Origin of the sequence: Bacillus sp. AR8-1, from assembly GCF_008042345.1 — a bacterium.
Classification (GTDB): Bacteria; Bacillota; Bacilli; order Bacillales; family Bacillaceae_G; genus Bacillus_A; species Bacillus_A cereus.
In genome coordinates this window covers 228,602-286,272 of record NZ_QNUB01000019.1, presented here as the reverse complement: position 1 = coordinate 286,272, position 57,671 = coordinate 228,602, and the positions used below count along the sequence as shown (strand labels likewise).

Below are 57,671 nucleotides of genomic sequence, written 5' to 3'. Positions count from 1 at the left end.
AAGCGATTGTTGAAGTTCATGATGAACAGGAATTAGAAACTGCGATTGTATTAAATCCGCACGTTATTGGCATTAATAATCGTAATTTAAAAACGTTCGAAGTAGATTTAAGCCAAACTGAAAAGCTTGGAAAAAGATTGAATGAGGAGAAACTACTTTGGATTAGTGAAAGTGGCATTCATTCAAAAGAAGATATTATTCGTGTTAAAAGAGCTGGAGCCAAAGGTGTATTAGTTGGAGAGGCGCTTATGACATCATCTTCTATTAGTAGTTTTTTTGAAGATTGTAAGGTGAATATATGAAAGTGAAAATTTGCGGCATCACTGATGTGGAAACAGCGAAAAGTGCGTGCGAATATGGCGCAGATGCACTCGGATTTGTTTTTGCAGAAAGTAAACGGAAAATCACTCCAAAGAGAGCGAAAGAAATCATTCAGGAGCTTCCAGCCAACGTGTTAAAAATCGGTGTTTTCGTAAATGAATCAGTAGAAGTGATCCAGAAAATTGCAGATGAGTGTGGGTTAACACATGTACAACTACATGGGGATGAAGACAATCATCAAATTAGAAGATTGAATATTCCGTCTGTAAAATCGCTAGGAGTAACTTCAGAGAGTGATATGAAAAACGCCCAAGGGTATGAAGCGGATTATATATTATTTGATAGCCCGAAAGAAAAGTTTCATGGAGGAAATGGAAAGACATTTTCATGGGAACTACTTGGGCATATACCAAAAGAATTGCGAAAGAAAACGATATTAGCTGGTGGATTAAACGCTCTTAATATAGAAGAAGCAATTCGAATTGTTCGGCCTTATATGGTTGATGTGAGCAGCGGAGTAGAGACAGAAGGAAAGAAAGATGTAGAGAAAATAAAACAATTTATTATAAAAGCGAAGGAGTGTTCCAAATGAACTACGCATATCCAGATGAAAAAGGACATTACGGTATATACGGAGGACGATACGTTCCAGAAACGTTAATGCAATCTGTACTAGAACTAGAAGAAGCATATAAAGAAGCGATGCAAGATGAGGCATTTCAAAAGGAATTAAATCATTATTTAAAAACGTACGTCGGAAGAGAAACACCGCTTTATTTCGCTGAAAATCTGACGAAGTATTGCGGAGGTGCAAAGATTTATTTAAAACGTGAAGATTTGAATCATACAGGAGCTCATAAAATTAACAATACAATTGGTCAGGCACTACTTGCGGTGCGAATGGGTAAGAAAAAAGTTGTCGCTGAAACAGGAGCTGGACAACACGGAGTTGCAACAGCTACTGTATGTGCTCTTCTCGGGTTAGAATGCGTCATTTTTATGGGAGAAGAAGATGTAAGACGTCAAAAATTAAATGTGTTCCGAATGGAATTACTCGGAGCGAAAGTAGAAAGTGTAGCGGCAGGTAGCGGTACATTAAAAGATGCGGTAAACGAGGCGCTTCGTTACTGGGTTTCACATGTGCATGATACGCACTACATTATGGGATCTGTTCTCGGACCACATCCATTCCCGCAAATTGTCCGTGATTTCCAAAGTGTAATTGGAAATGAAACGAAAAAACAATATGAGGCGTTAGAAGGAAAGTTACCAGAAGCAGTCGTTGCTTGTATTGGCGGTGGTAGTAATGCGATGGGGATGTTTTATCCGTTCGTACACGATGAAGAAGTTGCTCTTTACGGCGTAGAAGCAGCTGGAAAAGGCGTTCATACAGAAAAGCATGCAGCAACTTTAACGAAAGGAAGCGTCGGTGTTTTACACGGATCAATGATGTATCTTCTGCAAAATGAAGAAGGGCAAATTCAAGAAGCACACTCTATTTCAGCAGGACTTGATTATCCAGGTGTTGGTCCAGAACATAGCTTGCTAAAAGATATTGGCCGCGTTTCTTATCATTCGATAACAGACGAAGAAGCATTAGAAGCATTTCAATTATTAACGAAAAAAGAAGGCATTATCCCGGCGTTAGAAAGTTCACATGCTGTCGCATACGCATTAAAATTAGCTCCGAAAATGAAGGAAGATGAAGGACTTGTTATTTGTTTATCTGGCCGCGGGGATAAAGATGTAGAGAGTATAAAACGTTATATGGAAGAGGTGTAAAAAATGGGAGTAGAAAAAATTAAAGCAGCGTTTGAAAATGGCAAGAAAGTATTTATTCCGTACGTAATGGGCGGAGATGGCGGCCTTGAAAAATTAAAAGAAAGAATTCGTTTTCTAGATGAGGCTGGAGCAAGCATCGTTGAAATTGGTATACCGTTTTCAGATCCAGTTGCAGATGGCCCAACGATTCAAAGAGCAGGAAAGCGAGCGCTGGATAGCGGCGTAACATTAAAAGGCATTTTTCAAGCGTTAGCAGAGGTAAGGAAAGAAGTACAAATGCCATTTGTTCTTATGACATATTTAAATCCGGTACTTGCATTCGGAAAAGAGAGATTCATCGAAAACTGTATAGAAGCAGGTGTAGACGGCATCATCGTTCCAGACTTACCGTATGAAGAACAAAATATTATTGCGCCGTTACTTCGAGAGGCAAACATTGCGCTTATTCCACTCGTTACCGTAACGAGCCCTATTGAAAGAATTGAAAAAATTACGAGTGAATCAGAAGGGTTCGTTTATGCTGTTACAGTAGCGGGCGTAACGGGAGTACGTCAAAACTTTAAAGAGGAGATTCATAGTTACTTAGAAAAAGTAAAATCACACGTCAACTTACCAGTAGTCGCTGGATTCGGCATTTCAACAAAAGAACATGTAGAAGAAATGGTTACAATATGCGACGGAGTTGTCGTTGGAAGTAAGATCATTGAGCTTTTAGAAAATGAAAAACGAGAAGAAATATGTGAATTAATATATGCAACAAAACAAAAAGAAGAGGCGTAGTCTCTTCTTTTTGTTTTGCGTAATAAATGTTAAAATATACAGAAAATACATATAATTTAGAGGGTGAGAAGGCATGCTAAGACGTAAACTACTATATCTTCTTTTAACTGTACCGCTATACGCTTGGCTCATTAGCATGACGAAAATAGAGTTGATGGCTCTATTTTTAGGATATGTATTTATCTTTTCCAACTTAAATCGCATTCAAGAACAGTCTATTTTAGAAATATGTCTATTTTCGATTAGTATAGAATTATTTAGTATCGTTTCGATTGTATTATTAAACGAATTATTTCTACGGATTCATTCATTTACATTAATGAAATTTTGGAATATTGCATTGCAAGCAATATGTACTTACATTGTGTTTGTTGTGTTGAAAAAAATAATCGGACAGCAGACAGTTTTTCAGGATAATAGAAAATGGGAGTGAATGAAAAGGGGCCGTTTGGCTCCTTTTTTAAATCTGTTTTAAAAACAATTGAAAATTACAACATCTGTTATATAATAGTTAAAAATTGTATTTTAAACGAAATGAGATGATAATATGGCCATATTGTTGGCACTTATCCCAATTATGATGATTTTCATTTGTTTATTTTTATTTAAACAAACGTCATTAAGGTCTTCGTTAATTTCTTATGCTGTGTCTGTTGGAATCGTTTTACTCTCGCCAACGTTTCAATTAGGGATAAGTGAAACTGTACACGCAACGATTAAAGGATGGTTAATTTGTTTTATTGTCGGGTACGTTTTATTTTTCGGTATTTTTTTATTTCACCTCATGAACAAAATGGGGTACATCGATCAAGTAGCACGTTTTCTAGAAGAAGTTACTCAGGATCGCTTATTACAAATGCTGCTTATGTGTTTTGGCATTTGCCCGCTTATTGAATCAGTAAGTGGATTCGGTATCGGCTTCATGGTTGCAGCACCTATTTTTCTTTCACTAGGATATAAACCATTTCAAGCTGTACTGCTCTCATTCATCGGCTTACTAGCTAGTTCATGGGGCGCAATGGCAACTGGTACGATTATCGGTTCGCAGCTAATAAATATGCCTCTTACAACACTTGGTACAAATACAGCGCTATTAAGTATTCCGATGTTTGCTTACTTTGTTATTCTTTCTTTACACGTTGTTGGCGGCTGGCAAGCGGTTATAGAAAAGTGGAAAGAAGGGGTAGGATTCTTTCTATTATTTTCTCTCGGAATCTATCTTTCTAATGCGTACGTAAGTGTTGAACTAGCAGGGATATTAAGTTCTATCGTTACGATTACATTTGGCTTTCTTATCATTAAATTAAAAGGAAAAAGTGGGCAAAATCTTATAACAGAACATGCCGCTGCAACGGAGAGAGAAGTATCCATTATAAAAATTATTAGCCCTTATATATTTCTAACAGTTTGTATTTTACTTTCTCGCCTCGTTCCAGCATTACATGATTTGTTCAGATCATATGCGGTTCTTGATTTGAAATCATACTCTTACAAACTAGAGTTACTATATTCACCAGGATTTTGGCTCGGTATGACTTGCTTATTTACTATTATTTTCTTCCGCATCCCGTCTAATATTATTAAACAATCACTCTCGCAAACAATCAAACAATGGATTCCTTTTGCTATTACTACGACAATGTTTATCGCCATTTCAGAATTAATGGGTGCATCAGGCATGCATTTATTACTCGCAAAGACAGCTGGTGAAACATTTGGAACCTTTTTCGTTTTCGTTGCTCCGTTTATTGGTGCTATTGGTGGATTTTTAACAGGTAGTAACGCAGGATCAAATGCAATGTTTATAAAACTACAAATGCAAACCGCACAAAACGTAGCACTCCCGTGGCAATACGTCACAACACTGCAAAACACCGCATCATCAGTAGCGACAATCGCTTGCCCGTCACGGATTACACTAGGTGCTTACTTATGTAATATCCCTTACCGTGAAAATGAACTGTTAAAGAAGACGACGTTAATGATCTTTGGTGCGGTTTTGCTTGTAATGGTAGAAGTTATCGTTTGGTATATGTTGAGAAATTAAAAATCCTCCTAACATAGGAGGATTTTTTTTATGAGTGGATAATGATTTAAATATGAATAGCTTCTACTAAATGAATAGGAGATGAAATGTATGCCCCTAAAAAACTACGGTGTGTTAAAAGGTACAGTTATACAATCAAAGATTGGAAAAGGGAAAACACCTCATTATCAAGTTCATTTACAGGGCGAGACTGGAGTAGATTATCGTATTGCTATTAACGTAAAGTCGCAAAGTTATCCGTCAGAAGTTTTATATTTTGCGAGTAACAATATTAGGTCAGAGGCGATTCATATTTTACCGACATTACCATTTGGTTTTACGGAAGTAAAAAATAATGAGCCGAAAGTAGCTTTAGATTATGTAAGAGGAAATCTATTTGACTCAAAACAAATGATTCCTTTGCCTCCCGAAAAAGCAGGTGCAGATAATGATTTAAACGAAAAAATAGAACGTTATATAAAGCGAGCGATGGAAGAAAAAGCAATTATTTACGCGTTTGGCGAAAGATGGGGACCAGAAGAAAATACACCAGATTCCTATTTTCATTTCAAACCAGGAAACGGTATACATGATATTCACATGAATCAAGGGAATGTAGAGAAATGGAAAGCTGATAATGGTATATGGCAAGACGGAGGAATACTCATTCACTTTGAAAAGGAAGAAGAATGGATTGGTATCTTTCTTGCCTTCCAATCACAGTCATGGTGTACCGATGAAGAGGGGCATGCTCGTGTTCCGGTTGAGCATTGTGATTATAAGGGGAATAATTAATAAGAAGAGGGCGTTCAAAAAGAACGCCCTCTTCTTATTTTATAAAACGAAAAACTAACGAGTGTAGAAAGACAAGAGAACAGCAGTGCCACACTAGAAAACGCAATGAGATACATATTATATTTCATAACCTGTCCAATTAGCTGATTACTGTTGTATTGAAACAGTCCTGCTATTATGTTGAATAAAAATAACACGATAAACATGACGACAACACCGTCTATTGATCCTTTAATGTCTGGTTTACTTAAAGCGATATGTGCGGAAATGCAAATGGCGATAAATAAAAATAACCAAAAGGAAGGATTCAATAAATTGCCGATTGTAAATAAGCTTTTCAATAATACAAACGTCGACAAGAGCATGTTTTGAATCATTTCTACATTAATAGAAGTAGAAGCAATCGTTTTTTCGAGAGTTGTATTAAATAAAAAATATGATTCTGGTACGAAATAGCGCATTAAAAGGATTAATGCAGTAATACCAGAAATAATAGGCCCAATACCGATAAAGAAATTCCCAATTCGTTGATACACACTTTTTTGATTGTATTGATGTTGTATATAACCTAAAGCCCCTTGACTTGTATCTGTTGGGAAGAACTGAGTCGCCACAATTTTATGACGGAACAGTACGCACATAATGGCATGTCCAAGTTCGTGAATCGGAACACCGATCCAAGCCGTTAATAGGAATCCTTTTCTTCCAAAAGCTCTCGACCAATACATGCGTGTGAGAGATTCTAAATAGCCTAATAGAAATCCAATTACAATGATAACGCCAATTAAAGATAATAATTGGATTACGCTTGTAAGGAGTATTTGAAAAATTGAGTTTACCAATTCCATTTTCTTTCATCCAATCTGTTAAAAATATTATTTATTCTGTTTCATAATAGCATTTTTTTTCAAGATTGCTAGCACATATATTTTCTTTCGGAAGAAGGATTTCAGAATCTTTTTCTTGTAGTCATGTTTTATGTACAAATTCATATATTGAACTTGTAACACCCTATAAGGTATATGCTTAAGGAGGGATAAGAGAATGAAATGTCCGTCATGTCATACAGAACATGCAGTAGAGGCAAAGTTTTGCGGGAATTGTGGACATTCGTTAACGGAAGAAGTAGTGGCAAGTAGTGGCAAAGAAGAAGGGCAGGAACAAGCGCGCGCGGCACAAGAAAAGGAAACGCGTCCAAATGAAACGGTAGAACAAGCGAAGCGGTTTGCGAGCGGCTATTTTCAATTTTTTAAACATGCATTACAAGCACCGACAGCGATTATGAAAAGCGGCACTATTGAAGTGCGAAATGGAATTGTAAGTCTTGTTCTTATTTGTTTTTTAGGAGCATGTATTTTTTATAGAATGATGAGTGCAGCATCAGCAGTTACGAGAACATTTGCACCAGATATATCTACTCCCACGTTTTTTGGAGAATCTATAACGGTCTTTTTCTTTTTATTAATTTTAACTTTATTTGTCGGATTTATTATTTTTGTAAGTGGTAAGATGATGAAATCATCTTTTTCGTTTCTTGAAGTATTTGGTATATGGGGAACGATAGCGACGCCGGCTATTGTCATATTAGTTCTTTCTTTTCTTTTTAGTTTTTTATTAATCTTTTTCTTACCGATATTATTATCGGTAGTTGCAACTTATATAGGGATTAGTATAACTGTAGCCGTATTAAAACTAGACAATGGCGGATTAGATCTCGTTTACACACTTATTATTGCAAATGTTTTAATTGGAATTGCAACGTTCATTGTACTTTGGTCTTACATTAGCACGATAATTCAAGCCTTAACACAGGGAATAACTGGCTTCTAATGAAAAGGTGGTTGACTGAATGAATGTATGTACAAAGTGCGGAGTTCAGTTTGAAGATGGTGTACAATTTTGTCAAAACTGCGGGATGAAGAGGGGAAGTCCTGTAGTAAAGAAGAACATGAGCAGTGGTACAAAAGTTGGCATTACACTGTTAGCACTATTTGTTATAGCGATTATTGGATTGTATTTGTACGGATCATCGTATTATACGCAGGTGGCACAAGTAGACCGGATGATTACGATTTTACAAGAGCGGGACGGAGAGAAATTAGCTGAGATCGTTACGGCAGATGATCCGTCGGTTATGATAACGAGAGAGAGTTTAACGCCTCTATTTTCATATATAAAAGAAAATCCATCTTACGTAAATGAATTAAAAGGATATTTGAGACAAGGTGAAAAACAACGGGACGGAATAGAAAGAGCTGATTTTTCATTAACGAAAGACGGAAAGTATTTCTTTATATTTGATCGGTATAAATTGAAAGCGAAGACGTACTATACAACTTTGCTTACAAATGAAAAAGGCGTATCGTTAAAAATGAACGGAAAAGAAATTGATAAGACAGATGACAAAAAGTTTGAGAAGCAATATGGGCCATTTCTTCCGGGAAATCAAGTGTTTCAATCAGAATATAAAAATGACTATGTAAAACTATCACGTGAGGAAAAGGTTGTACTTATGAAACAAAGCCAAAATAACGTAACGATAGATTTAACGTTGCAAGGTCAATATATTACAGTTCAAACGAACGCGCCTGGTGCAACATTGTACGTAAATCAAAAACCAGTTACAGCGCTCGCAGGAGAAGAAATTACATGGGGGCCTGTAGCGACTGATGGAAGCGCGAAAATTTATTTAGAACGAAATGGAGAAAATGGACGGGAAACGACAAAAGTAGAGACGGTAACGGCACTTTCGTCTTATAATCTTCCATTCCAAACGAAAAGTGCAGAAAAAACAGTTGTTTATAATGTTACCCCGCCACCTACGACTGGGTATGTATATAATGGTTTCATCTTTCCTGATAGTGATATTCGAAAATTAACGAGCACAGATTTAACCTATTTATCGAAAGAACAGTTGAAAATTGCTAGAAATGAAATATATGCAAGGCATGGACATATTTTTCAAACGAAAGATATGCAAGCGTATTTTGCAACACAGTCTTGGTATAGAGAAAATCCTTATTTTAAAGGAAAGTTAACAGATATCGAAACTTATAATATTGAACTAATCAAATCAAGAGAATAGAGCGCGTGAAAAAGGTACAGTGCATAACTGTACCTTTTTTATGGTTTTTTATCTGAACCAGGATCCCTTGAGAAAAAGATATGAAAGAGGAATGTGACTTTACTTGCTCCTCCTGATGTACTTGCTTGCACGTCAGATAATGCGTTAGATGTTAAAACACCTTCAGAATGAGGGGGTACGACTATTTTGAGAGTATCATCTGATTCTGATGATGCAGTAACTGTTATTGTATCATCAGATAAGTTTAAAATTTTTACAGTACCGATTGGTAAGATGGACTTGCCAGCGTGTGATGCGGAAGCAAAGCGAGAGCCTTTCCAAATCGTTTGTGGAAAAGTTTCATCATTAGATAACCAAGCACGAGCACTATAAATGGTTGCGTTAATAGAAAATTCTTGATCAAGCGACAAGGCGGGTTTTGGTTCTTTCGGTTCCTCTGGAAACTGAGCGAGAAGACCAGCGCACATGTATATTTCACCTACTTTCAATTGGTTACTGTTATAGCATATTAAACATGTTGTTTATAAGACACGACAGTTACCTATTCATACATAAGTTTGTGCACCAAATTTGAAGATGAAATTCTCTTTCTTTACAATGGAAGTAGGTGTTATTTCTATAAAATATGGAAAACGTAAAGAGTATGTAAAAAAGAAGGAGTGGTAAAGTGAACTATGTCATTATTGGCGGAGATGCAGCTGGTATGAGTGCAGCTATGCAAATTGTTAGAAACGATGAAAATGCAAATGTTGTAACTTTAGAAAAAGGTGAAATTTATTCATACGCTCAGTGTGGATTACCGTATGTCATTAGTGGTGCTATCGCTTCAACTGAAAAGTTAATCGCGCGCAACGTAAAGACGTTTCGTGAGAAATATGGAATTGATGCGAAAGTGCGTCATGAAGTAACGAAAGTAGATACGGAAAAGAAAATGGTGTACGCAGAGCATACGAAGACGAAGGATGTCTTTGAATTTCCATATGATCGATTATTAATTGCGACTGGAGTGCGTCCTGTTATGCCAGAATGGGAAGGACGGGAATTACAAGGCGTTCATCTTTTAAAAACAATTCCTGATGCTGAGCGCATATTAAAAACGCTAGAAACGAATAAAGTTGAAGATGTAACGATTATTGGCGGTGGTGCAATCGGACTGGAGATGGCAGAAACATTCGTCGAACTTGGTAAGAAAGTAAGAATGATTGAGCGAAATGATCATATCGGTACGATTTATGATGCAGATATGGCTGAATATATACATAAAGAAGCAGATAAACACAATATTGAAATTTTAACGAATGAAAATGTAAAAGCATTTAAAGGAAATGAACGAGTAGAAGCAATCGAAACGGATAAAGGTACGTATAAAGCAGATCTTGTTTTAGTGTCGGTTGGAGTGAAGCCAAATACTGATTTTCTTGAAGGGACAAATATACGTAAGAATCATAAAGGAGCAATCGAAGTAAATGCATATATGCAAACGAATGTGCAAGACGTATATGCAGCCGGTGATTGCGCAACACATTACCACGTTATAAAGGAAATTCATGATCATATCCCGCTCGGAACGACAGCCAATAAACAAGGGCGACTTGCTGGACTGAATATGCTTGATAAACGAAGAGCTTTTAAAGGTACGTTAGGCACAGGCATTATTAAATTTATGGATTTGACACTCGCAAGAACAGGGTTAAATGAAAAAGAAGCAAAAGGGCTACACATTCCGTATAAAACGGTCAAAGTAGATTCTACAAATATGGCGGGCTATTATCCAAATGCAAAACCACTTTACTTGAAATTACTATATCGCTCCGATACGAAACAATTATTGGGCGGGCAAGTAATTGGAGAAGAAGGCGTAGATAAACGTATTGATGTGATCGCGATGGCACTTTTCAATAAAATGAGCATTCATGATTTAGAAGATGTCGATTTAAGTTATGCACCACCATATAACAGCGTGTGGGACCCAATTCAGCAAGCGGCAAGGAGAGCAGAATAGCACTTTTTAAAGTGCTATTTTTTTGTTAAAGGGGAATTATCATTTTTGTCGAATGAAGAGGATCGGGAAATAGTTACATATGAGGAAGGGGAGTTTTTTTATGATTGTAGCACTTCAAAAGGTTCAAGAATCAGAAAAAGAAATATTACGTAATTTGTACGCTTTATATCTTCATGACCTTTCTAAGTTCACTATGAATATAACTATCGGAGCGAACGGATTTTTTGAATACGAAGATTTGCATATGTTTTGGAAAAATGACGGAATCACGCCGTATTTTATAAAAGTTGATCATAGTATTGTAGGATTCTTATTACTACTGGAACGTCCGTTTTTGAAGAAGGAAAATGATTTTGGTATTAATGATATTTTCATATTGAATCAATATAAAGGAAAAGGAATCGGTAAACAAGCTGTTGAGAATTTACTAGAAGAGAAAAGAGGACAATATTTCGTTATCGAACTTCTAAAAAATGTACCAGCAGTGTCGTTTTGGAAGAAAGTATATAAAAAACTGAACATTGAATTTGATGAGAGAGAGCAGTTAATTGATGATGAAGAATGTCTCGTTCAAACGTTTAAAATTTAATGAAATTGGTTTTCCTTTTATATTACTTTGAAATTTAACTTTATCCCGCTATTTGCGGACAGTAAGACCCCCACCTCAAAATCCAGCGAAAGCAAAGAAGTTAGGTGGGGGGATCAACTGCCCATAAAAGCCCGATTGGTTCAACTAATAATCAGTGGGGATGAAGACCCCTATTGATTAAAGTTTCACTTTATTTTGAATATACCGTTCCCCCTTGAAAACATATTACTAATCGCTTATATTTTCATATAGTATTTATTTTTTAAACGAAGCAATGAACGAACCAGGGGGCGCAGTATGGCAATTAATATGAAAACAATCGAAGAATGGATTGTTGAATCAAATACAAGACATGAAGAAGACTTTGGACACGTTGTGGAAGAAATGAAAGAAGTATGTGTCGGACTTGATAACGCGACATTAATTTATACGAAAAATGTATTTTGTTTCGGTAAAAAAGTAGAAGTATTTTTCTTCTTCCAAGACCATGTCGTGATCGGACAAGAAAAAGACGAATATATTGAGATTGAAAAATTAAAGTATGATGATATTACAAATAGTAATTTAAAAACAAATGACAAAAATACAACGTTAGAATTAAAGTTTGCTAACGGACAATCTATTAATTTAGATAGTTTAAATGATAACTACGGTACGAAAAATTGGTTATTTGCTAGACAAATTAAGAGTATTTTTAAGTTAATCTAGTAAAAAAGCACGCCGTTCATCGGCGTGCTTTTAACTATGCAAAGCCCCTTTTAACCAATTCCGCGCCCGATACGCCCCAACTGGAACTTGAATAAGAGACGTTTCATTCCCAGCATCAATTCCGTACAATTGATCACATGAATTTGTATCAAAACTTAGTAAAGGATGCCCGCCCATCCCCATAGCAGTTGCAGCAAAAACTAGTTTATGAACGAGGATACCAGCTTCCATTTGGTGAATACGGTATCCTCTATAGCCTAATGCATTTGTATAGTAATCTTTCTTTCCGACTACATGTAAGCAAAGTGGTACTTGAAAAAGGTTTACGTTATCCATCGTCATACTAGATTGAAGGAGATAACGAAGATCCCCATACCGAATTGGTTGTATGGAATGTGTTTTCCTGTTATAAGTGTAAGCACCGTTTTCTATATCTTTTACGTTATAGAAACATCCATATAATGAGACGCGTGCATTTTCATTTACATACTTACCATCAAGGTCGCTGTAATAGGGGAAGGAGAGGCTCGCTTCTTGTAGTAAAGTAGCGAGCTCAGCTGCATCCCATTTCCTTAAAATAAAGTCCGCATCAGGAGAATATCGTTTTTTACAAAGTTGTAGGAAATCATACGATAACCGTTCTACTTTCGGTAGCTGTACAGCGTACGTATTATGTTGATAGTGCTCTTCATGATGTAGTGTTTGGAAGTGTTCTGTCGATTCAATCATAGAAGCTTCATTTATTTTTGTTATCATCGGATGTTCATTTACATGTTTTGAGCGAACGAAATGTTCATGTGCTAACGGCGGAATTTGTTGCAACAACTCATGAGAAGTAACTGTTTTATTTTCACGGTAATCATTGTGAAACCAATTAGTTTCTGGCTCTGTACTTAAAGGAATAACGGCATACACACTTTCTTCACCTTCTGACAATCCGAGTAAATGGTTCAGTGCACGATCTAGAAATTGAAAGTATACGCCGTTCGTATAACCGAACTGTTTTGCACATTCTAGTAATTGCCCAATGAGAACTCCGCTATCTAATCCTTGAAGGCGATATGAAAAGTTATTGTATTTAAAGAAGTTTTTCCAAAACATAGTGGATACGAATGCGGCACCGAAACAATCATGTATATTACAGCGATTACCGAGTGCGTCTGCTAAATAAGAATCGAAATTTCCTTCGCGAAGTAAAATAAGTCGGTGATGCGCGGCGTCATAATGGTAAATGCCATCTGGATAATCGTCAATCTTTAAATAGATATACAATTCATTCGGATATAAAGCACCGCCTGAAGGAATGGATCTGCGTAATACATTTCTCTCGCTATTTAGCTGACATAATTGTGTTACACCAAATGAATACCAAAGGTAGTGACCAATCTCATTTAGAGTAGGTGTAGTAGAAGAGTTCGATAAAGATAACGGGATTTCTAAGGAGAGCGGGATGGTAGGTACATTTCGATATAATTTATAAGGAAGCGGTGCGTCTTTCCAGTCCACCTCATGATTCGGCATAATTTCATCAATAGAGAAATGGAGATGATGTAAAAAAGTATCTAGCTGCATGAAATCCCTCCTTTACTATGGAAACGGGTGCGGATGTGGATTTAATTGTTCATTTGTTAACGGTTCAGTGCTATATCCAAGTGTCATCGGTACGGTATAGACTCTATCTAATCTTGTAACACGAGTAAGGTGATGGCCGAATGTCATCGGTAACATGCCTGGAATAATGACTTTTACACAGTGTAGTCCGTTCTTTTCTATAAGGGGAACGGTTTGATCTACAACGATTATTTCAAGATTAGATTGATGCAAACGATTTAAAAGTTGGTGGAGATCGGATGTTAAATCCATATCAAATGACTGTGATACATTCATTTCTTGGAACGTTTGCACTGGTGCATCTTCTCGTAAAAGGAAGTGAAGACGTTCTTCCGTTTCTTTCAATCCGTACAGCATGCTGTGGTCTTCCATTTTATTAACGAAATAAGGATCTTGTAAGCATTTTTCATAGTATTCTCTTTTGTGCTCGAGTTCATCGTCTGTTATAAGTAACATGCCTGCGATTTCTTGAATGGCACTTTTTAAAGCTCGAATAGGATCTAAATGAGCGCCTCCCGCACAAACAACGTTCATTCCATTTTCACGTGTATTTTTTGCAATTACCCATAAGCTCGGGATGCCGTGTTCCATCGTCGCATTAAAAGCGTGTAATTCATATCCGGTAATCGTACGTAACCGCTGAATCATTAATTGTAATTCTGTATCATTTGCTGAACTCAGATCAAGGCGGGGAAGAGGTAATTCGGCATACCAAGTGAGTAAGAAGGCATCACGCTCTACAATTTCTAAAATGCCGTGAAAAATCGCTTCTTCTAAACTACCGCCAATTGCACATCCATTTGATGTTTCATACACGAAAGCATCTCGATGACCGAGGCTATAATAAGCAATTGATTCAGGAACTAAAAGCGGTCTGTTTTGTGATAAAGAATATCCCCATACCCAGTTTTGCTCATAATCAGGATCAAACGGCTTAAATGGAAAATTATCACGATTGTAATGTTCATTTGTATGTACACCGAGTGTGAGGGGATTTAGTGCATGTTCCTCTAAATCATGAAAACTACCATGCACATTTGTCTTTTTCCCGCGAGGTGACATACCGCAATATCGTTCTAAACCTTCTAAAATAGCAGTTGCTTCACTCACTGCAAATGAATGAGTTCGGCCTGCAACACCTTCATTTCCAAACATTAATGGCATGTTTATAATGACGTCAGCAAATGGCAATAAAGAATGCTGCATTTTGCCGTTCAACATACCGATCCGATAATCTAAATAGTCTTTCGTTAAAAATGTGTTTAATTCATGAATGGAACGGCAGCGATACGTTTCGGTGCTTACTTTTAAACTCGGTTGTAAAGAAACTTCCGCCGCATCCGCAGTATCATCAGGTAAATTACTACATACAGGACAGAGAGGATCTGGAAGAAAAGAATGCCGCGTACATTGTAATGTTTGTAAATTTAGTAAAATAAGTTCATTTTCTAAAGAAGAATGGTTATGAGTTAATATTTTTTCTGTCTCTGCGCAAATAAGATGGCACATTTGTAACATTCCATTTTGGGTGGCACGTACATCACGCCTCGTTCCATTTTCGGCTTTAAAGGCATATTTCCGCTGTAGTTCCCACATTTCTTTTTGATCAAAGCCAGCGATAAAACGGCGTCCATCAGAACAATGGGAACATCCGGGCGTAAGAGGATGAATGTAAGGACCGATAATACCTTCGCCAAATGAAGTGAAACCACGAAGCCACGGAATATGATTTGAGCGAAAAATAAGTTCCGCATCATGATGAATAGTAGAAGGAGATCCGTCATGTAATACGAGAGCGAGATGAATATTTTCAGGAAGTTCTTCTGTAAGGGTATGTTGACGAATGATGGAATATTGTTTGCATAATTGATCATGTACATAGTCTGCAAGAAGGCCATCTCCTATAAGCAATATATTTTGAATCATAAACCGTCCTCCTTTGCAATTAATACCCCATACACACCGTCTAAGTTTTCTTTCAAAAAGGGTTCGATTGCTAAATCAAACACGAAAGGATAAAAATTATGTTCTTCTAAATGTTGTAAGGCGAGTTGTAAAGATTGTACGCTTGGAATTTCTTCTTCTGGTTGTATTTCCACTCTAAGAGAATCAGTGTCATATAAAATAATAGATGAGTCATACAAAATATTAGCTCTGTAAGGAATTTCTTCATTTTGAATGTGAAAGAGTGATAGTTGTAGTGCGTTTCGTAACGCTAACGTCATATTAATATTAGATGCACCGTACCATCTATCATTTATACCAACCCAAACGACTGGAAAACTGAGAATCTCTTCACTCATTGCGATTTTAGGTGTTTCATGAATTGTAGCGAGGGCATCGTAATAAAATCTACAATGTTTATCGTGAATATCAGTTAAATCAATCGTTGTAAGTTCTTCTAGCATATGTGACTGCCGCTCATACAATTTATTATTTAAATGTTGTTGTAGTGCCCGGTAAAATCCTTCTGTCATCGTTTCTCCAGCACCGATACCGATATCATTATGTTCAGGAATAAGGCGGTGAATGATTTCTGCTACATATGTTTCAATTCCTGTTAAACCAGCTTCTCGGCGTGCTTCATTATGAGTCAATCCACTGCGAGTCATAAGAGGCAGAAGGGGAGCTGGGCCATCTGATAGTGGAGTGGCTACTTGAATATAGCACTGTGATAACGGTAATTGATATGAATCTTGTTCATCCCATACATGGAATATACCGGCTTCTTTAGAAGTTAATGAGTCAAAAAATCGGAATACATCAGTTGAAGTATGTTGGTTGGACCGATGCTCAAGTTTTTCAGAAAGATTTTCTAGCGTATCAATTGTAAAACTTTCATCAGCTGCAAGAGGGTGTTTTATAAAAGGATGCCACGTTCCTTCAAGTGTTTCATAGTTTAATAAAAAGAATTGTGATTCTTTTTCACGATATGAATCATCCGCGACATGTTTAAACAATTCAAAAACGATTACATTTGTTAACATTGCAGATGTAATTGGTGAGAAGGAATCCGATGAATTTTCATTTTGCAAAGTCGTTTCATGTAGCCGATGCCATGCGGATTCCCAGCATTCATCACGATTTTCTGTTACGACAGGTCCAGCTATACCGAGTGTTGATAAACAAATAGCTGGTATGAAATTCTTTTTCGTTTCTCTACAAATAGTGTGAACTGTTTTTAAACCGTCAATGTCTCCGTTTTGAGAAACATATAAAATCCAATCAAAAGGTTCGAATACTTCATGCAAGGGACGGTCAATTGTAGTATCGATTTCTTGAAGGAGTACATTGTTATCAACTTCATATGCACGTTCTATTAGCTCATGTATTCTGTCATAGTTTGTTTCATCCCGATCTGTAACGAGGTAATGAAATGTAGGTAAACCAGATTCTAATAAAGAAGAAACTAAAGAAGTAAGCATATCTCCGGAGCCAAGTACAAGGACATTTGCTCCGCGGTACGTTTCAAATTTTAAAGCACCTGAATGAGAATCAGCTTCTAAAAATTCAATTTGTGAAGCATATCTGTCGAGTAATGAACTGTTTAATTCATGAGGTGCATCTTGATTTGCATCGCGAACGAAACCATTTTCATATAAAACCTCTCCAATTTCAAATACACGATTTTGATAGGGGAGAGGGAGACCCTCAGTTATTTCTGCTAAAGAATAATTACCGTTAAACATTGGCATTAATTTTTCAATCCAGTCATAAATTCCATCACCGTCCATGCGAAATGAACTGGCGTTATTTCGAAAATAGACACCCCCGTTTGAATCGGGGAGGAAGAAAGTATCCTTATTTACTTTAAGTTTTGCATGAATTGGAAGGTTATTCATTTTAATCCTCCTTACGTTTAGGCATACATTAATACTTTATGTCATGAAATTTGTCCCGTATGAACACAATAAAAAAAGGCTGTAGAATGATTCATTCTACAGCCTTTAATAGGTTGAAAATCTATCAACCTTCTAATAATAATGATTTTGGATCTTCAAGCATATCTTTAACAGCAACAAGGAAGCTAACTGCTTCTTTACCATCAACAATACGGTGATCGTAAGATAAAGCAATGTACATCATTGGGCGGTTTTCCATACGCTCGTTATCAATTGCAACTGGGCGTACTTGGATTTTATGCATTCCTAAAATACCTACTTGTGGGCTGTTTAGGATTGGTGTTGACATTAGAGAACCGAATACACCACCGTTTGTAATTGTAAATGTACCACCTTGTAGTTCTTTTAATGAAAGTTTGTTATCACGTGCTTTCATACCTAAATTACGAATTTCGCTTTCGATTTCAGCGAAGTTTAATTGGTTAGCATCACGTACAACTGGAACAACTAATCCATCTGGAGCTGCTACTGCAATACCGATATCATAGAATTTTTTGATGATAAGCTCGTCACCTTGAATTTCAGCATTTAATAATGGGAATTGTTTTAATGCTGCAACAACTGCTTTTGTGAAGAATGACATGAAACCAAGACGTACATCATGTTTTTTCTCGAAAGCATCTTTGCGTTCTTTACGTAATTCCATGATCGCACTCATATCAACTTCGTTAAATGTTGTTAACATTGCAGATGTTTGTTGAACTTCTACAAGACGTTTTGCAATTGTTTGACGGCGGCGGGACATTTTCACGCGCTCAACTGGTTTTTCGAATTCAGTTTTTGCAACTGGAGCAGGAGCTGGACTCTTTGGAGCAGCTGGTGCTTCTTTTGGTGCTGCAGCATGAGCTTGTACATCATGTGGTCTCACGCGTCCAAGTGGATCTGTGCTACGTACGTCGTTTAAGTCGATTCCTAATTCACGAGCCATTTTTCTAGCAGCTGGTGATGCGATAGGACGGTTCGTATTTGGTAAGCCTTGTAGACCCGTAGTTTGTTCAGCATTTGGAGCCGCAGCTTTCGGTGCTTCAGCTGTTTCTTGTTTTGGTTGCTCAGCAGCTGGAGCAGGTGTACTTACTGCAACTGGTGCTCCATTAGCATCTAAAATTGCGATAGTTGCGCCAACTTCAACTGTATCCCCAGGTTCGCCTAGTAACTTCGATACAATACCTGAATCTTCTGCAATGATTTCTACATTGACTTTATCAGTTTCAAGCTCAACAACGCTGCCACCTTTCTCAACTTTGTCGCCTACGTTGATAAGCCATTGTGAAATAGTTCCTTCGGTAATAGATTCTGCAAGCTCAGGTACTTTAATTTCGATCATTTTAAATGTCCTCCCCTTATTTGCCTAACGGTGTGTTTTTTCTTCTTTTGTCTTCGGTAATCTCCATTTGTTAGCCTGGCCTTGGGCAGATATTCTGCCCAAGGAACAAGCTAGAAACCTTCATTGTTACTTTTTAGTTGCTGTAAACTTCAATTTCTTGTTTATCTTGACGGAAGTTATACTTCACATCTAAAGCATGTGCAACAATTAGTTCTTGCTCAGCTTTGTGAGCGAATGGATCGCCTCCAGATGGACTAGAGCGATCAGGACGTCCAATGTAACCTGTTTTCACTTTATCTCCAGCAAGTTCGAACAGAATTGGAGCCATGTAATGCCATGCACCCATATTACGAGGTTCTTCTTGAACCCAAATGATTTCTTCTAAGTTTTTAAAGCGTTTAATAATAGATTGAACTTTCTCAGCAGGGAATGGGTACAATTGCTCAATACGAACGACATGAACTTCGTCTAAGTTGTACTCATGTTTACCAGACTCGATTTCTGCTGCTAAGTCAATCGCCATTTTACCTGTACTTAAAACAAGACGTTTTACTTTATTTGGTTTCATACCAAGGTTTTCTTGTTCTAAAGCAGGTTGGAATCGTCCTTCGCTTAACTGACTAGCAGTTGAAAGCGTAAGTGGGTGACGTAATAAACTCTTCGGCGTCATCAGTACTAATGGTCGAACAGCTTCTGTTCCTAAGATAGATGCTTGACGACGCAGGATATGGAAGTATTGTGCCGCGCTTGTTAAGTTTGCAACTGTCCAGTTATTCTCAGCAGCTAACTGTAAGAAACGCTCTGGACGTGCACTAGAGTGCTCTGGTCCTTGACCTTCATAACCGTGTGGTAATAGAAGAACTAAACCAGATTTTTGACCCCATTTTGCTCTTCCAGCTGAAACATATTGATCAAATAATGCTTGCGCAGTATTTGAGAAGTCACCATATTGCGCTTCCCACATAACAAGAGTTTCTGGAGCGAATACGTTATAACCATATTCGTAACCAACAACAGCAGCCTCTGATAATGGACTGTTATGAACAGAGAATGAAGCATTAATGTTTGGTAAACGGTGTAACGGTGAATATGTTTCGTTTGTATCAGTATCGTGTAATACTATATGACGGTGTGCGAATGTACCACGCTGTGAATCTTGACCAGTTAAACGAATTGGCGTACCTTCTTGTAAAATAGAAGCGAATGCTAATGATTCAGCAAGTGCCCATTCAATTTTGCCGTTCTCTTCAAGAGCATCTTTACGGCGCTCAAGAATTTTCTTCACTTTCGGATATACGTTAAAGCCTTCTGGCCAAGATAGTAGACCTTCATTAATTGCACGAAGTGAGTCAATCTCAACGCCAGTATCAATTGACTGAATACCTTTTGCAACAACATCTGGCACTTTAACGTGAATTGTTGCATCACTCGTATCAGCTGGTGGTACTTGTGCATAGTCGGATTTTAATTGCTCTTGTATAAACTGTGTAATTGTTTCAACCTCATCTGCATTTAGAACACCAGCAGCTTGTAATTGATCTGCATAAATTGCTCTTACAGTTGGATGGTTTTTAATTTTTTTGTACACTTGTGGTTGCGTAACTGCCGGGTCATCCATTTCGTTATGACCGTAGCGGCGGTAACCAATTAAATCGATTAAGAAGTCTTTTTTGAACAACATGCGATATTGAATCGCAAGGTTAGCAGCTGCAAGACAAGCTTCCGGATCATCAGCATTCACGTGAACAATCGGAATATCGAAACCTTTTGCAAGGTCACTTGAATATTTCGTAGAACGAGAATCATAGCTATCAGTCGTAAAACCAACTGCATTGTTTGCGATAACATGAATCGTTCCGCCTGTTTGGTACGCGTTCAATCTGCTTAAGTTGAGTGTCTCAGATACAATACCTTGACCAGGGAATGCAGCATCACCATGAACTAAAATTACGAATGATTTTGAAGTATCTTGATCTGGAAGACCAGATTTTTTACGATTCTCTTGAGCCGCACGTGCGAAACCTTCTACTACAGGATTCACGAACTCAAGATGACTCGGGTTATTTGCTAATGTAACGCGAGTACTAACTTCTTCGTTACTAACGACTTGTTCTCTACCTAAATGGTATTTCACGTCGCCAGTCCAGCCAGAATTAGCCACTGCGCCTTCTATTTTTGCATGTTTGAACTCAGCAAACATGTGGCTATATGGTTTTTCTAATACGTGAGCAAGTACGCTTAGGCGACCGCGGTGAGCCATACCAATCATGACATCCTCTACGCCGTTCTTAGCACCTTCTAGAACAATTTCATCTAAAACAGGTACAAGCATATCAACGCCCTCGATAGAGAAACGTTTTTGCCCAACGAATGTTTTATGCAAGAATTGCTCGAAACCTTCAACAGCTGTTAAACGTTTTAAAAGAGCAGTTCGTTTTTTATTTGATAGTGGTTGACGCAATGAATTTGATTCCACCATTTGATGCAACCACGCGCGTTCTTCACTATCTTGTATATGAGAAAATTCATAAGCTAAAGATTTTGTATAAACGTCTTTTAATCTATGAATTACATCAAGTGCAGTGTGAATACCTTCTGGTGCATCTTGCCATACCGTTTTCGCTGGAATCGCTTTCAAGTCAGCATCGCTCAGTTCGTTCATTGCTTTCTCAAGAAGAGATTGTCCATTTGCAGCATCTTCCATCGGGTTGATGTGAGCCAACGTGTGCCCGAAAGAACGAATCTGCTCAACAAGTTGAACGACTTTAAGAATTTTTTCAATGTTACCTGTGTTTTGAGGAGAAAAATGTGTTGCTGTGTTGTCCCCTGTTACGACATCATCTTGAAACGAAGGAGCTCCAAAAATTTCAAAAAGCTCTTGTAATTCCGGATCAACAGAACCTGCTCCAGTTACGTAAAGATCATACTGCTCAATAACATAACCAAGGTTCGGACCGTGGAACTTGGCCCAAGGGTTTGTCGTTGTATTCTTCCTCGTCATTTGTTTAAACCTCCCAATGCATATAATCCTTTTCCATACAAAGGTGCATTTTGCTCTTTTTCAATAAGTAATGAATCAATAATCAATGTAAATGTTTTTCTTTACTCTTATGTTATTACAATAATTTACATAATACCAAACACTATTACTTATCTGTTTTGTAAAAAAACATTCACAATAACTTATCACCCAAGTTAATCTTTCACTTTATAAAGTAATTTTACAGAAAAATGGGGTGGATATATTTGGTATGCCTATACTAATAGCTATAATTGTTGCATTTAAATATAGGTATAATAGTTAGAATGTTTCGATGAAATTTAGTTTGAATTATGTATATTGAAATAATAAGCGCTTTCATAGATATTATACAACAATATAACGGAATATAGTATAAAAAATAAAAAATTATGAATTTATCGTAAACTTTATTTCGATAGTGTTAAATATCGAAAGGAAAATGAAGGATTTCTACAAAAAAAGTTGCTAAACATAAAAAATGCTCCATAAACAGTTAGTTTCTATAAATATGACGAAAAACACCGTAAAACAAATAACGTATTTCGTGAAATAAAGAAATAAATGAAATATTTTAAAAGGATAAAACAAATATGAAGATATTAAATTTTAAAAAAGGTGAGGAGGAAATATAGTAACGATTACATACAGTGTTCCATGTTTTATTACAAAATAGACGTGCTGAAATCGAACAAGTTTCTTCTATATAAATAGAGTGAAAAATGATTGGGATAAATGTAAAGGAACCTTGACGTAAAGTTTACTTTACATATATACTCGATATATGGGAGGAGGGAGAAATTTCCTTGGAAAATAAAATGGTCGAATACCGAAAAAAATTTGGACTATCTCAAGAAAAGTTGGCTGAGAAACTTGGAGTTTCCAGACAAACCATCATTTCAATTGAAAAGGGGAAATACGATCCATCACTTCCGCTAGCATTTGAAATAGCAAAAACATTTCAAACAACGATAGAACATGTATTTATTTATGAAGGAAAAGAAGAGGGGGAATAGGGATGAATTATTCACAAAAGTACTTTGTAATTATGGGTGTTATTTTTCTATTTATGAGTGGATTTATGATATTAACAGGTATAATGACGCATTCTGCACCACCAGCTATAACGTATCCATTGCTTGGGATGATGATTATGAGTTTCTGTCTAAGCTACTTACACCCGCAATTTAAAGAAAAAGACGAGCGAATGAAACTTATTCGTTATAAAGGAATGTTTGTAACCTTTTTTGCATTAACAGCATATTATCTTCTTTTCTCTATCGGCTTAAACTTAAAAATATTTACACTATCTGCTACTGAATTATTGAATATACTTATGGCACTTACGATGAGTACCGTCTTTATCTCATTTGTTGTTTTGGCAAAAAGATATTAAGATGGAAGAGAGAAAGGAAGATTAACATATGCAAATGATGTATGCTTTTGGCATTGGGCTTGTATTATTTTTAGCCGTATTCTTATTTATTCGTAAAGACGTTCAAGGCGGGACGTTAACGAAACGAGGATTTTATAAAATGATCGGCTGCTTAGTTGTTATGTTTATAGCGATTATTGTAATAATCGTTTTAATAAGTCAGTCACTATAGAATGTAAAAACGGAACCTTACTTCGGTAAGGTTTTTCTTTATTATTTAACCTAAAAATCACCATTAAATCCATTTACTATAAATAACTTGTATTATATAATCCAATGAAATGATAGATAAGGAGTGTAGTATATGAATAAAAAAACTATCTTCTATTTATTAACTTGTCTACTACTTGTAGCTAGTACTACTTATATAATATGTAACAAACGAGAACAAGTGCCACCTATATTAGTATGGGACGAACAAGAATACTATGTTACGAATGAACCTGCCAAAATAGAAGAAGTCGGGCAAAAACTTGGCGAAGTAACAAAGAAAATTAAAACAAGTAAAAAACCTACTAAAAATAGAGAATCTAATACATTACAAGAGAAAACAGAAGTATTCACAATGATTGAGGAAGAAAAAAGTGATTACCCGCCTTTAATCATAAAGGAAGCTTATAGTGATAAATATAGGGTAGTGAGGCCAATGTTGAAGCAAGTATTATGATGAAAAGGAGATTCATATGCAGACAGTAATTTCGTATCCGTGGGTGTTAAGAAAAATATTTGTCTTTTTCCTCCTATCGGTGCTGTTTACATTTTGATGAATAGAGGAGCGATACAAAAGAGAGATTTTATATTTATTATTTGCTGCTATGAATATATCACTTTGGTTATTGCTTATGATTTTTGATTGGAGTATGTGGATGGTAGTAGGGAACAGAAAATGTGGTTCATTTGTGCTACGGATACAGATTGATAGAAGAGAGGCCTTGTAGGAATGCTGCAAGGCTCTTTATATTTTTGGGAATTAATAGAAAATTAATCATATAAATGCTATACTAAAAAATGTTTGTAATGTCAGTTTCATAATATTGTATGATACTGACTTACTAGAAAAGATAATGAGGAGAATGAGCGTGCAAAAGATAAAGAGATTATTGCTATTAATGATGGTAGTAGGATTAACAGCGGTTGTTTTAGCAGGGTGTGCAAATCCGAAAGATACTACAGAAGAATTTTTAACAGCGATACAAAAAGGTGATGTAGAAAAGGCTCGTACATTTGTTGAGAGTGACAAGGAATTTAATAAACTAAATGAAAAAACAGATGATGCTGAGGCAAAAGCAATGCTAAGTGCAATTACAAAGAACTTTAAATTTGAAAAGCTAGAAGAAGTATCGAAAAAGGATGACAAAGCAGAAGTGAAAGTGAAAATTACATCTGCAGATCTATCCGTTGCTGTAACAAAAGCAGTGGGAGAAGTTATGCCAATGGCGTTCGCTAGTGCCTTTAGTGAAGACAAAGAACAATCTGAAAAAGCAATCGAAAAAACAATGACATCAACTATCGTCAAAAACTTAGCAGATAAAGATGCAGCAATGGCAACTCGCGAAGTTACATTGAACTTAAAGAAAGACAAAGATGGCGACTATAAAATCGTTGCTGACGATAACTTGAAAGAAGTATTGTTTGCCAATGCGAAGTCTTTGGAGAAGATGTTTGGTGGGAAGTAATTGAATTAGATAAAAAGAGACACCATATCACGTAGAAGGTTGATATGGTGTCTCTTTTTTATATGACCCCGGAGAGGCTCGAACTCACGACCTCCACCCTGTCAAGGTGGCGCTCTCCCTGCTGAGCTACGGGATCCCAACTATAAATATTACGACCAGTAATGTGTTTTCATTCGTGTAATCGGAGAATTTGTACAATTTGTTGAGTATTGTAACATTTGATGTATTCCTATAATAGCAACAAACTTTAATGGTGTAAAGGTGTAATTTTCTGAATATTCATATTCTAATTTTTGTATAAAAAAATAAGCCCCGAAGAGCTTATTTTAATAATAATATCAACGCAATTATCAATGATATTTTCAAAAATACAATCATAAATAATGGAGCTTGTTCATAAGCTATCGTCCTGTAACTGTCATTCCTGCTGTGTAAATTGTATCAATAGAACCGTCAGCGCCTTTTATTTCGACTTTATAACGATATGTTCCATCCTCATAAATATCATCGCCATATCCTGTGAAAGTTGCAATTTCATCATTGCTTCCAGCTGGGACCCATTGATTTTGCCAACGGAAGTTGGTTTCAAATTCTCCCCATCTATCGCCATATTTCTTTTCAAGGCTGACATTGTAATGAATTTCTTCAGCTCGGTCATTTGTAATTCTTGCAATTACGCTGTTACCAAAAGTAACTTGTGTAGAGTGTACCTGAACTGTAACACCGTTCACCGTTTCACCAGGACCACAAATGTAATGACAACCATCCCATTCGTCAGCATGTGCTTTTGGTGTTTCAATGTTCATAACCGTTAAACCGCCTAAAGCTAATGCGCCAGTTAATAATACTTTACCAAATGTTTTCACTTGAAATTCCCCCTAAGTATATTCTCAATTCGTTCGATAGATATCACATTAATCTAATGGAACGTTTTTTCCTTAAGTGTATTCGCTATGAATCTTTCATCTTGTAGTAATCTAATCACTACATAAAATTTCATAGTTTTGATTCCATATATGTATCATGATTTACATAGAACAAATCTGTTAATACGCTTTGGTTATTTACTTATTCCACTACTTCTTATTACCTTTTATTGGTAAAACATTGGTTTTATTATATAACATTATTATCTATTTACAAGAGAAAATAATACTGTATGCAAAAATGCATAATAAAAAACACTGCTTGTATTCTAGATTACAGATTAAATGGAGTGTTGGGTTTCAATTAATATTTGAGTGGAACTTAATGCTAATTTTTTATGCTTAACAGTATGCATATATCATCGTTTATTAAAGTCATAATTGATAAACCTTGTTCAGGGGACGCTCTTCCTGCTGAGCTACAGAATCTTCAAAAGGGAAAGTATAAGCGATGATGCTAGTAATGTATGAAGGAATAATGATGAGAAGCGAATTCAGTAGAAAGTAGTCTTTGGATGTAGTGGTTATATTATTTACGATACCAATCCAAAGGACCTTCAGCACTCAAATCAACAAGAAAAGGGAGTAAGAAATGTAAAGGTAAGCTTATAAGTTCTGGCATAGCGTTCACCGTTTTCTTTGATAGATATTGTCTCATAAAACAATACGGACAATCCTTTTCAAATGTCACGAGTATTGCCCATACATCTTTTATTGTCCACTTCGTTTTAAAATACGTACAACGCGTCATGAGGTTCCTCCTCATTTTAAGTTTTCTTCTAGTATACTCCATTCCATTGTAAGAAAGTCATTTGTATTTGGTGTGGTAAAATGTAAGTTGTTTTATTTTTATGTGAATCTATTTAGTCATTTATGAACAATTACATATCATTTGATATTTTTGCAGAATGATAGATTTTCAGTTTCAATATGCCAATTGGCCAATATATCCTTTTTACAATTTACTGAAAATCATGTATAACAGAGATACATGATTATTTTATCTCGCTATTTGCGGGCAGTAAGATCCCTTACCTCGAAATTTAGCAAAAGTAAAGAAGTTAGGTTGGGATCGGGATGGCCGTAAAAGTCCGATTGGTGAGGGTTGATGAAAGTTTCACTTTATAAATATTCAGAAGTAGAGGGAGAAAAGTTGTAATGGTAAGAAAAACGTTCAAGATGCGCGTGTCTAAAAATAGAACGATTTCGATTAATGGCTCGATTCTTGATGTGGATGTTACACATGATGAATTTTTACAAGAGTTTGTTGAGTGGGTTGATTCTAAAGGTTGGTCGTTTATGGGGATAACCGATGAGATTACGCCCGAGGAAGCTAGTCAAAAGTTAATAGATTCGTTGATAGATGAGAAGGATAAGAAAGAGTAATTCCTTCTTATTTTTATTGTATATTTATGTTCTTTATCGTAAAAATATGATATAGTAAAAAATAGTGAAAATTCTTCCAGTTTAATACAAATTACATATGATTGGTAGATTTCTTATTTTGTTAGAGGAGTAAATGGAAAAGGGAGAGTCATATGGTAAATTTTAAGAAAATTTTGGTTTTTATTACAGTTATTTGTTTGTTTTTATTGACACCTATGACATTGCGTGCTGAGACGAATATTGGAGTAAATCCAGAACAAGTTGCACCACCACCTGCAGAAGGACCGAATGTTTTTAGTCAGTTTGCAACGACAATTGATGCGAAAACAGGAGATGTTTTGTATGACAAAAACGCATATCACCGAGCATATCCTGCTAGTACGACGAAGGTGTTAACAGCGATTTTACTCATGGAGCATACAAAGCCAGAGGATCAATTTACATTTTCACAATTAGCGTTAGATCAAGAGAAGAGTAATTATCAAATTGAGTTTCAACCTGGAGAGACAATTAATAGAAATACTGCGCTTATGATTTTAATGGTGCTGAGTGCGAATGATGTGTCGTATGCGATTGCGGAGCGGATTGGCGGGAGTGTTGAGAATTTTGCTAATATGATGAATGAGAAAGCGAAGCAATTAGGGGCGAAAGATAGCCACTTTGTAACACCGAATGGACTGCATGATCCGAACCATTATACGACGCCGTATGATATGGCTATGATTACGAAGGGTGTGCAAAAGTATCCTGAAATTTTACAAGCGATGAATACGAAAAGAACGACAGTTACGACGTCTAGGCAGACGGTGTCTATTTTTAATAAATCTAATTTTTTTGAAAATCCATATAGCATTGGCGGTAAGACAGGGTTTACGAATGAAGCGCGTAATACACTTGTTTTATTAAATGAGAAAGATGGAAACCGTATTATAAGCGTAGTAATGGCTTCTCAAAGACCTGAAATTTATGAAGATTTGAAGCTGATGGCGGAATATTCTTTCGGTCAATTTACGAAGCAAATGGTGTTGGATAAACATAATTGGCATCAAAAAACAACATATTTAAATAAAGATGTTAATTCTGAGTTGGAACAAAGTGCGGAGCTTATGCTTAAGAAAGATGAAGGGAAAAATGTGAAAACTATTTTCCGGGCGGCTTCATTAGATAAAGAATCTTTATATCATAAAGGAATACATCGTGGTGAGGTAGTTGGTGCAGTTGATATTACGAAAAATAATCAAACAATTGCGACGGTAAATGTTCTTTCAACAGAAGATGTCACTTTTGCGATGCCTAAAAAAGATACAACTATGCCTGAAGTAAAAGACTCAAATGTTAAAGTAATAAGTGTTGGGATAGGTGTGATTGTATTATTTGGAGCAATTTTATATGTAGTGTTGCGCCGAAATACAAAAGGAATGAAATCAGAAGGTAAATAAATTACTAATAAAAAGATTGTGTAAAATTTTGGCACAGTCTTTTTTTTATACTTTAAATAACTAATAATTGTAAATTTTCTTATTGCAATAACTTAAAGTTCGTTATATCATTTACTTGTGTTCTTGTTAAAGAACGTAATGGATATTGCATACTTCAAATAATATAAAACAACGGAGAGGGAGAGAGACGATGAAATTAATTTGGAAGGTAATTAGCAACGCGATCTCATTTGTTTTATTTGCATTGATGGTTTTTTTAGCTTTTGTAGTTATTTCTTCAAAAGCGAGCGGTGGTGATCCGACAGTGATGGGATATCAATTTAAGAGCGTTCTTTCAGGATCAATGGAGCCGACGTTTTTAACAGGATCAATCATTGCAATAGAACCAAACAAAGATGGTTCTAAATATCAAAAAGGTGATGTTATTACCTTTAAAGAGAAAGATCAAAAAATTATCACTCACCGTATTATCGGTGTGAAAGATACAAATGGAAAAGTAATGTATGAAACAAAAGGGGATAACAACAACGGACCAGATTTAGAGCCAGTACTTGCAGAAAATGTAGTTGGAAAGTATGCAGATATTACAGTTCCGTACGTTGGTTATTTACTGAATTATGCGAATTCAAAAGCAGGAGCAGCATTACTTCTTATTATTCCAGGAGTCTTTTTACTTGGATATTCCGCGATTTCTATTTTTGGGGCTATTCGTAGCATTGACGGAGAAAAGAAAGATAAAAAAGTAGAACAATCCGTCTAGTTCGTTTGGTTATACTTTCCGTTTAGGAAGTTAACAAATATATATATTAAGGGGATATGGACATGACTTTAAAGAAAAAATTAGGAATGGGTATTACATCAGCAGTACTAGGAGCAGCGTTAGTTGGTGGAGGAACATTTGCATTTTTCAGTGATAAAGAAGTGTCAAACAATACATTTGCGGCTGGGACACTGGATTTAGCATTAAATCCATCAACAGTTGTTAACGTATCGAATTTAAAACCTGGGGATACAATTGAAAAAGAATTTAAACTAGAAAATAAAGGCTCTTTAAATATTAAAAAGGTTTTACTGAAAACAGATTATAATGTAGAAGATGTAAAGAAAGATAATAAAGATGATTTTGGTAAACATATTAAAGTAACATTCTTAAAAAATGTAGATAAGCATGAGACAATTGTGAAACAAACCACTTTAGATAAATTAAAAGGTGACACACTTACAGCTGTAGATAATGATTTATCGGCTTGGTTCTGGGATGAAAAAGGTATTTCAGCAGGTAAATCTGATAAATTCAAAGTGAAATTTGAGTTCGTTGATAATGGAAAAGATCAAAATCAATTCCAAGGCGATAAGTTACAATTAAATTGGACGTTTGATGCACAACAAACAGCAGGTGAAGAAAGATAATAACAAAAAGGGCTATCACATGGATAGCCCTTTTTCTATTTTTCTAGTATTTGTCTATCAATTTTAATAGTTCTTTACTATAATATAGATAATGTTCTGTATAAAGAACGTAATGTTCGATGGGAGAGATTAAGATGCTGAAAAGACCGCGTAATTTTAAAAAGATGCTTATATTGCCGTGTATGTGTTCTATTACGTTTTATTTAGGATCTCAAATTATGACGCATACAGAAGCGGCGTTCATTCATGAAACGAAAGTAGAAGCGACGTTTTCTACAGCAATTATATTTCCGAAAACAGTTAATACGTTAAAAGAGCAATCTGAGAAACATAAACAGTTTATTGAGCGTGAGTATGGAACGATGAAGGGAAAATCGAAAGCAACTTCTATTGAAGAAATAAAACAGGCGATTTCTGTATGGCAACAAGGGCGTGAGAAAATTGTTGCTGAGAAGGAAGCCCTGCAAAATGTATATACTGAAATAGAAGCTCCTTACAATCAAATACAAGAAGAATTAAAGGTAAATAAAGATGAGTCGATGCAGCAAGTGTCCATATATGTAAATGAAGGCTTCCGCAGTATCAAAGAGAAGCGTGACTATATTGAGAAAGAAATTAGCTTGAAAGCTATTGATGAGCAAATTCAGGCTCTTCAGCAACAATTAAACATTGCAATTGAAGCGGAAGGACAAAAGAAAGCCGAAGAACAAAAGAAAGTAGAAGAACAGAAGAAAGCCGAAGAACAAAAGAAAGTAGAAGAACAAAAGAAAGTAGAAGAACAGAAGAAAGTAGAAGAACAGAAGAAAGTAGAAGAACAGAAGAAAGTAGAAGAACAAAAGAAAGCCGAAGAACAGAAGAAAGTAGAAGAACAGAAGAAAGTAGAAGAACAAAAGAAAGCCGAAGAACAGAAGAAAGTAGAAGAACAGAAAAAAGTAGAAGAGCAAAAGAAAGCGGAAGAGCAGAAAAAGCTAGAAGAGCAGAAGAAAGCGGAGTAACTGCTTTAGTGAAACAGTCAGAAAACAAGAATGTGGTGTAAGAGAGAGTGAACGAATAAGTAAGACTAGTAATATTTATACGAGTGTGAGGGAACGTTAGCCCTCACTTCTTTATTTTTCTTTTTTCTTATAGTATTAAATGATTTGAGTGTGAAAAAATAAATAAATTATCATTCTTTTTTCTGAAAAGTCTAAATAATATTGAGAAATAAAAATAACTGAAAATATTAATAAATATGTGTTGTGTTTATATAGGTTTGTTCGTTATAATGAACATAAGGTTTTTAAAAAAGAACACATATTAGCTAAGCTAATATAGTTTTCTTTACATCTCTTATTGAAAAATAAGTGATAAAAATATAAAAAAAAGCTAGGGGGAATTGATTGTGAGTCTGAAAAAGAAATTAGGTATGGGAGTTGCATCAGCAGCATTGGGGTTAGCTTTAATTGGTGGAGGAACATTTGCATTCTTTAGCGATAAAGAAGTATCAAACAATACATTTGCAGCTGGGACGTTAGACCTTACATTAAACCCTAAGACGCTTGTAGATATTAAAGATTTAAAACCAGGGGATTCTGTTAAGAAAGAGTTCTTATTACAAAACAGCGGTTCGTTAACTATTAAAGACGTTAAATTAGCAACAAAGTATACTGTTAAAGATGCAAAAGGTGATAATGCTGGTGAAGACTTTGGTAAGCACGTTAAAGTAAAATTCCTTTGGAACTGGGATAAACAAAGTGAGCCTGTATACGAAACAACTTTAGCAGACTTACAAAATGTGGATCCAGATCTTTTAGCTAAAGACATCTTTGCTCCTGAGTGGGGAGAAAAGGGTGGATTAGCAGCTGGTACAGAGGATTATCTATGGGTGCAATTTGAATTTGTAGATGACGGAAAAGACCAAAATATCTTCCAAGGTGATACATTGAATTTAGAATGGACATTCAATGCTAACCAAGAAGCTGGGGAAGAAAAATAATAAAAAAGCGGGTATTCCCGCTTTTTTTATAAAGAAAAAGAAGTGCTGGTTGTAAGCACTTCTTTCTATTATTATTTTTGATTTTGCTTCCACTTTGTAAATTCAAGAAATTCACGAAATTGTTCTTTGGAGACACCAGAGTTCATTGCATCTTTAACGAGTTGTGTCCATTCGGAGTCTAGGTTAGTTTCCTTTGTTGTTTCATCATGAAGTAAAGTATCAACTGGAATTTGTAGAACTGCTGCGATTTTTTCAAGAAACTGAATGGAAGGGTTTTTTTGTAAATTTCGTTCTATAGAACTAATGTAAGATTTAGCAACGCCAGCTTTTTCGGCAAGTTCAGTTAATGAAATACCTTTTTGTAAACGAAGGCGTTTTATACGTTCTCCAATCATATTTGCGCACCTTTCTATCAATATGTAGTTGTCTTATGATGTCATTATTATAACATAAACTTCGTTAAAAAGAACAAACCTATTGAGCCTGACTGGATGGCTTCATACGTTGGAAAAATTGCTCAATGTCTTGCATGGCGATACCGGCATCTAGAGCTTCAAGTATTAAATCAATCCATTCTTGATCCAGTGCGTCTGTCTTATCTTTGTACAAATGTAATTCCTCCCTAATTATCGGTCATAATTGCTGCTACAGAATACATGATAATGCAATCGGATTTTGTGTTTTATATAGTGAATTATCAAATATTTTGTAGATGAAACAAAGATAAAATCCCCATTAAACTCCCTCTATGGAAATTATAAATTGTTCGATAAAAACTTTCAATATTTTCAGAAAACATTGTTGAATTGTGATATATTCGTATGCTAACTATGAAATTTTTACAAATATATTAAAAACATTACATAATATGACTAAATATTGAAAAAATATTGAATTTTTAATAAAATTCAATTTGTAATACATATTATTTATTAGGGGAGGAAATATGGGATGAACAAGAAACCGTTCAAAGTTTTGTCATCAATCGCTTTAACAGCTGTATTAGGCCTTTCATTCGGAGCTGGCACTCAATCTGCATATGCTGAAACACCTGTGAATAAGACAGCTACGAGCCCAGTCGATGATCATTTAATTCCAGAAGAACGTTTAGCAGATGCACTGAAAAAACGTGGGGTAATTGATTCTTCAGCTTCAGAGAAAGAAACAAAGAAAGCTGTTGAAAAGTATGTAGAGAACAAAAAGGGTGAAAATCCTGGGAAAGAAGCAACAAATGGGGATCAACTTACGAAAGAAGCATCTGACTTTTTAAAGAAAGTGAAAGATGCGAAAGCAGACACGAAAGAAAAACTAAATCAGCCAGCAACAGGGACACCTGCAGCGACAGGCCCAGTTAAGGGTGGTCTAAATGGTAAAGTACCAACTTCTCCAGCAAAGGGAAAAGAATATAACGGTGAAGTTCGTAAAGATAAAGTACTCGTTTTACTTGTAGAGTACGCTGACTTTAAACATAACAATATTGATAAAGAACCTGGTTATATGTATACTGACGATTTTAACAAAGAACATTATGAAAAAATGTTATTTGGTAATGAGCCATTCGCATTAGAGGATGGTAGCAAAATCGAAACGTTTAAACAATATTACGAAGAGCAATCTGGCGGTAGTTATACAGTAGACGGAACAGTTACAAAATGGTTAACAGTTCCTGGTAAAGCTGCTGATTACGGTGCAGATGCTGCTACAGGTCATGATAATAAAGGACCAAAAGGACCACGTGATCTAGTAAAAGATGCATTAAAGGCAGCTGTAGATAGCGGTCTTGATTTATCACAGTTTGATCAGTTCGATCAATACGATGTAAATGGTGATGGAAATCAAAATCAACCTGACGGTTTAATCGATCATTTAATGATTATTCATGCGGGTGTTGGACAAGAAGCTGGCGGTGGTAAATTAGGTGATGATGCAATTTGGTCACATCGCTGGACAGTTGGACCAAAACCATTCGCAATTGAAGGTACACAAGCGAAAGTTCCATATTGGGGCGGAAAGATGGCAGCATTCGACTACACAATTGAACCAGAAGATGGCGCAGTTGGTGTATTCGCGCATGAATATGGTCATGATTTAGGTCTTCCAGATGAGTATGATACAGACTATACGGGTCATGGTGAGCCAATTCAAGCTTGGTCTGTTATGAGTGGCGGCAGCTGGGCGGGTAAAATCGCTGGAACAACACCGACGAGTTTCTCACCACAAAATAAAGAGTTTTTCCAAAAAACAATCGGTGGTAACTGGGCAAATATCGTAGAAGTAGATTACGAGAAATTAAATAAAGGTATCGGTCTAGCAACATATTTAGATCAAAGTGTTACGAAATCTAACCGTCCAGGTATGATTCGTGTTAACTTACCAGATAAAGATGTAAAAACAATTGCACCAGCATTTGGTAAACAGTATTACTACAGTACAAAAGGTGACAATCTTCATACAACGTTAGAAACACCACTGTTCGATTTAACGAATGTAACGAATGCGAAATTTGATTTCAAATCGTTATATGAGATTGAAGCTGAGTATGATTTCCTTGAAGTACATGCTGTAACAGAAGATGGTCAAAAAACGTTAATTGAAAGACTTGGCGAGAAAGCAAATAATGGAAATGCAGATTCGACAAATGGAAAATGGATTGACAAATCATATGATTTAAGTCAATTCAAAGGTAAAAAAGTAAAATTAACGTTTGAGTACATTACGGATGGTGGTTTAGCATTAAATGGTTTCCTACTTGATAATGCTTCATTAACAGTGGATGGTAAAGTAGTATTCTCTGATGATGCAGAAGGTACACCACAATTAAAATTAGATGGTTTCGTTGTATCTAGCGGAACAGAGAAGAAAAAACATAATTACTACGTAGAGTGGAGAAACCATACTGGATCAGATAGCGCATTGAAATTTGCTCGCGGTCCAGAATATAACTCAGGTATGGTTGTATGGTATGCAGACTCAGCTTATGCAGATAACTGGGTTGGTTTACATCCAGGACATGGTTTCCTTGGTGTAGTTGATTCTCATCCAGAAGCAATTGTAGGGACTTTAAATGGTAAACCGACAATTGAAAGTAGTACACGATTCCAAATCGCTGATGCTGCATTCTCATTCGATAAAACGCCAGCTTGGAAAGTTGTATCTCCAACGCGTGGAACGTATACGTATGATGGCTTAGCGGGTGTACCGAAATTTGATGATTCGAAAACGTATATTAATCAACAGATTCCAGATGCAGGACGTATTTTACCGAAGCTTGGTCTGAAGTTTGAAGTAGTAGGACAAGCTGATGATAATTCTGCAGGTGCTGTTCGTTTATATCGTTAATACTGTGAAACTACCGAGAGATTTTCTTTCGGTAGTTTTTTTGTGAGCAATGAATTTTATATAGCTGAAAAAGTCATATATAATGTAACTTTAAGAATAGAAATTTGTTATATATGAAGTCTATATAAATAATGAAAGAATTGGATAAAAATAGTGGGAGAAGGTGAGTGAATGAGTATTACCTCTATTGTAAGTAGGCAAAAGGAATATTTTTTAAAAGGGCATACGAGAAGCATCGAAATGAGAAAGAATAATTTGAAGAAGCTTTATGAAGGCATTCAGCGTTTTGAAGAAGAAATATTTCAGGCATTGAAATTAGATTTAAATAAGTCAGTTCACGAGTCGTTTACAACGGAAGTTGGATATGTATTAAAAGAAATTTCCTTTCAATTGAAACATATGTCATCGTGGAGTAAACCGAAGCGAGTTCGAACAGCACTCACTCATTTTGGATCAAAAGGAAAAGTAGTGCCAGAGCCGTATGGTGTGACGCTTATTATTGCACCGTGGAACTATCCTTTTCAATTAGCAATTGCACCACTTGTAGGAGCACTTGCAGCTGGAAATACAATCGTTTTAAAGCCGTCAGAGTTAACGCCAAGCGTTTCAAAAGTGCTTAAGAGAATGTTAGGTGAATTATTCCCAGAAGAGCTTGTAGCGGTAGTAGAAGGTGGCGTTGAAGAGAGTACATCTTTGCTGAGGGAACCAATTGATTATATTTTCTTTACTGGTAGTGTTGGCGTTGGAAAAGTTGTAATGGAAGCAGCAGCGAAACAGTTGACGCCGCTTACGTTAGAACTTGGCGGGAAAAGTCCTTGTATTGTACATAAAGATGCAAAGATAGAGATGACAGCAAGAAGAATTGTTTGGGGTAAGTTTTTAAATGCAGGGCAGACATGTGTAGCGCCTGATTATATGTACGTGCATTCTTCCGTGAAAGAACAGCTAGTTGAGGCACTGCGACATGAAATCACAGAGCAGTATAGTAAAGAACCTTTGCAAAATGAAAATTACGTGCGTATTGTAAGTGAGCGTCATTTTGAACGATTATGTGGATTTTTACAAGATGGTCAAGTCGTAATTGGTGGAAACTATAAGAAAGATACATTACATATTGAACCGACAGTGCTAGCGGATATTACATGGCAAGATGCTGTTATGGAAGATGAAATTTTTGGTCCGATTTTACCAATCATAGAGTACGACAATATAGAAGATGTAATTGGCACAATCCAGCAACATCCGAAGCCGTTAGCGTTATATGTATTTTCGGAAGATAAAGAAGTACAAAAGAAAGTGACGAGTAATATTTCATATGGTGGAGGCTGTATTAATGATGTTGTCTACCATCTTGCCACGCCATATTTACCTTTTGGGGGTGTTGGAAGTAGTGGATTAGGGGGTTATCATGGGAAAGAAAGTTTTCGGACTTTTTCACATTATAAAAGCATTTTAGCCCAATCTACAGCATTCGACATGAAAATTCGTTACTCTTCTACAAAAAGTGCTTTAAAATTCATACGAAAGTTGTTAAAATGATGATGGTGTTTATCAGTAGGCGTAGCCGTATGATAATAGCCCCTTCGCGATGGAAGGGGTTTTTCTGTTCGACGTTATGTATCATGCGAAAATGAATCAAACATACTACATAAAGAATAGAAACGAACGCTTGCTAAATAACCATTTTTGTTTGGATCGAAACAAAAAATAGTCTATAGAACATAAATATTTATTCATGAATATAAAAATTTAAAATTTAAGGTAGATAGGACGGGAAAATGAAAAAGATTATTAAAGTTGAAGCAGTTGAAAAACATTTTGGAAATCAAGTGATTATCCCACCTCTTTCTTTAGATATTAAAGAGGGAGAGTTTTTAACAATTTTAGGGCCGAGTGGCTGCGGGAAAACGACTTTACTTCGTATGATCGCAGGATTTGAAACTCCAACTAAAGGGAATCTTTTATTAGATGATGAAAGAATTAACGATTTGCCGCCATATAAGCGTCATATGAACCTAGTGTTCCAACATTACGCACTATTCCCACATATGACAGTAGAGAAGAATATTTGTTTTGGTATGAAAATGCAGAAAGTATCAGCAGCAGAGCAGAAAGAGCGTGCTGAAGAGGCAATGCGTTTAACGCAGTTACTTGAGTTCCGTAATCGTAAACCTGCTAAGCTTTCTGGTGGACAACAGCAGCGTGTTGCAATTGCAAGAGCGATTGTAAATAATCCGCGTGTATTACTATTAGATGAGCCACTTGGAGCGCTTGACTTTAAGTTACGAAAAGACTTGCAACGTGAATTGAAAAACTTACAACGTAATTTAGGAATTACGTTTATATACGTAACGCACGATCAAGAAGAAGCAATGAGCATGAGCGATCGTATCGTCGTTATGAATAAAGGACATATCGAACAAATTGGAACGCCGAAAGAAATTTATAATAAGCCGAAAACATTGTTCGTTGCGACATTCATCGGTGAAAATAATATTGTGAAAAATGGGGAAGGCTATGTAGCAATTCGCCCTGAAAATGTGAAAGTACGTTCGGTTGAAGAACCAATTTTAAAAGAATACCATCTTGGACATATTGAAGATATTGAGTTTGTCGGAAATATGGAGAAGCTTTATGTACGTGATGAGAAAACATCAGAATTACTAATGGCATATCAAACTGCTGAAGAGGCAGCGCAGTGGAGCATTGGAGATAATGTATATGTAGGCTGGGAGCAAGAGGACGAGGTGACCTTAAATTGAAAAAAGGGAAATTACTCGCACTACCTACAGTCGCGTGGCTGTTAATTTTCTTCCTAATCCCGCTCGTATTCGTATTAGGATTCGCCTTCATGCAGCGCGGAGCTTACGGGACAGTAGAAATGCAATTTACGCTGGAGAATATATCCCGTGTGTTTGATCCATTGTACTTAGGAACGTTATGGGAAACTGTTAAGATTGCAGTTATTACTACAGTAATATGTTTATTAATTGGTTATCCATTTGCGTATACAATTACAATTGTTGACCGCAAATATCGTTCTATTCTTTTATTATTGGCAACGATCCCGTTTTGGATTAACTTTCTTGTTCGTTCATACGCATGGATTGTTATTTTACGTTCACAAGGTCTTGTGAATACGTTGTTATTAAAACTCGGCATTATTAGTGAACCGTTAAATTTATTATATAATACGCCTTCTGTAATACTCGGAATGGTCTATTCTTTATTACCATTTATGATTTTACCAGTGTATGCAGCAATTGAGCAGCTGGATAAGCGTAAGCTAGAAGCGGCTTATGATTTAGGAGCAACACCAATAAAGGCATTTTGGAATATAACAGTGCCGATGACAATGTCAGGAATTGCGACTGGTTCTATTTTAGTATTCGTTTCTTCTATCGGAATGTTTGTTGTATCAGACGTGATGGGCGGATCGAAAGTAGCATTAATCGGAAACGTTATTCAAAACCAATTCTTAGGTGCACGTGACTGGCCGTTTGGATCTGCGTTATCGATTATCGTTGTTCTATTCTCTGTTCTGTTAATTTACTTATATTATCGTGCAACGAAAGTATATAAATATAATGAGAACGGAGGGGAATAGGCAAAGATGAAGAAGTTTTTAGTTTCTTATTCTTGGTTAATTTTGTTATTCTTGTATTTTCCAATGATGGTTTTAATGGTCTATTCTTTCAACGACTCTCGCATTAATGCGGAGTGGGAAGGTTTTACATTACATTGGTATACAGATTTATTTCAAAAACAAGATGTTATTGATGCATTTGTAAATAGTATTACGATTGCAGTTATAACAACGATTGTGACAACGGTACTTGGTGTATTCTTTGCGATTGCTTTACATCGTTATAAATATCGTTTCGAAGGGGCTATTAATGGCCTTGTATATTTACCAATTTTAATTCCTGATATTTTAATGGGATTATCTTTACTAATTCTTTTCAGTCAGCTAGGAATGGAACTTGGACAAACAACGATTATTATTGCACATATTACATTTAGTATTTCGTTTGTTGTTGTTATTTTAGCTGCGCGTCTTTCAAGTATGGGACGTGACTTAGAAGAAGCTGCAAATGATTTAGGAGCAACGCCTTGGCAAACGTTTCGTTTTGTAACGTTCCCAGCAATTGCACCGGGAGTTATTTCAGCAGCATTATTAACATTCACATTATCAATTGATGATTTTGTAATTAGTTTCTTCGTATCAGGACCAGGATCAACAACATTGCCATTATACATTTACAGTATGGTTAAGCGCGGAGTATCACCAGAAATTAATGCTCTTTCTACAATTTTAATTGTTGCTATCGTAGGATTAATGGTTCTATCTGAAATCTTCCGTAACAAAGGTGCAGATGGTGAAGAAAACTCTGGAGGACACCTTCCTTTATAATACGAACGATATAGAAAGTACGAGGGGGTAATAAACCGATGAAATTAATGAAAAGAATAGCTGGCGCAGCAATTAGCTTTAGCCTTGTTGCTGGTGTGCTTGCTGGTTGTGGTGAAAAGAAAGAAGAATTAAATATTTATAGCTGGGCTGACAATTTTGATGAGCAAGTGCTAAGAGATTTTGAAAAGAAGTATAATGTGAAAATTAACTATGATAAGTACGCAAGTAACGAAGAAATGCTTGCGAAATTACAAGCTGGTGGCGCAAAGTATGATTTAATTCAACCATCTGATTACATGGTTAAAACAATGGCAAAAATGGATTTATTAGCGCCGTTAGATAAAAAGAATATCCCAAATATCGAAAACATGGTTTCTAATTTCAAAACACCTGCGTTTGATCCAGAGAATAAATATTCTTTAGTGTACACTTGGGGTGTAACAGGGATTGCATACAATAAAAAGTATGTGAAAGAAGCACCTACAAGCTGGGCTGACTTATGGAATGAGAAATATAAAGGACATGTAACGTTATTAAACGATTCTCGTGAAGTATTAGGAGTGGGTCTTAAGAAGCACGGGTTCTCAAACAGTACAAAAGAAGATGCAGAGTTAAAGACAGCAGCGGATGATTTAAAGAAGCTGCTTCCAAACTTATTAGCATTTGATACAGATAACATTAAACAAAAATTCATTACAGAAGATGCTTGGATCGGAACAGTTTGGTCTGGAGATGCAGCATTTATCGCAAAAGATAATAAAGATGTAGAATACGTTGTACCAAAAGAAGGTGGCACAATTTGGGCTGATACGTTAGCAATTCCAAAAGGTGCAAAACATAAAGAGCTTGCTGAGAAGTTTATGAACTACTTACTTGATGAAAAAGTAAGTGTGAAAAACTACGAGTCAATTGGTTACAGTAATCCAAATGAAAAAGCTCATCCTCTTCATAGTAAAGAATACCGTGATAATCACATGATTTTCTTAACGAAAGAAGAGTTAGATCGTACAGAATGGCTTGTTGATGTAGACGATAAGTTAAAAGACTATGATCGTTACTGGACAGAGCTAAAAACAAAAGGTAAATAAGTAAGAAAATGCGGTTTCTAAAGTAGAAATCGCATTTTTTCATAGTAGGAGGAAATCGTTTGAAGAAGAAGTTACATCAGTATGAGGTAATATGTATCGGTTTATTATTTGCTGTATTTAGTATTGTTGCTTGGCGCGTACATGCAGGTGGCGTTACAGTAATGGATACATATGTCCGCGGATTAGTAAAAGGGCTACAAACGGAAAGTTCCCTTACATTTTTCTCGTACTTTACAAAATTGGGGTCAGCAATTGGGATAGCTGCTACGCTCGTTATAAGTTTGCTTGTTTTTTGGAAGCAGCGTTATTATGCTGCGATGATTGTGTATCCAATGGGAATTTTAATAACACATCTTGTGAATAAAGGGATAAAAGAGATTGTAAAGAGAGAACGTCCATCATTAAATGAAGCGTTAGATGCACTTGGATATAGTTTTCCTAGTGGACATGCAATGCTATCGATTATGACATTTGGATTTCTTGCTTATATCATTGCTGCTAATTTGAAAAGCATAGCTGGGAAATGTGTCATAACGATTTTGATGGGTATAGTAATCCTATCGATTGGATTAAGTAGAGTCATTTTAAATGTACATTACCCAACTGATATTTTAGCTGGTTACTGCGTAGGTGGTATTTTGTTAGTTATCGCTATTTACTATCATCGTTTACTTACTGAGAGATTGGGGCTTAATAAAGAGAGATAGAAAAAACGCCTGGAAAAACTATCATTATAGTGTTCCTAGGCGTTTTTTGTTTGTATAAAGATATGATACAGTATAAGTGACAATTGAATTATTTAAAGTAGGTGAAAATGTGTGAAGACAAATGTTCATAAAGTTGATAAGTGGGGGAAGTTAGGAGCTTTTTTGTATCAATTTCGTTATACAGTAATTGTAGCGTTACTGTTGCTTGCAATCGCACTTGGGATTTTTGCTCCAAAGCTACCGGGAGTATTAGGTGGTGACGGTTTCCAAACGGAAGGAGACTATCAAAAAACAAAAGAAATTTTAGATAAAGATTTTAAGAAGTCTCAAGATACGCTTCTGCTCGTTTTTGAGAAAAATAAAGATGCTTCGCATGAGGAATTTAAAAAGCGAATAGATGAAATTGTAAAGAATGTTCAAGAGAAAGAGAACTATGAATCTTTCCATCACCCAATCCAAAATAAAGAAATGCTACAAGATGACATCGGTTATGCGACAATTTTATTTTCCGGGAAAACAAATAAAGAAAGAATGGAAAAGACATTACAATTTGCTAATGAGATTGAGAAAGAAAGTAATGTAGCATTAAAAGTAACACCTACAGGATTTCCGAAAATTAATCAAGAGATTAATGAAAGAACGCAAAATGATTTAAAAGTAGCAGAAATGATTGGATTACCAATTGCGTTTCTTGTATTACTATTTTCGTTTGGTAGCCTTTTGGCATCAATTTTACCGATTTTGAATGGAGCGCTTAGTGTTATTAGCACGATGGGTATATTGTATTTCATCGGTGTGGATAAAGAACTATCTATTTTCGTGTTAAACGTTGCACCGATGATTGGACTTGCACTATCTATTGATTTTGCGCTATTATTTGTGAACCGTTTTCGAGAGGAAGTTGCTAAACGAACGGTAAAAGAAGCGATAGCAATTACATATCAGACGGCAGGACGTGCAATTGTATTTTCAGGATTATGCGTATTTGTTGGGTTATCCGGTTTGTTTTTCTTTAAGATAGATTATATTCAATCTGTCGCAATTAGCGGAATGATTGTTGTGATTATGAGTATTTTATTCTCACTCACACTTCTTCCAGCGTTATTATCGTTAATCGGTAAAAAAATATTAAAAAAGAATCAAGTAGCACATACGCCGGCAAAAGCATGGCGTAAATTTGCACAATTTGTGATGAAACATCCAATTGCAATGATTGTTGTTGTTACAACATTTATTGTTATTTGCTTATTACCGTTACGTACAGCTAATTTGCAGTTCCCTAGTGTTGAAGCTTTACCTGAAAAGAGTGATACAAGGATTGCATATGAAAAGTATGAAGAAGCATTTAATAAAACTGTCAAAACACACGCTGATGTTACGTTAGTTGTAGAGACGAAAAAAGATATGAAAGAAAAAGAAAGTCTACAAAAGATAGAAGAAGTCGTTCAAAAGTTAAAAGATGATAAAAAAGTACATGAAGTAAGAAGTTTATACGACGGGTTAACTGGAATGAAAGCAGATCAAGTTGCTGGAATATTGCAGTCGCCAGAAGCAGCAAAACTAACTCCTGTATTTGAAGCATACACAAAAGGGAATAAGACGACGATAGAAGTTTTTTTGAAAACAAAACCACGTACAGAGACTGCAAAACAGTGGGTGCGTGACTTTAAAAAGAACTATAAAGAAACGAATGTTACGTATTATCTAGGCGGAATGACGACGTTTCAACAAGAATTAGAAGATGAAATTAAAGATAAAGTTGTAATTGGTATGTCTGTTATATTTGGATCGACCTTTGTTATATTATTATTTGCATTCCGATCTATACTCATTCCAATTAAGGCAATTATTATGAATATACTTAGTTTGAGTGCAACCATTGGAATTGTTGTTTGGTTATTTGAAGGTGGTCATTTCGGTTTAGAAGCGAGTCCGGTTCTGTTTGTCTTACCAATCTTCATTTTTGGCCTCGTATTTGGGCTTAGTATGGATTATGAAGTATTTCTTATTTCACGTATTCACGAGCTCTATGAAGAAACAGGAGATAACGATCAAGCAACGTTAGAAGGGCTCGTTTCAACAAGTAGAATCATTACATCAGCTGCATTAATTATGATTGTTGTAACGGGTGCATTCGCATTTACTGATATTTTACCAGTAAAGCAGATGGGGCTTGGCGTGGCATTAGCAATATTTCTTGATGCAACAATTATTCGTCTTATGCTCGTTCCAAGCTTAATGAAGTTATTTGGAGACTGGAATTGGTGGTTACCATTTCGAAAAAAACGAGAAAAATCATCATAAAAAAATGCTCATCATATTGATGAGCATTTTTTTATGAATAGCAAGACCTACATTTTGCAAATAGTATGTGATAAGAACATTACATACAAGTAGGTGAAGGCAATGTTTCGTTATTTTAAGTTTAAGTTAAATGATACAGTACAGTTTGCAGAAAACGATGGGCATATGTATCGCATTGTCGGTTATCGGTTAGAAAAGGGATTTTATCCAAAAGATGAATGGACTCATATCATTTATGAACTACTTAGAGAATTTGACGGGTATACGATGGATGCAGAGGAGGAAGAACTTGTAAAGGTCGTTCAAGTAGAGGATGAGTATTACAAAATACAAGAAGTATCAGGTTATCGTTATCCAGTAAAAATGAAACAAAAACAACAAGTGATGAAAATAGAAAGGATGGACGATTTATTAGATGCTTACAATGACTATAAAAGGTTGGCGGATTTCTTTAAAGATTTATCGTATGAACAAAAAGCTGAAGAAGTATTGTTAGAAATGAAAAGACTTAGAGCTTGAGGGGCAGTCTATTATAAGACTGTCCTCTATTTTTGACGGTGCACCAAAGTGTGTTTTCCGTTACAATGAGAGAATCAATAGAAATAAGGTGATAAACAGTATGGAAACAAAGAAAAAGGGCAAATGGTGTGAAATTACCGTTCCAGCTAAATGGAATGGTATAAGTATTGAATCGGTATTAAAAGTAGAATGGGAAATACCGAAAAAGCTATTACATCAGCTTCGTATGGGAAAAGGTGTTACGGTTAACGGAGAACAAAGAAGATGGAACGAGCTTTTAAAAGAGAACGATAAGTTACAAGTTCATATGTTTGCGGAGGAAGAGTACGGTGTGGATCCAGAATATGGTGAATTGCATGTAGTATACGAAGATGATCACGTACTCATCGTAAATAAACCAGAGAAAATGGACACACATCCTGCTGAAAAAGGTGGAACCGGGACGCTTGCAAATCTTGTTGCTTTTCATTTTCAAATGCAAGGTTTAGAGACGAAGGTGCGTCATATTCATCGTTTAGATAAAGATACGACAGGTGGTGTCGTATTTGCTAAGCATAGAATTGCTGGTGCAATTATGGATCGTTTATTAATGGAACGAAAAATTAAAAGGACGTACGCAGCGCTCGTTGAAGGGAAAGTAAAGAAGAAACAAGGAACGATTGATGCTGCTATTGGAAGGGATCGCCATCATGCTACAAGGCGTCGTATTTCTCCAAAAGGTGACCAAGCTATCACATATTATAAAGTAGAAAAGTATTTTAAGAAGCAAAACACGACTTTCGTAACGTTACAATTAGAAACGGGTAGAACGCATCAAATTCGTGTTCATATGAGCCATAATGGTAATCCACTAGTTGGGGATGTATTATATGGTGGACAAACAAAATATATGTCTAGTCAAGCATTGCATGCGATGAAGATAAATTTCTTGCATCCAATTACGAAAGAAGCGGTTGAAGTTGATGTGCCGTTTCCTACAAAGTTAGATAATAAAATAAGAGAATTTCAAAAAGAAAATGCGTAAAGTATAAGTTTTAATTTGAAAAAAGTAGATTTTTGCAGGGATTTCTCTAAAAGGAGCGAAGCCGTTAAGAGAAAAGAGAGGTGAGAATCACTTGATCAAATATAAGTATGTACTTGGAATATTTTTCGCTTGTCTTTTAGTTACTCTATGTCTCTATCCCTATTTACCAACTCGTATGGCAGTACATTGGAATGTAAATGGTGAGCCAAACGAGTTTATGAGTAAACAAGTTGTTGTAGCATTTATTCCTTGTTTTATTATTTTTTCATATGGATTTTTGTATATTATTTCACATAATATATTTAAGTTTAATGAAAGAGAGCATGGTATTATAGACGGATTTATAAAGAAAATTACGTTATTTATGTTGTTTATTCATATGCTTATCCTCTTTATTAATTTTGAGGATTTGATATCCTTTCAAACAGGATTAACGATTGGGATTAGTATGTTTCTTTTTATGCTAAGTAAAGAATTTAAGAAAATAAAAGGCAAAGAAAAAGACCCAATTAAATTACAAAAAATTCGTTTAGTAAGTAGACGGATTTTTCAAGTGATGGCATGTGGCATATTGTTTTCATTGTTTTTGAACTTAGAGTGGGGATTTTATGTATTGCTTAGTGTAATAAGCTGTGGATCTATGCTATTTATGTTATATATTTTCTATTCATACATAATAGAAAGTTATGAAACTTAAAAAAGAGTCTTCTCATTATGAGAAGACTCTTTTAATCTATTTACTTTGTAATAAATTGTTGTGTCCAGTAGTTGCCGCTTTCTACATAACCAACACCGATGTGAGTGAAGCCGTTATTTAAGATGTTTGCACGGTGTCCAGCGCTGTTCATCCAAGCTTGTACCACTTCTTCAGGTGTACGTTGGCCTTGAGCGATGTTTTCACCTGCAGATGTATAAGAAATACCAAATTTCTTCATCATGTCAAACGGAGACCCGTATGTAGGGCTGTTATGATCAAAGTAGTTGTTTTTTTGCATGTCTTCAGACTTAATACGTGCTACTTTGCTTAATTCAGTATCGATTTTTAGTGCTGGTAAACCTTGTTTTGCACGCTCAGCGTTTGTTAATTCAACAACACGTTGTTCGAACTCGCTTAAAGATTTTGCTTCTTCAGCAGGCTTTTGCTCAGCAGGTTTTTGTTCAGCAGGTTTTTGCGTATTGTTGTTTTCAGCAGGCTTTTGAGCTTCTGGTTTTTGCTTTTTCAGGGGGCTTTTGCTCAGCAGGTTTTTGTTCAGCAGGTTTTTGCGTATTGTTGTTTTCAGCAGGCTTTTGAGCTTCTGGTTTTCTTCAGCAGGCTTTTGCTCGGCAGGTTTTTGCTCAGCAGGCTTTTGAGTTTCTGGCTTAGCTGTTGGTTGCTCAGTTACAACATTTTCAGTAGGTTGTTGACCAGGAATGAAGCAGTTTGGTTGGAAGTTTCCTTGTTGCCATTGTGCTAATGATTCAACTCCCATAGATTGTAAGAATGCTTGTAGTTCTTGTTGGCTCATTTGCTTCATCATCACTTTTGAATGCTGAATATTTTGAACCTTTATGTTAGATGGTTGTACTGTTGCAGCTTGTGCATCTAGAGAAGATACTCCTAAAGTAAGAGCTGTTGCAGCAGCTACAGATAATAAAACACGCTTTTTCATGATGTGTGTCCCCCTATATAAAGTTTTAATTTGTTTTCACACGATTTGTTTTTGACAGCCTGTCTGACTGACAAATTCATCGTAGCATACAATTTGCGAGAAAAAAGATGGAAAAAAATTCATAGACTTTAAAATTACCTAATTTATCCTAAGAGAAGAAGGGAGCAAAAATAAGAGAAATATAGAGTATAAAAGGAATTTATAGTGTTTTTATACTTGGTTTTAAGAGGGGGTTTTTGGATAAATTTACCTAAACAGAAAATAAAGAATCCTATTGTATCAATGGTTTGAGCGATTTTTTGAGGAATATAATGGATTGATTTTTACAAAACTGTAATGTTTCTGTTGTTCTTTTTTATAATAAAGTAACATATTTTTAATGTTGTAGCAGACAAAAAAGCGGCTATCTCTTTACATAGACGAAGGAGATAGCCGTTTTCCTAATATTACGTATGTTACGAGTTATTACGAGTTAGTTTCAATTGCTTCTAATAATAAATCCACAATGTGAATTCCTCTCATTTTATGAGAAAGCCCTTCTCGCTCAATACCCAATTTCATTTGTAATAAACAACCTGGATTTGCAGTAACAATGGTTGCTGCGTCTGTTTCATGCACACGGTCCATTTTGTAATCTAGAAATTCCATTGATAACTCTGAATGAACAATATTGTAAATACCAGCAGAGCCACAGCAGCGGTCCGCATCTTTCATTTCTCGATATGTTGCACCTTGGATAGCCTCTAGTAACATACGAGGTTCAGAAGATGTGCGCATAACATTGCGTAAATGACAAGAGTCTTGATACGTAATAACCTGCGGCGTGAGTCGTAAGTCAGTTCGCTTATGGAAGTCTAGTTCTACTAGTATAGCAGTAATATCTTTAATCTTAGAAACAAACTGCTTAGCACATTCAGCCCAATCCGGATCATCTTTTAAAAGATAATCATAGTCTACGAGGTAAGCTCCGCAACCCCCTGCATTCGTAATAATATAGTCGATGTTTAAATCTTCGAATGCTTTTATATTTCGCTTTGCTAATTCTTTTGCTCCACTCTTTTCACCAGCATGTCCATGCAATGCACCGCAGCAACTTTGTGTTTTCGGAATAACAATATCACAACCAGCTAATTGAAGAAGTTTCAGCGTTGCGTTATTTGTTTCTAAAAACATCGTATCCATTAAGCAGCCTGTGAAGAATGCAACTTGTTTTTTCTTTGTACTTTCTGCAGGTAAAAATGAAGGACGATCTTTCATTGCTTTCATTTTAGGGACTTTTGGTAAAACGAGATCCATCGTTGTAAGTGTTTCAGGGAATAACTTCATAATACCTGTTTTATGTGTTAGCGTTTGTAAACCAGAACGTTGATAAAATCCGATTAGTCCGGTTAATGTTCGCATTCGATTTTGATGGGGGAATAATCCTTCAAAAACGACTTTTCGAACAGCTTTCACTGGCATTGAGAATTTTTTATTTTGATTAATAATATCTCGAGCCTCTTCTAATAAATGTCCATAATTTACACCAGATGGACAAACAGGCTCACAAGCACGGCAACCAAGACAAACGTTTAATGTATTTTCAACATCTTCATCTGGTTCGATTAAACCATCAACGACTGCTTTCATTAATGCGATACGTCCGCGCGGTGAATGTGACTCTTTATATCCGGATTGAATGTAGGTAGGACAAGTAGGTAAACAAAAACCGCATCGCATACAGTTAAGTAGCTCATCTTCACTTAATCGTTCTTTAAATTCTTTTTGAATATTTTCTTTATTTAATGTGGTCATCGCTCAACCACCACTCTTTTTCGAGTGTCTTTCGCGAACATTTTTCCAGGGTTCATAATGTTGTTTGGATCGAAAGCTTGCTTTATTCCTTGCATAGCTGCAATACCTTCTTTACCTAATTTCATTTCTAAATATGGAGCTTTCATTGCACCAACACCATGTTCACCAGTAATTGTGCCACCAAGTTCAATTGCTTTCGCAAATATTTCAGCAAAAGCTTGTTCAGCTCGGTGCATTTCTTCTGCATTACGAGCATCTGTCATACAAGTTGGATGTAAGTTACCATCACCAGCGTGTCCAAACGTACAAATAGGAATATTATATTTTTTTGCAATGGCATTAATAGCTTCAACCATTGGAGCGATTTGTGAACGTGGTACAGTCGCATCTTCTAATATTGTAGTAGGTTTTAATCGTGCGAGCGCTGATAGAGCACTACGGCGAGCAGTACGAAGCGCATCTGCTTCTGTTTCATCTTTTGCAATGCGAACATCAACTGCATTCATAGAGCGGCAAACGTTAGCCATGTTTTCAATATCTCGATTGACTACTTCGGGCGGGCCGTCTTGTTCGATTAATAAAATTGCTTTTACGTCAGTTGGTAAACCGATTTGTGCAAACTCTTCTACAACTTCAATTGTCGGTTGGTCTAAAAACTCAAGTGTTGCTGGAATAATTTTATTTGCAATAATAGAAGAAACAGCACGTGCAGCTTCATTAATATCTTCATATAATGCAAGCATTGTTTTCTTTGTTTCAGGCATAGGAACAAGTTTTAATATAGCTTCTGTTACCACGCCAAGTGTTCCTTCAGAACCGATAAATAAACGAGTTAAATCGTAACCAGCTACATCTTTTGCTAATTTACCACCAGTGCGAATAATATCGCCATTTGGTAAGACAAGTTCAAGCCCCATTACATAATCACGTGTTACGCCATATTTCAAACCGCGTAATCCACCTGAGTTTTCATTAATATTGCCGCCGATTGTAGAAATTTTCATCGAGCTTGGATCTGGTGGATAAAATAAACCTTTTTCTTCTACCGCTTTAATAATATCAAGTGTAATGACTCCAGCTTGTACAGTAATTGTTAAGTTTTCTTCATCAATTTCTAAAATATTGTTCATATGGCGGAAAATAAGGACGATACCGCCTTCAAGTGGACATGTACCTGCGCAAAGGTTTGTTCCAGACCCGCGCACATATACAGGGATTTTGTGAGTGTTACATACTTTTAACACTTCAGCTACTTCATTTGTATTACGAGGAGCAATGACTGCATCAGGCATTGCTTGGAAGTTTGGAGTGGCATCATAACTATAAGTTAAACGCCCCATATTGGATGTATCTACATTATCTTCGCCAACAATAGATACGAATGAATGAATAATTTGTTTTTCTAACATTGGAAATCCCCCTCAAACTGTTAACGTGTTTAGTTATAATAAACAACGTGGTAACAGTGCTTTCATTATAATGATAAAAAAGTCGAGGGATTCTTTCTATGTATAATCATCTAAAGATTAATCTGTTTTATCGTTCTTTTTTGTATGATCATCTAATAGGAGGAGTGCGAAGTATAAAACGTTTAAGTCTTTGAATTGTTTTGGATCAAGTCCTGTATGTTCTTCAATCTTTTTTAGCCTGTAATGTAATGTGTTAATGTGTATATGTAATTGTTTAGCCGTCTGTTTATAAGATTGGTTATAATCGATAAATAAGCGCAAAGTATGCATAAGCTCAGGAAATGATACTAAGTTTTCGATGGTACGCTCTAGAAATTGTTCACGCGTTTCGGCAGAAATATCTTGTAAACACATTTCTAAACGTAAATCTTCATTAAATACAATTTTTTTCGTTTCCAATGATACAGAAAGAGCGCGTAATGCTTGTTCGTAACATATGTTCATATTGTTTGAGGTAACTGTTTGTCCAATCCCGATATATAAAGGAATAGAAAATAAAGTTTCGCAGTCTTGTTTTAACCGTTTTAAAAATTGATAAGTTTGCTCTTTGGAGCTCGTTGCTGTAAATAAAATAAAACGATCATTTCCCCAACGAACAAATAGATGCTCTTTTGTTAAAATATTACGTATGTGTTGCCATATTTTACGCTGGAGCATCGTGTCATTTTTGCCAATAGAAAACAAAATAAGTTGTTTTTTCTTATATAAATCAATGCCAAGTGTTTTGGCGCGATCAAGAAAACTCGGGGACCACTCTGTATTTTGAAGCCAATCAAAGACGAAAGCTTCATAAGAACGGTGCTCAAGTTCTAGTTGCTCTAAAAAGTAGTTTTCATGAATTAATAATTCGGTCATCTTACGCAATATTTCGCCGTAGCGTGAAATATTTTCAGGTTCTCCTGTAATTCCAATGACACCAATTACTTCATCATGAAATAATAAAGGAAGATTCATCCCAGCCTTTACACCTTGCAATCGCCTTTCATCTTCTTTTGTAATGATGACGGTTTTCTTTTGTTTGGCGCAGCGGAGTGCACCTTCATGAAATTGACCAATTCTTTCTGTATCTGTACTTGCGATAATAACGCCTTCTATATTAATGATAATAATATTTTCTGTAATTAGTCTGCGTACTTCTCGTACAATTTTATTCGCTAAATCAGGAAATAGCATAATTGACACACCTCAAATTCTATTTGTTGTACATTATATATGTAAATTGAGTAAGAAAGGAAAATTTCACACTTTCCACACATTTATTTGTTATTTTACAATTATAACGAAATCATCCGAAGATGGAGGGAATCTTTTGAGAAAGTATGTTTTTCTTCTCTGTTTTTTATTTCTATTAGTAGGGTGTCAAGGAAGTTCGTATACACCAATTGCTAAAGATAAAAATGTTATTATAACAACGAATATAAAAGAAGGCAGTATTAGTTTTATTGATAAAAAAGATAAAAAGTTAATCACGACATGGGAACTAAATGAGCCAATGGCCGGAATCACACTGCTTCCAAATGGTGAGGAAATACTTGTATACGGTAAGCAATTAGAATATATGTATGTATATTCACTAGCGGAAGGAAGGCAAGTGGGAAAATATAAAACTGGAAAGGGCATTGTAAATGTGGTCGTATCAGAAGATAAAAAACAATTATTTGCTGCCGATCAAAATGTTCAAAAGGTAAGGTTCTTTACGATAAATGGGAAAGAGACAGGAAATGTTTCAACAGGCAAAGGACCTATAACGATGGTAGAGTATCATAATCGGTTATCTGTATTAAACTTTTATGATACGAAACTAACGACAATTGATACGAAGAAAAAAGAGGTTGTTCAATCCTTTATGATTCCACCAGCATCAACAGGAGCAACGATTAGTCCTGATGGGAAAGAAATATGGATTGGCGGACATGGTGATGGAAATCAAGTAAATGAGAAAGTGTTAGTATATTCTTTGCAGGATGGAGAAATGGTACGTTCTTTACATGCTCCATTTATGCCTGTGAATATAACGAAGGATAGTAAGTACGTATATGCATTAAGTCATGGGTCGAATACACTTAGAAAGTTTGATATTAGCACATATAAAGAAATAGCTTCTGTAGAAGTAGGATCAAATCCATTTGCATTTTTGGAGAGCGGAGCAGAAGGATATGTAGCAAGTTATGATAGTGATGAAGTGTGCGTTATGGATATGAAGAATTTGAAAATAAAACAAACAATTAAAGTCGGAAAAGGACCGTTTCAACTCATAGAGAGGGAAGGGAAGGACAATGAATAAATATAGAGTACTAGTTGTAGATGATGAAAGTGATATGAGGCAGCTTGTTGGAATGTATTTGGATAACTTTGGATATGAGTGGGGAGAAGCTGAGAATGGAAAAGAGGCTCTTAAAAAACTAGAAACGGATCATTATGATTTCGTTGTATTAGATATAATGATGCCAGAAATGGATGGACTTTCAGTTTGTAAAGAAATTAGAAAAACGTCAGATGTGCCGATTATATTTTTAACCGCAAAAGGTGAAGAGTGGAATAGGGTGAACGGCTTACGTATGGGAGCAGATGATTATATTGTAAAACCGTTTAGTCCGGGTGAATTAGTTGCCCGTATGGAAGCTGTGCTAAGAAGATATACAAAACAAGAACAGCAAGAAGAGATTCAATTTGGACCAATTCTTATCAATGAAAAAAGTAGAAGAATCGAGGCGGATGGTGAGTCGATTTCTCTTACTGTAAAAGAGTTTGATTTACTATATTTTCTTTGCCAGCATACAGGACAAGTATTTAGCCGGGAGCAATTACTTGAAAAGGTATGGGGATATGATTATGCCGGAAGTACAAGAACAGTAGATACGCACGTGAAAACGATGCGCTTGAAGCTTGGAGAAAGTGGAAACTACATTCAAACTGTTTGGGGTGTAGGCTATAAATTCGAGGTGTAACGTATGTTTACAATGGTACAAAAACTTTGGCTTACAGTAGTATGTGCAGTATGTGTAACAGTGTCCTTTCTTTATTTCGTATCTTTATACTCGTATGAAAAACTATACGTTGATAATTTAAAAGGTTCATTAGTAATGGAAGGAAAAAATCTTGCTGCCCAATATGATAAGCACGAAGGAATATCAACTTTTGAAGAGAAAGTAAGATCGTTTGATCAAATATCTAGTTCAGACGTTATTTTCGTGTCTAATCCGCGTGATTTAAGTGCATGTTTGCCTTTTGATGTGCATCATCATTCCCTTATAAGTGAAAGAGATAGGCAAACGCTATTAGATGGGAAAACTGTGACAAAAATAGGATATGAAGAACATTTTGACCGTAATATTATGGGGGTTGTCATCCCTGTATTGGAAAATAAAAAATTAGTCGGAATTGTCTATTCGTATATTCCTTTAAAAAGTATAAAAGATTTAATCTATGATATGGGTCTTATTTTAGCACCGTTAGCAATTGCTATGATTTTAATTACTATATGGGTTGGAAGAAAAATTATAATTGCAATTACGAAGCCACTTTCGCAAATGGAACGGGTTGCAAATCATTTGGCTACGGGAGATTTCTCGGAGCGGATTACAGTTTCTTCAGAGGATGAAATTGGACGGTTAGGAAAAGCATTTAATAAAATGGCCAATTCATTAGAAACAGAAGATGTAAAGCGTAAGGAATTTTTAGCAAATGTTTCGCATGAACTTAGAACACCACTTAGTTATATAAAAGGGTATAGCGAGGCTATTTTAGATGGCGTTGCCAAGGGACCGCAGCAGGAAAAAGTAACGCAGCTAATTCATAAAGAAGCAGGTCGTATGCAGCGTCTCGTTCATGACTTGTTAGACTTAGCACAATTAGAAGGTGAGCACTTTCCGTTAAAGAAGCAACCTATCGTTTTTTCACAGCTGATTGAAGACGTATTAGATACGTATGAGATTAAGTTTATAGAAAAGGAACTTCATATTTCAACCAATTTAAATCCAGAGATCATTGTCATGATTGATGAGGATCGTATGCAACAAGTGCTTCATAATGTGTTAGATAATGCGATACGGTATACAAATCAAAACGGAAATATCGTTATAACTTTAGAGCAAATCGATGATTACTGTGAATTGAAAATAAAAGATACAGGAATTGGCATTGATATAGAGCATTTGGAGAATCTTGGGGAACGCTTTTACCGAGTTGATAAAGCGAGAAGTCGTCAACACGGTGGAACAGGTTTAGGCCTTGCTATTGTGAAACAAATTGTTCATATACATGGTGGACATTGGAAAATTGAAAGTGAAAAAGATAAGGGAACAACGGTTATTATTAAACTGAATGTACAGGATGAGGGGGGCATGTTCTAATTTTTAGGACATGTTCTTTATATTGAAGAAAATATTTATCCCGCTATTTGCCGGACAGTAAGACCCTCACCTCAAAATTCAACGGAAGCAAAGAAGTTAGGTGGAGGCCCTGCTGTCCGTAAAAGCCCGATTGGTGAGGGCTAATAATCAGTGGGGGATGAACAAAACCCCTACTGATTAAAGTTTCACTTTATACGTAAAAATATAAATTAATATGTAATAAATATCGAAAATTTGACTATTTTATGAACAAAACATTTGTACTTCTTATCAATTCGGTCTAAAATAGTTATGATGCAAAGTTCTTATAAATCGTTTCAATTGTTGTTTGGAAGATACTGAGGTGATTTAACTGGAGTACAAATCTATTAAACCGAAAAAAATTTACGAAGAAGTATCTGAAGCTATTTTAACAATGATTAAAAATGGTACGTTAAAACCTGGTGACAAACTACTCCCTGTGCATCAATTAGCTGAGCAGTTTCAAGTTGGTAGATCTGCTGTTCGTGAAGCGCTAAGTGCGCTAAGAGCGATGGGCTTAATTGAGATGAAACAAGGAGAAGGTACATATGTGAAGAACTTCGATTCTTCTTCATTAACGAAATCATTAAACAATAGATTATTAATGAAGAAAGAAGATATTTTGAATTTATTAGAAGTACGAAAGGTGCTTGAAGTGGGGGCAGTTCGAGTAGCGGCGGCAAAACGTACGGAAGATAATTTACAAAATATGAAACATTGGTTAGATGAAATGGCAAAGAGCATTGGAGATGAAAAGGCTGGCGAAAAAGCCGATTTTCAATTCCATATGGGAATTGCAGAGTCTTCGCATAATAACATTTTGCTTGAACTCATGAATCATGTTTCAGAGATGATTGCTGAAACGATTGGTGAATCAAGACGCATTATTTTATATGGTGAACAAACGACATCAGAACGACTTATAGAAGAGCATCAAGTTATATATGATGCGGTGTTAAAACAAGATGTAGAATTAGCGCAGCAAGCAATGCTAGATCATTTAACAAATGTAGAACATATTGTCACAGGTAAAAACGATATAAATTCGTAATTTAATCTTTTAAAAATTTAATTTTCTGATAAAATAGAGAAAGATTAAGTAAGCGTTTTCTTTAGAAGAGGGAGAGGATAGGCCATGGTTGAGCCTATTTCTTCTCTACTCAGTCATCTGATGACCATATGTTTGTTGGCGAAGTTGTAAAAAGGGGGAGTAATAGTTATGAAAGTTACTTTATTTGTTACTTGTTTAGTCGATATGTTCGAAACAAATGTCGGCAAAGCAACAGTTGAAGTGTTGGAGCGTTTAGGTTGTGAAATTGAATTTCCAGAAGCACAAGTTTGTTGTGGCCAGCCTGCTTATAATAGTGGCCATGTAGAAGCAGCAAAAGAAGCGATGAAACATATGATTGAAACTTTCGAAGATGCAGAATATATCGTTACGCCATCTGGTTCGTGTGCGACAATGTTTCATGAGTATCCGCATGTTTTCAAAGATGATCCAAAGTGGGCTAAACGTGCACAAAAAGTTGCTGATAAAACCTATGAATTTACACAGTTTATTGTAGATGTTTTAAAAGTTACAGATGTTGGTGCAAGTTTACCAGGGATAGCCACTATTCATAAATCATGTCATATGACACGTATGCTCGGAATAAAAGAAGCACCAGGAATTTTATTATCAAATGTAAAAGGATTAACTGTGAGAGATTTACCAAACGTGCAAAATTGTTGCGGGTTTGGGGGAACGTTTTCAGTTAAGATGACTCCAATTTCTGAGCAAATGGTAGACGAAAAAGTAGATAGTGTAATGGAAACAGGTGCAGATTATTTAATCGGTGCAGATTGTGGGTGTTTGTTAAACATTGGCGGACGTATTGAGCGTTTAGGAAAAGAAGTAAAAGTAATGCATATTGCTGAGGTACTGAATAGTCGCTCATGAAGGGGGAACATAAGCTATGTCTATGAAAATCAGTGAGAAAAAATTTAATGATCGCGTTGGTGATGGAATTCAAGATTCGTTTATGCGCGGAGCAGTTTCTTCTGCACAAACGCGTTTATATACGAATCGCTTAAAAGCCGCAGATGAATTAGGAAACTGGGAAGAGTGGCGAGAACTAGGTGAACAAATCCGTCAACATACGTTAGAAAATCTTGATTATTATTTAATGCAGTTAAGTGAAAATGTATCAAAAAGAGGCGGACACGTGTACTTTGCGAAGACGAAAGAGGAAGCAGCAAAGTATATTCAAGACGTTGCCAAAAAGAAACAAGCGAAAAAAGTAGTAAAATCAAAGTCGATGGTAACAGAAGAAATCAGTATGAATCATGCGCTTGAAGAGATTGGCTGTGAAGTGTTAGAGAGTGACTTAGGAGAGTATATCTTGCAAGTAGATAACGATCCACCTTCACATATTATTGCACCTGCACTTCATAAAAATAGAACGCAAATTCGCGATGTATTTAAAGAAAAGCTAGGCTATGAAAATTCTGATGACCCGTATGAAATGACAAAGTTTGTTCGTAAACAACTTCGTGAGAAATTTATGGATGCAGAAATTGGTGTAACTGGTTGTAATTTTGCTGTTGCAAATACTGGCTCTCTTTGTCTAGTAACGAATGAAGGTAATGCAGATCTTGTTATGTCAATTCCGAAAACACAAATTGCGGTAATGGGTATGGAACGTATGGTTCCGACAATGGAAGAATTAGATGTTTTAGTTGGTTTACTATGTCGTAGTGCAGTAGGTCAAAAATTAACAAGTTATGTAACGGTAGCAGGACCAATTCAAGAAGAGGAAGT

General features: G+C 35.9%; 55 protein-coding genes, 1 tRNA gene and 1 pseudogene (2 of these 57 running past the window's edge). 41 read left to right on the top strand and 16 right to left on the bottom strand.

Features of this window, described 5'->3' with window-relative positions:
• The 7 genes from trpC to DN400_RS16530 form a co-directional block, all read left to right on the top strand.
• Window positions 1-302, top strand: partial view of an indole-3-glycerol phosphate synthase TrpC gene (trpC, locus tag DN400_RS16560; protein WP_000536702.1) — the final stretch only. It extends 460 nt beyond the left edge of the window; the window shows 302 of its 762 coding nt (coding positions 461-762); its start codon lies beyond the left edge, outside the window; its stop codon occupies window positions 300-302.
• Window positions 299-913, top strand: coding sequence for a phosphoribosylanthranilate isomerase (locus DN400_RS16555; RefSeq protein WP_000865144.1), 615 nt, complete (start codon window positions 299-301; stop codon window positions 911-913). Before trpC ends, DN400_RS16555 begins: the two co-directional genes overlap by 4 nt.
• Window positions 910-2,103: a tryptophan synthase subunit beta gene (gene trpB / locus DN400_RS16550; RefSeq protein WP_001105015.1), complete on the top strand. Its 1,194-nt coding sequence runs from the start codon at window positions 910-912 to the stop codon at window positions 2,101-2,103. The genes DN400_RS16555 and trpB overlap by 4 nt, the downstream gene beginning before the upstream one ends.
• Window positions 2,104-2,106: 3 nt before the next feature.
• Window positions 2,107-2,883 (top strand): tryptophan synthase subunit alpha, encoded by a 777-nt coding sequence (trpA, locus tag DN400_RS16545; protein ID WP_000537838.1) that lies wholly within the window; start codon window positions 2,107-2,109, stop codon window positions 2,881-2,883.
• Window positions 2,884-2,956: 73 nt separating this feature from the next.
• Window positions 2,957-3,316, top strand: a complete 360-nt coding sequence (locus tag DN400_RS16540; RefSeq protein ID WP_000946150.1) for a DUF4029 domain-containing protein — start codon at window positions 2,957-2,959, stop codon at window positions 3,314-3,316.
• A 114-nt stretch (window positions 3,317-3,430) separates the two neighbouring features.
• Window positions 3,431-4,930, top strand: coding sequence for an L-lactate permease (locus tag DN400_RS16535; protein ID WP_000996260.1), 1,500 nt, complete (start codon window positions 3,431-3,433; stop codon window positions 4,928-4,930).
• A 90-nt stretch (window positions 4,931-5,020) separates the two neighbouring features.
• Window positions 5,021-5,704 carry a DUF2278 family protein gene (locus tag DN400_RS16530; protein ID WP_001128610.1) on the top strand — a complete coding sequence of 228 codons (684 nt, stop codon included), beginning with the start codon at window positions 5,021-5,023 and terminating at the stop codon, window positions 5,702-5,704.
• Between the two features lie 14 nt (window positions 5,705-5,718).
• Here the strand turns inward: DN400_RS16530 and DN400_RS16525 are convergent, their stop codons facing one another.
• A complete protein-coding gene (locus DN400_RS16525; RefSeq protein WP_000424523.1) occupies window positions 5,719-6,552 on the bottom strand; it encodes a hypothetical protein in 834 nt (277 codons plus the stop codon).
• A 196-nt stretch (window positions 6,553-6,748) separates the two neighbouring features.
• Here DN400_RS16525 and DN400_RS16520 point away from each other — a divergent pair, with 196 nt between their 5' ends.
• Window positions 6,749-7,534, top strand: coding sequence for a zinc ribbon domain-containing protein (locus tag DN400_RS16520; RefSeq protein ID WP_000650084.1), 786 nt, complete (start codon window positions 6,749-6,751; stop codon window positions 7,532-7,534).
• 19 nt (window positions 7,535-7,553) lie between these two features.
• Window positions 7,554-8,789, top strand: coding sequence for a TcaA 3rd/4th domain-containing protein (locus DN400_RS16515; RefSeq protein WP_090975841.1), 1,236 nt, complete (start codon window positions 7,554-7,556; stop codon window positions 8,787-8,789).
• 38 nt (window positions 8,790-8,827) lie between these two features.
• On the opposite strand, the gene DN400_RS16510 is transcribed toward DN400_RS16515, so the two are convergent.
• Complete coding sequence (locus tag DN400_RS16510) at window positions 8,828-9,256, bottom strand: hypothetical protein (RefSeq protein WP_065482744.1); 429 nt, start codon at window positions 9,254-9,256, stop codon at window positions 8,828-8,830.
• 200 nt (window positions 9,257-9,456) lie between these two features.
• Here DN400_RS16510 and DN400_RS16505 point away from each other — a divergent pair, with 200 nt between their 5' ends.
• From DN400_RS16505 to DN400_RS16495, 3 genes are all read left to right on the top strand, one after another.
• Complete coding sequence (locus DN400_RS16505; protein ID WP_001110235.1) at window positions 9,457-10,791, top strand: CoA-disulfide reductase; 1,335 nt, start codon at window positions 9,457-9,459, stop codon at window positions 10,789-10,791.
• Between the two features lie 100 nt (window positions 10,792-10,891).
• A complete protein-coding gene (locus DN400_RS16500; protein ID WP_000634324.1) occupies window positions 10,892-11,380 on the top strand; it encodes a GNAT family N-acetyltransferase in 489 nt (162 codons plus the stop codon).
• Window positions 11,381-11,677: 297 nt separating this feature from the next.
• Window positions 11,678-12,088, top strand: a complete 411-nt coding sequence (locus tag DN400_RS16495; RefSeq protein WP_000996808.1) for a DUF3908 family protein — start codon at window positions 11,678-11,680, stop codon at window positions 12,086-12,088.
• Window positions 12,089-12,118: 30 nt separating this feature from the next.
• Here DN400_RS16495 and DN400_RS16490 read toward each other — a convergent pair whose 3' ends face one another.
• The 5 genes from DN400_RS16490 to odhA all read right to left on the bottom strand — a co-directional run bounded on the left by DN400_RS16490 (window position 12,119) and on the right by odhA (window position 21,926).
• On the bottom strand, window positions 12,119-13,660 hold the full coding sequence (locus DN400_RS16490) for a SagB family peptide dehydrogenase (RefSeq protein WP_065228480.1): 1,542 nt from the start codon (window positions 13,658-13,660) through the stop codon (window positions 12,119-12,121).
• A 15-nt stretch (window positions 13,661-13,675) separates the two neighbouring features.
• On the bottom strand, window positions 13,676-15,625 hold the full coding sequence (locus DN400_RS16485) for a TOMM precursor leader peptide-binding protein (protein WP_065228481.1): 1,950 nt from the start codon (window positions 15,623-15,625) through the stop codon (window positions 13,676-13,678).
• Window positions 15,622-17,541, bottom strand: a complete 1,920-nt coding sequence (locus DN400_RS16480) for a putative thiazole-containing bacteriocin maturation protein (protein ID WP_147801757.1) — start codon at window positions 17,539-17,541, stop codon at window positions 15,622-15,624. The genes DN400_RS16485 and DN400_RS16480 overlap by 4 nt, the downstream gene beginning before the upstream one ends.
• Before the next feature lie 124 nt (window positions 17,542-17,665).
• Window positions 17,666-18,925, bottom strand: coding sequence for a 2-oxoglutarate dehydrogenase complex dihydrolipoyllysine-residue succinyltransferase (gene odhB, locus DN400_RS16475; protein WP_000569893.1), 1,260 nt, complete (start codon window positions 18,923-18,925; stop codon window positions 17,666-17,668).
• 133 nt (window positions 18,926-19,058) lie between these two features.
• Window positions 19,059-21,926 carry a 2-oxoglutarate dehydrogenase E1 component gene (odhA, locus tag DN400_RS16470; RefSeq protein WP_000197136.1) on the bottom strand — a complete coding sequence of 956 codons (2,868 nt, stop codon included), beginning with the start codon at window positions 21,924-21,926 and terminating at the stop codon, window positions 19,059-19,061.
• A gap of 824 nt (window positions 21,927-22,750) precedes the next feature.
• Between odhA and DN400_RS16465 the strand changes: the two genes are divergently transcribed.
• From DN400_RS16465 to DN400_RS16445, 6 genes and pseudogenes are all read left to right on the top strand, one after another.
• A complete protein-coding gene (locus DN400_RS16465; RefSeq protein ID WP_000428506.1) occupies window positions 22,751-22,960 on the top strand; it encodes a helix-turn-helix transcriptional regulator in 210 nt (69 codons plus the stop codon).
• Between the two features lie 2 nt (window positions 22,961-22,962).
• The gene (locus DN400_RS16460; RefSeq protein ID WP_001109921.1) at window positions 22,963-23,340 is read left to right on the top strand and encodes a hypothetical protein; all 378 of its coding nucleotides are present in this window, start codon (window positions 22,963-22,965) and stop codon (window positions 23,338-23,340) included.
• A gap of 28 nt (window positions 23,341-23,368) precedes the next feature.
• Complete coding sequence (locus DN400_RS16455) at window positions 23,369-23,551, top strand: DUF3976 domain-containing protein (protein ID WP_001178299.1); 183 nt, start codon at window positions 23,369-23,371, stop codon at window positions 23,549-23,551.
• A gap of 132 nt (window positions 23,552-23,683) precedes the next feature.
• A complete protein-coding gene (locus tag DN400_RS16450) occupies window positions 23,684-24,046 on the top strand; it encodes a hypothetical protein (RefSeq protein ID WP_001036582.1) in 363 nt (120 codons plus the stop codon).
• A 16-nt stretch (window positions 24,047-24,062) separates the two neighbouring features.
• A pseudogene (locus DN400_RS29895) lies at window positions 24,063-24,317 on the top strand (hypothetical protein).
• Between the two features lie 141 nt (window positions 24,318-24,458).
• Window positions 24,459-25,055 (top strand): DUF4878 domain-containing protein, encoded by a 597-nt coding sequence (locus tag DN400_RS16445; RefSeq protein WP_001169503.1) that lies wholly within the window; start codon window positions 24,459-24,461, stop codon window positions 25,053-25,055.
• 63 nt (window positions 25,056-25,118) lie between these two features.
• Here the strand turns inward: DN400_RS16445 and DN400_RS16440 are convergent.
• The 3 genes from DN400_RS16440 to DN400_RS16430 all read right to left on the bottom strand — a co-directional run bounded on the left by DN400_RS16440 (window position 25,119) and on the right by DN400_RS16430 (window position 26,732).
• A tRNA-Val gene (locus DN400_RS16440) sits at window positions 25,119-25,191 on the bottom strand.
• A 265-nt stretch (window positions 25,192-25,456) separates the two neighbouring features.
• Window positions 25,457-25,921 carry a hypothetical protein gene (locus tag DN400_RS16435; RefSeq protein WP_000846655.1) on the bottom strand — a complete coding sequence of 155 codons (465 nt, stop codon included), beginning with the start codon at window positions 25,919-25,921 and terminating at the stop codon, window positions 25,457-25,459.
• 589 nt (window positions 25,922-26,510) lie between these two features.
• Window positions 26,511-26,732 (bottom strand): hypothetical protein, encoded by a 222-nt coding sequence (locus DN400_RS16430; RefSeq protein ID WP_147801756.1) that lies wholly within the window; start codon window positions 26,730-26,732, stop codon window positions 26,511-26,513.
• A gap of 407 nt (window positions 26,733-27,139) precedes the next feature.
• Between DN400_RS16430 and DN400_RS16420 the strand changes: the two genes are divergently transcribed.
• The 6 genes from DN400_RS16420 (at window position 27,140) to calY (ending at window position 32,191) form a co-directional block, all read left to right on the top strand.
• Window positions 27,140-27,367: a hypothetical protein gene (locus DN400_RS16420; protein ID WP_000251856.1), complete on the top strand. Its 228-nt coding sequence runs from the start codon at window positions 27,140-27,142 to the stop codon at window positions 27,365-27,367.
• Between the two features lie 152 nt (window positions 27,368-27,519).
• Window positions 27,520-28,806, top strand: coding sequence for a D-alanyl-D-alanine carboxypeptidase family protein (locus DN400_RS16415; RefSeq protein ID WP_147801755.1), 1,287 nt, complete (start codon window positions 27,520-27,522; stop codon window positions 28,804-28,806).
• Window positions 28,807-28,996: 190 nt separating this feature from the next.
• Entirely contained in the window at window positions 28,997-29,566 is a 570-nt protein-coding gene (gene sipW / locus DN400_RS16410) for a signal peptidase I SipW (RefSeq protein WP_000767802.1), read from the top strand.
• Between the two features lie 62 nt (window positions 29,567-29,628).
• Window positions 29,629-30,216 carry a CalY family protein gene (locus DN400_RS16405; RefSeq protein WP_000172854.1) on the top strand — a complete coding sequence of 196 codons (588 nt, stop codon included), beginning with the start codon at window positions 29,629-29,631 and terminating at the stop codon, window positions 30,214-30,216.
• 134 nt (window positions 30,217-30,350) lie between these two features.
• On the top strand, window positions 30,351-31,211 hold the full coding sequence (locus DN400_RS16400; RefSeq protein WP_147801754.1) for a DUF4047 domain-containing protein: 861 nt from the start codon (window positions 30,351-30,353) through the stop codon (window positions 31,209-31,211).
• Window positions 31,212-31,597: 386 nt separating this feature from the next.
• Complete coding sequence (gene calY, locus DN400_RS16395) at window positions 31,598-32,191, top strand: biofilm matrix protein CalY (protein ID WP_000053715.1); 594 nt, start codon at window positions 31,598-31,600, stop codon at window positions 32,189-32,191.
• 71 nt (window positions 32,192-32,262) lie between these two features.
• Here the strand turns inward: calY and DN400_RS16390 are convergent, their stop codons facing one another.
• Both DN400_RS16390 and DN400_RS16385 read right to left on the bottom strand, forming a co-directional pair.
• Window positions 32,263-32,586 (bottom strand): helix-turn-helix domain-containing protein, encoded by a 324-nt coding sequence (locus tag DN400_RS16390; protein WP_000578885.1) that lies wholly within the window; start codon window positions 32,584-32,586, stop codon window positions 32,263-32,265.
• Window positions 32,587-32,665: 79 nt separating this feature from the next.
• Window positions 32,666-32,800: an anti-repressor SinI family protein gene (locus DN400_RS16385; RefSeq protein WP_000276219.1), complete on the bottom strand. Its 135-nt coding sequence runs from the start codon at window positions 32,798-32,800 to the stop codon at window positions 32,666-32,668.
• A gap of 342 nt (window positions 32,801-33,142) precedes the next feature.
• Between DN400_RS16385 and inhA1 the strand changes: the two genes are divergently transcribed.
• From inhA1 to DN400_RS16330, 11 genes are all read left to right on the top strand, one after another.
• Window positions 33,143-35,530: a M6 family metalloprotease immune inhibitor InhA1 gene (inhA1, locus tag DN400_RS16380; protein WP_065228484.1), complete on the top strand. Its 2,388-nt coding sequence runs from the start codon at window positions 33,143-33,145 to the stop codon at window positions 35,528-35,530.
• Between the two features lie 171 nt (window positions 35,531-35,701).
• Window positions 35,702-37,069 carry an aldehyde dehydrogenase gene (locus DN400_RS16375; protein ID WP_061660517.1) on the top strand — a complete coding sequence of 456 codons (1,368 nt, stop codon included), beginning with the start codon at window positions 35,702-35,704 and terminating at the stop codon, window positions 37,067-37,069.
• 239 nt (window positions 37,070-37,308) lie between these two features.
• A complete protein-coding gene (gene potA / locus DN400_RS16370) occupies window positions 37,309-38,292 on the top strand; it encodes a spermidine/putrescine ABC transporter ATP-binding protein PotA (protein WP_000720333.1) in 984 nt (327 codons plus the stop codon).
• The gene (gene potB, locus DN400_RS16365) at window positions 38,289-39,137 is read left to right on the top strand and encodes a spermidine/putrescine ABC transporter permease PotB (protein WP_000715500.1); all 849 of its coding nucleotides are present in this window, start codon (window positions 38,289-38,291) and stop codon (window positions 39,135-39,137) included. Before potA ends, potB begins: the two co-directional genes overlap by 4 nt.
• Before the next feature lie 6 nt (window positions 39,138-39,143).
• Window positions 39,144-39,944, top strand: coding sequence for a spermidine/putrescine ABC transporter permease PotC (gene potC, locus DN400_RS16360; protein ID WP_061660518.1), 801 nt, complete (start codon window positions 39,144-39,146; stop codon window positions 39,942-39,944).
• A 38-nt stretch (window positions 39,945-39,982) separates the two neighbouring features.
• Complete coding sequence (gene potD, locus DN400_RS16355; RefSeq protein ID WP_000772490.1) at window positions 39,983-41,032, top strand: spermidine/putrescine ABC transporter substrate-binding protein PotD; 1,050 nt, start codon at window positions 39,983-39,985, stop codon at window positions 41,030-41,032.
• A 59-nt stretch (window positions 41,033-41,091) separates the two neighbouring features.
• The gene (locus tag DN400_RS16350) at window positions 41,092-41,739 is read left to right on the top strand and encodes a phosphatase PAP2 family protein (RefSeq protein ID WP_016513124.1); all 648 of its coding nucleotides are present in this window, start codon (window positions 41,092-41,094) and stop codon (window positions 41,737-41,739) included.
• A 111-nt stretch (window positions 41,740-41,850) separates the two neighbouring features.
• Window positions 41,851-44,043 (top strand): MMPL family transporter, encoded by a 2,193-nt coding sequence (locus tag DN400_RS16345; RefSeq protein ID WP_000856400.1) that lies wholly within the window; start codon window positions 41,851-41,853, stop codon window positions 44,041-44,043.
• 102 nt (window positions 44,044-44,145) lie between these two features.
• A complete protein-coding gene (locus DN400_RS16340; RefSeq protein WP_000490302.1) occupies window positions 44,146-44,562 on the top strand; it encodes a hypothetical protein in 417 nt (138 codons plus the stop codon).
• Between the two features lie 100 nt (window positions 44,563-44,662).
• Window positions 44,663-45,586: an RluA family pseudouridine synthase gene (locus DN400_RS16335; RefSeq protein ID WP_147801753.1), complete on the top strand. Its 924-nt coding sequence runs from the start codon at window positions 44,663-44,665 to the stop codon at window positions 45,584-45,586.
• Between the two features lie 91 nt (window positions 45,587-45,677).
• On the top strand, window positions 45,678-46,283 hold the full coding sequence (locus DN400_RS16330; protein WP_000599010.1) for a DUF1648 domain-containing protein: 606 nt from the start codon (window positions 45,678-45,680) through the stop codon (window positions 46,281-46,283).
• 40 nt (window positions 46,284-46,323) lie between these two features.
• On the opposite strand, the gene DN400_RS16325 is transcribed toward DN400_RS16330, so the two are convergent.
• From DN400_RS16325 to DN400_RS16310, 4 genes are all read right to left on the bottom strand, one after another.
• On the bottom strand, window positions 46,324-47,235 hold the full coding sequence (locus DN400_RS16325) for a CAP domain-containing protein (protein ID WP_147801752.1): 912 nt from the start codon (window positions 47,233-47,235) through the stop codon (window positions 46,324-46,326).
• A gap of 465 nt (window positions 47,236-47,700) precedes the next feature.
• Window positions 47,701-49,029, bottom strand: coding sequence for a (Fe-S)-binding protein (locus DN400_RS16320; RefSeq protein ID WP_147801751.1), 1,329 nt, complete (start codon window positions 49,027-49,029; stop codon window positions 47,701-47,703).
• Window positions 49,026-50,438 (bottom strand): glycolate oxidase subunit GlcD, encoded by a 1,413-nt coding sequence (gene glcD, locus DN400_RS16315; RefSeq protein WP_000890756.1) that lies wholly within the window; start codon window positions 50,436-50,438, stop codon window positions 49,026-49,028. The genes DN400_RS16320 and glcD overlap by 4 nt, the downstream gene beginning before the upstream one ends.
• Window positions 50,439-50,555: 117 nt before the next feature.
• Window positions 50,556-51,671: a CdaR family transcriptional regulator gene (locus DN400_RS16310; RefSeq protein WP_147801750.1), complete on the bottom strand. Its 1,116-nt coding sequence runs from the start codon at window positions 51,669-51,671 to the stop codon at window positions 50,556-50,558.
• 136 nt (window positions 51,672-51,807) lie between these two features.
• Here DN400_RS16310 and DN400_RS16305 point away from each other — a divergent pair, with 136 nt between their 5' ends.
• From DN400_RS16305 to DN400_RS16280, 6 genes are all read left to right on the top strand, one after another.
• Window positions 51,808-52,782, top strand: a complete 975-nt coding sequence (locus DN400_RS16305; RefSeq protein WP_001234155.1) for a YncE family protein — start codon at window positions 51,808-51,810, stop codon at window positions 52,780-52,782.
• Entirely contained in the window at window positions 52,775-53,446 is a 672-nt protein-coding gene (locus tag DN400_RS16300; protein ID WP_001046397.1) for a response regulator transcription factor, read from the top strand. The genes DN400_RS16305 and DN400_RS16300 overlap by 8 nt, the downstream gene beginning before the upstream one ends.
• 3 nt (window positions 53,447-53,449) lie before the next feature.
• The gene (locus tag DN400_RS16295; protein WP_000494811.1) at window positions 53,450-54,850 is read left to right on the top strand and encodes a sensor histidine kinase; all 1,401 of its coding nucleotides are present in this window, start codon (window positions 53,450-53,452) and stop codon (window positions 54,848-54,850) included.
• Window positions 54,851-55,232: 382 nt separating this feature from the next.
• Window positions 55,233-55,922, top strand: coding sequence for a FadR/GntR family transcriptional regulator (locus DN400_RS16290; RefSeq protein WP_254904515.1), 690 nt, complete (start codon window positions 55,233-55,235; stop codon window positions 55,920-55,922).
• 168 nt (window positions 55,923-56,090) lie between these two features.
• A complete protein-coding gene (locus DN400_RS16285) occupies window positions 56,091-56,810 on the top strand; it encodes a (Fe-S)-binding protein (RefSeq protein WP_000869147.1) in 720 nt (239 codons plus the stop codon).
• Window positions 56,811-56,826: 16 nt separating this feature from the next.
• Window positions 56,827-57,671: the 5' portion of a LutB/LldF family L-lactate oxidation iron-sulfur protein gene (locus tag DN400_RS16280; protein WP_000061930.1), read on the top strand. 577 nt of this gene lie beyond the right edge of the window; 845 of the gene's 1,422 nt are visible here — the first part of the coding sequence; the start codon lies at window positions 56,827-56,829; its stop codon lies beyond the right edge, outside the window.

Excerpts from the sequence above, each read along its gene's own strand:
- DN400_RS16555 (WP_000865144.1), top strand. The coding sequence starts at position 299 with ATGAAAGTGAAAATTTGCGGCATCACTGATGTGGAAACAGCGAAAAGT.
- trpB (WP_001105015.1), top strand. The coding sequence starts at position 910 with ATGAACTACGCATATCCAGATGAAAAAGGACATTACGGTATATACGGA.
- trpA (WP_000537838.1), top strand. The coding sequence starts at position 2,107 with ATGGGAGTAGAAAAAATTAAAGCAGCGTTTGAAAATGGCAAGAAAGTA.
- DN400_RS16540 (WP_000946150.1), top strand. The coding sequence starts at position 2,957 with ATGCTAAGACGTAAACTACTATATCTTCTTTTAACTGTACCGCTATAC.
- DN400_RS16535 (WP_000996260.1), top strand. The coding sequence starts at position 3,431 with ATGGCCATATTGTTGGCACTTATCCCAATTATGATGATTTTCATTTGT.
- DN400_RS16530 (WP_001128610.1), top strand. The coding sequence starts at position 5,021 with ATGCCCCTAAAAAACTACGGTGTGTTAAAAGGTACAGTTATACAATCA.
- DN400_RS16525 (WP_000424523.1), bottom strand. The coding sequence starts at position 6,552 with ATGGAATTGGTAAACTCAATTTTTCAAATACTCCTTACAAGCGTAATC.
- DN400_RS16520 (WP_000650084.1), top strand. The coding sequence starts at position 6,749 with ATGAAATGTCCGTCATGTCATACAGAACATGCAGTAGAGGCAAAGTTT.
- DN400_RS16515 (WP_090975841.1), top strand. The coding sequence starts at position 7,554 with ATGAATGTATGTACAAAGTGCGGAGTTCAGTTTGAAGATGGTGTACAA.
- DN400_RS16510 (WP_065482744.1), bottom strand. The coding sequence starts at position 9,256 with ATGTGCGCTGGTCTTCTCGCTCAGTTTCCAGAGGAACCGAAAGAACCA.
- DN400_RS16500 (WP_000634324.1), top strand. The coding sequence starts at position 10,892 with ATGATTGTAGCACTTCAAAAGGTTCAAGAATCAGAAAAAGAAATATTA.
- DN400_RS16495 (WP_000996808.1), top strand. The coding sequence starts at position 11,678 with ATGGCAATTAATATGAAAACAATCGAAGAATGGATTGTTGAATCAAAT.
- DN400_RS16490 (WP_065228480.1), bottom strand. The coding sequence starts at position 13,660 with ATGCAGCTAGATACTTTTTTACATCATCTCCATTTCTCTATTGATGAA.
- DN400_RS16485 (WP_065228481.1), bottom strand. The coding sequence starts at position 15,625 with ATGATTCAAAATATATTGCTTATAGGAGATGGCCTTCTTGCAGACTAT.
- DN400_RS16480 (WP_147801757.1), bottom strand. The coding sequence starts at position 17,541 with ATGAATAACCTTCCAATTCATGCAAAACTTAAAGTAAATAAGGATACT.
- odhB (WP_000569893.1), bottom strand. The coding sequence starts at position 18,925 with ATGATCGAAATTAAAGTACCTGAGCTTGCAGAATCTATTACCGAAGGA.
- odhA (WP_000197136.1), bottom strand. The coding sequence starts at position 21,926 with ATGACGAGGAAGAATACAACGACAAACCCTTGGGCCAAGTTCCACGGT.
- DN400_RS16460 (WP_001109921.1), top strand. The coding sequence starts at position 22,963 with ATGAATTATTCACAAAAGTACTTTGTAATTATGGGTGTTATTTTTCTA.
- DN400_RS16455 (WP_001178299.1), top strand. The coding sequence starts at position 23,369 with ATGCAAATGATGTATGCTTTTGGCATTGGGCTTGTATTATTTTTAGCC.
- DN400_RS16450 (WP_001036582.1), top strand. The coding sequence starts at position 23,684 with ATGAATAAAAAAACTATCTTCTATTTATTAACTTGTCTACTACTTGTA.
- DN400_RS16430 (WP_147801756.1), bottom strand. The coding sequence starts at position 26,732 with ATGACGCGTTGTACGTATTTTAAAACGAAGTGGACAATAAAAGATGTA.
- DN400_RS16420 (WP_000251856.1), top strand. The coding sequence starts at position 27,140 with ATGGTAAGAAAAACGTTCAAGATGCGCGTGTCTAAAAATAGAACGATT.
- DN400_RS16415 (WP_147801755.1), top strand. The coding sequence starts at position 27,520 with ATGGTAAATTTTAAGAAAATTTTGGTTTTTATTACAGTTATTTGTTTG.
- sipW (WP_000767802.1), top strand. The coding sequence starts at position 28,997 with ATGAAATTAATTTGGAAGGTAATTAGCAACGCGATCTCATTTGTTTTA.
- DN400_RS16405 (WP_000172854.1), top strand. The coding sequence starts at position 29,629 with ATGACTTTAAAGAAAAAATTAGGAATGGGTATTACATCAGCAGTACTA.
- DN400_RS16400 (WP_147801754.1), top strand. The coding sequence starts at position 30,351 with ATGCTGAAAAGACCGCGTAATTTTAAAAAGATGCTTATATTGCCGTGT.
- DN400_RS16390 (WP_000578885.1), bottom strand. The coding sequence starts at position 32,586 with ATGATTGGAGAACGTATAAAACGCCTTCGTTTACAAAAAGGTATTTCA.
- inhA1 (WP_065228484.1), top strand. The coding sequence starts at position 33,143 with ATGAACAAGAAACCGTTCAAAGTTTTGTCATCAATCGCTTTAACAGCT.
- DN400_RS16375 (WP_061660517.1), top strand. The coding sequence starts at position 35,702 with ATGAGTATTACCTCTATTGTAAGTAGGCAAAAGGAATATTTTTTAAAA.
- potA (WP_000720333.1), top strand. The coding sequence starts at position 37,309 with ATGAAAAAGATTATTAAAGTTGAAGCAGTTGAAAAACATTTTGGAAAT.
- potC (WP_061660518.1), top strand. The coding sequence starts at position 39,144 with ATGAAGAAGTTTTTAGTTTCTTATTCTTGGTTAATTTTGTTATTCTTG.
- potD (WP_000772490.1), top strand. The coding sequence starts at position 39,983 with ATGAAATTAATGAAAAGAATAGCTGGCGCAGCAATTAGCTTTAGCCTT.
- DN400_RS16340 (WP_000490302.1), top strand. The coding sequence starts at position 44,146 with ATGTTTCGTTATTTTAAGTTTAAGTTAAATGATACAGTACAGTTTGCA.
- DN400_RS16335 (WP_147801753.1), top strand. The coding sequence starts at position 44,663 with ATGGAAACAAAGAAAAAGGGCAAATGGTGTGAAATTACCGTTCCAGCT.
- DN400_RS16325 (WP_147801752.1), bottom strand. The coding sequence starts at position 47,235 with ATGAAAAAGCGTGTTTTATTATCTGTAGCTGCTGCAACAGCTCTTACT.
- DN400_RS16320 (WP_147801751.1), bottom strand. The coding sequence starts at position 49,029 with ATGACCACATTAAATAAAGAAAATATTCAAAAAGAATTTAAAGAACGA.
- glcD (WP_000890756.1), bottom strand. The coding sequence starts at position 50,438 with ATGTTAGAAAAACAAATTATTCATTCATTCGTATCTATTGTTGGCGAA.
- DN400_RS16310 (WP_147801750.1), bottom strand. The coding sequence starts at position 51,671 with ATGCTATTTCCTGATTTAGCGAATAAAATTGTACGAGAAGTACGCAGA.
- DN400_RS16300 (WP_001046397.1), top strand. The coding sequence starts at position 52,775 with ATGAATAAATATAGAGTACTAGTTGTAGATGATGAAAGTGATATGAGG.
- DN400_RS16295 (WP_000494811.1), top strand. The coding sequence starts at position 53,450 with ATGTTTACAATGGTACAAAAACTTTGGCTTACAGTAGTATGTGCAGTA.
- DN400_RS16285 (WP_000869147.1), top strand. The coding sequence starts at position 56,091 with ATGAAAGTTACTTTATTTGTTACTTGTTTAGTCGATATGTTCGAAACA.